The 57,671-nt window shown below is 72.6% G+C and carries 41 protein-coding genes and 1 tRNA gene (1 of these 42 running past the window's edge); 29 read left to right on the plus strand and 13 right to left on the minus strand.

The window, feature by feature from the left end; all coding sequences use genetic code 11:
• Positions 1 to 132: 132 nt before the first annotated feature.
• Both WA788_RS19045 and WA788_RS19050 read left to right on the plus strand, forming a co-directional pair.
• Positions 133 to 858 (plus strand): DegT/DnrJ/EryC1/StrS family aminotransferase, encoded by a 726-nt coding sequence (locus WA788_RS19045; protein WP_335978858.1) that lies wholly within the window; start codon positions 133 to 135, stop codon positions 856 to 858.
• Positions 859 to 920: 62 nt separating this feature from the next.
• A tRNA-Thr gene (locus WA788_RS19050) sits at positions 921 to 993 on the plus strand.
• Positions 994 to 1,078: 85 nt separating this feature from the next.
• Here the strand turns inward: WA788_RS19050 and WA788_RS19055 are convergent.
• Positions 1,079 to 3,706, minus strand: coding sequence for a SpoIIE family protein phosphatase (locus WA788_RS19055; protein ID WP_335978860.1), 2,628 nt, complete (start codon positions 3,704 to 3,706; stop codon positions 1,079 to 1,081).
• 328 nt (positions 3,707 to 4,034) lie between these two features.
• Between WA788_RS19055 and WA788_RS19060 the strand changes: the two genes are divergently transcribed.
• The 9 genes from WA788_RS19060 to WA788_RS19100 all read left to right on the plus strand — a co-directional run bounded on the left by WA788_RS19060 (position 4,035) and on the right by WA788_RS19100 (position 19,281).
• Entirely contained in the window at positions 4,035 to 9,575 is a 5,541-nt protein-coding gene (locus WA788_RS19060; protein ID WP_335978862.1) for a hybrid sensor histidine kinase/response regulator, read from the plus strand.
• A 310-nt stretch (positions 9,576 to 9,885) separates the two neighbouring features.
• Entirely contained in the window at positions 9,886 to 10,593 is a 708-nt protein-coding gene (locus tag WA788_RS19065) for a response regulator (RefSeq protein WP_335978864.1), read from the plus strand.
• 196 nt (positions 10,594 to 10,789) lie between these two features.
• Entirely contained in the window at positions 10,790 to 13,591 is a 2,802-nt protein-coding gene (locus WA788_RS19070) for a DNA translocase FtsK (protein WP_335978865.1), read from the plus strand.
• Positions 13,592 to 13,907: 316 nt separating this feature from the next.
• Entirely contained in the window at positions 13,908 to 14,729 is an 822-nt protein-coding gene (locus WA788_RS19075; RefSeq protein WP_335978868.1) for a helix-turn-helix domain-containing protein, read from the plus strand.
• Between the two features lie 131 nt (positions 14,730 to 14,860).
• Positions 14,861 to 16,537, plus strand: coding sequence for a 30S ribosomal protein S12 methylthiotransferase RimO (gene rimO, locus WA788_RS19080; RefSeq protein WP_335978870.1), 1,677 nt, complete (start codon positions 14,861 to 14,863; stop codon positions 16,535 to 16,537).
• On the plus strand, positions 16,534 to 17,415 hold the full coding sequence (gene pgsA, locus WA788_RS19085; protein ID WP_335978872.1) for a CDP-diacylglycerol--glycerol-3-phosphate 3-phosphatidyltransferase: 882 nt from the start codon (positions 16,534 to 16,536) through the stop codon (positions 17,413 to 17,415). The genes rimO and pgsA overlap by 4 nt, the downstream gene beginning before the upstream one ends.
• Entirely contained in the window at positions 17,412 to 18,038 is a 627-nt protein-coding gene (locus WA788_RS19090) for a CinA family protein (RefSeq protein WP_335978874.1), read from the plus strand. The genes pgsA and WA788_RS19090 overlap by 4 nt, the downstream gene beginning before the upstream one ends.
• Before the next feature lie 131 nt (positions 18,039 to 18,169).
• A complete protein-coding gene (locus WA788_RS19095) occupies positions 18,170 to 18,571 on the plus strand; it encodes a helix-turn-helix domain-containing protein (RefSeq protein ID WP_335978875.1) in 402 nt (133 codons plus the stop codon).
• A 239-nt stretch (positions 18,572 to 18,810) separates the two neighbouring features.
• On the plus strand, positions 18,811 to 19,281 hold the full coding sequence (locus WA788_RS19100) for a Dps family protein (RefSeq protein WP_335978877.1): 471 nt from the start codon (positions 18,811 to 18,813) through the stop codon (positions 19,279 to 19,281).
• Positions 19,282 to 19,700: 419 nt separating this feature from the next.
• Here the strand turns inward: WA788_RS19100 and WA788_RS19105 are convergent, their stop codons facing one another.
• Positions 19,701 to 20,540, minus strand: coding sequence for a DNA-formamidopyrimidine glycosylase family protein (locus WA788_RS19105; RefSeq protein WP_335978878.1), 840 nt, complete (start codon positions 20,538 to 20,540; stop codon positions 19,701 to 19,703).
• Positions 20,541 to 20,650: 110 nt separating this feature from the next.
• Positions 20,651 to 25,339, minus strand: coding sequence for an ATP-dependent helicase (locus WA788_RS19110; RefSeq protein ID WP_335978880.1), 4,689 nt, complete (start codon positions 25,337 to 25,339; stop codon positions 20,651 to 20,653).
• A 92-nt stretch (positions 25,340 to 25,431) separates the two neighbouring features.
• Here WA788_RS19110 and WA788_RS19115 point away from each other — a divergent pair, with 92 nt between their 5' ends.
• From WA788_RS19115 to recX, 7 genes are all read left to right on the plus strand, one after another.
• Positions 25,432 to 26,268: an AraC family transcriptional regulator gene (locus WA788_RS19115; protein ID WP_335978882.1), complete on the plus strand. Its 837-nt coding sequence runs from the start codon at positions 25,432 to 25,434 to the stop codon at positions 26,266 to 26,268.
• Between the two features lie 75 nt (positions 26,269 to 26,343).
• Entirely contained in the window at positions 26,344 to 27,057 is a 714-nt protein-coding gene (locus tag WA788_RS19120; RefSeq protein ID WP_335978883.1) for an AzlC family ABC transporter permease, read from the plus strand.
• On the plus strand, positions 27,054 to 27,371 hold the full coding sequence (locus WA788_RS19125) for an AzlD domain-containing protein (RefSeq protein ID WP_335978885.1): 318 nt from the start codon (positions 27,054 to 27,056) through the stop codon (positions 27,369 to 27,371). The genes WA788_RS19120 and WA788_RS19125 overlap by 4 nt, the downstream gene beginning before the upstream one ends.
• 40 nt (positions 27,372 to 27,411) lie before the next feature.
• On the plus strand, positions 27,412 to 27,606 hold the full coding sequence (locus WA788_RS19130) for a DUF3046 domain-containing protein (RefSeq protein WP_335978886.1): 195 nt from the start codon (positions 27,412 to 27,414) through the stop codon (positions 27,604 to 27,606).
• Positions 27,607 to 27,689: 83 nt separating this feature from the next.
• The gene (locus tag WA788_RS19135; RefSeq protein WP_335978887.1) at positions 27,690 to 28,808 is read left to right on the plus strand and encodes an AI-2E family transporter; all 1,119 of its coding nucleotides are present in this window, start codon (positions 27,690 to 27,692) and stop codon (positions 28,806 to 28,808) included.
• Positions 28,809 to 29,033: 225 nt separating this feature from the next.
• The gene (recA, locus tag WA788_RS19140) at positions 29,034 to 30,179 is read left to right on the plus strand and encodes a recombinase RecA (RefSeq protein ID WP_335979102.1); all 1,146 of its coding nucleotides are present in this window, start codon (positions 29,034 to 29,036) and stop codon (positions 30,177 to 30,179) included.
• A gap of 4 nt (positions 30,180 to 30,183) precedes the next feature.
• Positions 30,184 to 30,762 carry a recombination regulator RecX gene (gene recX / locus WA788_RS19145; protein ID WP_335978889.1) on the plus strand — a complete coding sequence of 193 codons (579 nt, stop codon included), beginning with the start codon at positions 30,184 to 30,186 and terminating at the stop codon, positions 30,760 to 30,762.
• Positions 30,763 to 30,795: 33 nt separating this feature from the next.
• Here the strand turns inward: recX and WA788_RS19150 are convergent, their stop codons facing one another.
• The gene (locus WA788_RS19150; protein WP_335978891.1) at positions 30,796 to 32,562 is read right to left on the minus strand and encodes an FAD-dependent monooxygenase; all 1,767 of its coding nucleotides are present in this window, start codon (positions 32,560 to 32,562) and stop codon (positions 30,796 to 30,798) included.
• 366 nt (positions 32,563 to 32,928) lie between these two features.
• Here WA788_RS19150 and WA788_RS19155 point away from each other — a divergent pair, with 366 nt between their 5' ends.
• Together WA788_RS19155 and WA788_RS19160 are read left to right on the plus strand one after the other, a co-directional pair.
• On the plus strand, positions 32,929 to 33,678 hold the full coding sequence (locus WA788_RS19155) for a response regulator transcription factor (RefSeq protein WP_335978893.1): 750 nt from the start codon (positions 32,929 to 32,931) through the stop codon (positions 33,676 to 33,678).
• 22 nt (positions 33,679 to 33,700) lie between these two features.
• Positions 33,701 to 35,137: a sensor histidine kinase gene (locus WA788_RS19160; RefSeq protein WP_335978894.1), complete on the plus strand. Its 1,437-nt coding sequence runs from the start codon at positions 33,701 to 33,703 to the stop codon at positions 35,135 to 35,137.
• Positions 35,138 to 35,227: 90 nt separating this feature from the next.
• Here the strand turns inward: WA788_RS19160 and WA788_RS19165 are convergent, their stop codons facing one another.
• A complete protein-coding gene (locus tag WA788_RS19165) occupies positions 35,228 to 36,238 on the minus strand; it encodes a TAXI family TRAP transporter solute-binding subunit (RefSeq protein ID WP_335978895.1) in 1,011 nt (336 codons plus the stop codon).
• A gap of 147 nt (positions 36,239 to 36,385) precedes the next feature.
• Here WA788_RS19165 and miaB point away from each other — a divergent pair, with 147 nt between their 5' ends.
• Positions 36,386 to 37,906, plus strand: a complete 1,521-nt coding sequence (miaB, locus tag WA788_RS19170) for a tRNA (N6-isopentenyl adenosine(37)-C2)-methylthiotransferase MiaB (RefSeq protein ID WP_335978896.1) — start codon at positions 36,386 to 36,388, stop codon at positions 37,904 to 37,906.
• A 35-nt stretch (positions 37,907 to 37,941) separates the two neighbouring features.
• Positions 37,942 to 38,706 (plus strand): class III extradiol dioxygenase subunit B-like domain-containing protein, encoded by a 765-nt coding sequence (locus WA788_RS19175; protein WP_335978898.1) that lies wholly within the window; start codon positions 37,942 to 37,944, stop codon positions 38,704 to 38,706.
• A 193-nt stretch (positions 38,707 to 38,899) separates the two neighbouring features.
• On the opposite strand, the gene WA788_RS19180 is transcribed toward WA788_RS19175, so the two are convergent.
• Positions 38,900 to 39,154 carry an antitoxin gene (locus WA788_RS19180; RefSeq protein WP_335978900.1) on the minus strand — a complete coding sequence of 85 codons (255 nt, stop codon included), beginning with the start codon at positions 39,152 to 39,154 and terminating at the stop codon, positions 38,900 to 38,902.
• 262 nt (positions 39,155 to 39,416) lie between these two features.
• On the opposite strand from WA788_RS19180, the gene miaA reads away from it, so the two are divergent.
• A complete protein-coding gene (gene miaA / locus WA788_RS19185; RefSeq protein ID WP_335978902.1) occupies positions 39,417 to 40,349 on the plus strand; it encodes a tRNA (adenosine(37)-N6)-dimethylallyltransferase MiaA in 933 nt (310 codons plus the stop codon).
• Between the two features lie 87 nt (positions 40,350 to 40,436).
• On the opposite strand, the gene WA788_RS19190 is transcribed toward miaA, so the two are convergent.
• The 5 genes from WA788_RS19190 to WA788_RS19210 all read right to left on the minus strand — a co-directional run bounded on the left by WA788_RS19190 (position 40,437) and on the right by WA788_RS19210 (position 46,803).
• Positions 40,437 to 41,675, minus strand: coding sequence for a tyrosine-type recombinase/integrase (locus WA788_RS19190; RefSeq protein ID WP_335978904.1), 1,239 nt, complete (start codon positions 41,673 to 41,675; stop codon positions 40,437 to 40,439).
• A gap of 1,183 nt (positions 41,676 to 42,858) precedes the next feature.
• A complete protein-coding gene (locus WA788_RS19195) occupies positions 42,859 to 43,098 on the minus strand; it encodes a helix-turn-helix transcriptional regulator (RefSeq protein ID WP_335978906.1) in 240 nt (79 codons plus the stop codon).
• Between the two features lie 140 nt (positions 43,099 to 43,238).
• Complete coding sequence (locus tag WA788_RS19200; protein WP_335978908.1) at positions 43,239 to 44,972, minus strand: DNA primase family protein; 1,734 nt, start codon at positions 44,970 to 44,972, stop codon at positions 43,239 to 43,241.
• Positions 44,969 to 45,658, minus strand: coding sequence for an HNH endonuclease (locus tag WA788_RS19205; protein WP_335978910.1), 690 nt, complete (start codon positions 45,656 to 45,658; stop codon positions 44,969 to 44,971). The genes WA788_RS19200 and WA788_RS19205 overlap by 4 nt, the downstream gene beginning before the upstream one ends.
• The gene (locus WA788_RS19210) at positions 45,655 to 46,803 is read right to left on the minus strand and encodes a sigma factor-like helix-turn-helix DNA-binding protein (protein WP_335978911.1); all 1,149 of its coding nucleotides are present in this window, start codon (positions 46,801 to 46,803) and stop codon (positions 45,655 to 45,657) included. The genes WA788_RS19205 and WA788_RS19210 overlap by 4 nt, the downstream gene beginning before the upstream one ends.
• A gap of 300 nt (positions 46,804 to 47,103) precedes the next feature.
• On the opposite strand from WA788_RS19210, the gene WA788_RS19215 reads away from it, so the two are divergent.
• A complete protein-coding gene (locus WA788_RS19215; RefSeq protein WP_335978913.1) occupies positions 47,104 to 48,234 on the plus strand; it encodes a helix-turn-helix transcriptional regulator in 1,131 nt (376 codons plus the stop codon).
• Here WA788_RS19215 and WA788_RS19220 read toward each other — a convergent pair.
• Positions 48,218 to 49,027 (minus strand): NUDIX domain-containing protein, encoded by an 810-nt coding sequence (locus WA788_RS19220; protein ID WP_335978914.1) that lies wholly within the window; start codon positions 49,025 to 49,027, stop codon positions 48,218 to 48,220. The two genes, WA788_RS19215 and WA788_RS19220, sit on opposite strands and share 17 nt — an antisense overlap.
• A 1,465-nt stretch (positions 49,028 to 50,492) precedes the next feature.
• Between WA788_RS19220 and WA788_RS19225 the strand changes: the two genes are divergently transcribed.
• The 4 genes from WA788_RS19225 (at position 50,493) to hflX (ending at position 56,083) form a co-directional block, all read left to right on the plus strand.
• Entirely contained in the window at positions 50,493 to 50,948 is a 456-nt protein-coding gene (locus tag WA788_RS19225) for a hypothetical protein (protein ID WP_435136827.1), read from the plus strand.
• A 73-nt stretch (positions 50,949 to 51,021) separates the two neighbouring features.
• The gene (gene dapF, locus WA788_RS19230; protein WP_335978915.1) at positions 51,022 to 51,927 is read left to right on the plus strand and encodes a diaminopimelate epimerase; all 906 of its coding nucleotides are present in this window, start codon (positions 51,022 to 51,024) and stop codon (positions 51,925 to 51,927) included.
• A gap of 222 nt (positions 51,928 to 52,149) precedes the next feature.
• Positions 52,150 to 54,366 (plus strand): RelA/SpoT family protein, encoded by a 2,217-nt coding sequence (locus WA788_RS19235; RefSeq protein ID WP_335978916.1) that lies wholly within the window; start codon positions 52,150 to 52,152, stop codon positions 54,364 to 54,366.
• Between the two features lie 217 nt (positions 54,367 to 54,583).
• On the plus strand, positions 54,584 to 56,083 hold the full coding sequence (gene hflX / locus WA788_RS19240; RefSeq protein ID WP_335978918.1) for a GTPase HflX: 1,500 nt from the start codon (positions 54,584 to 54,586) through the stop codon (positions 56,081 to 56,083).
• 131 nt (positions 56,084 to 56,214) lie between these two features.
• Here the strand turns inward: hflX and WA788_RS19245 are convergent, their stop codons facing one another.
• The gene (locus tag WA788_RS19245) at positions 56,215 to 57,390 is read right to left on the minus strand and encodes a trypsin-like serine peptidase (RefSeq protein WP_335978920.1); all 1,176 of its coding nucleotides are present in this window, start codon (positions 57,388 to 57,390) and stop codon (positions 56,215 to 56,217) included.
• Positions 57,391 to 57,577: 187 nt separating this feature from the next.
• Between WA788_RS19245 and WA788_RS19250 the strand changes: the two genes are divergently transcribed.
• Positions 57,578 to 57,671, plus strand: the beginning of a protein-coding gene (locus WA788_RS19250) for a diaminobutyrate--2-oxoglutarate transaminase family protein (protein ID WP_435176925.1). It continues 1,385 nt past the right edge of the window; 94 of the gene's 1,479 nt are visible here — the first part of the coding sequence; it begins with the start codon at positions 57,578 to 57,580; the stop codon falls past the right edge of the window.

Below are 57,671 nucleotides of genomic sequence, written 5' to 3' on the forward strand. Positions count from 1 at the left end.
ATTTGAATAAGGCCCCAACCCCCGAGGTTTGTCCCGGGGGTTGGGGCCTTTTTGCTGCTCGTTACCCTCATGTTCACGTCGCAACGGGAACCTGGGCACCCCGACAGGCGGAGGTGTGGAGACGTGCAGCAGATGACGACTGCCGGACGGCGGCCCGGGATCGCTTGCGAGATGACCGCGACCGCGGTGCGCGACACCCTGAAAGCGCTCGGCATCGGCCGCGGCGACGAGGTCATCGTGCCGTCGTACGGTCCCGGCGCGCCCGCCGACGGGACCCGGCTGGCCGGAGCCACCCCCGTGTTCGCCGACATCGACCCCCGGACCTTCTGTGTGGACCCCGCGTCCGTGGCGGCCTGCGTCACCGCCCGCACCGCCGCCCTGCTGCCGGTGAACGTCTTCGGGCACCCCGCCCCCATGGACCGCCTGGAGGACCTCGCGAGCCGGCACGGGCTCGCCGTGGTCGAGGAGACCCCGAGCAGCGAGGACATCGGCGCCGTTGCCCGCCGCCGGGCCCACGCCCGCTTCCTGGACTCCGCGCTCACCGGGGTCGTGGTGCCGTACACCGAGCCTGGCGCGCACCACCTCTACCACCAGTACACCGTGCGGGTGCCGGGCAACGGCCGGCCGGACCGGGACGCCTACCTGCGGGCGCTCGCGGTGCGCGGGGTGCGCGCGACCCTGGCCGTACCGGTGCCGGTGCACCGGATGCCGGCGCACCGGGCCGCCCCGCCGGCGGAGCTGCCGCAGACCGAGCTGGTGGCCGCCGATTCGCTGTCGCTGCCGGTCCACTCGGCCCTGACCCAGCGCGAGTTGACCCACATGGCGACGGTTTGCAACCGCCTCGGTGGGATCGTCTGACCATCGTCCGACCGCTGTTTTCGCGCACGGCCGTCGATGGGCTACGATCTTCCCATCGACGCGCCCCAATAGCTCAGTCGGTAGAGCGTCTCCATGGTAAGGAGAAGGTCTACGGTTCGATTCCGTATTGGGGCTCTGCGAAAAGGAAAGGCCCCCGCCGTTCGGCGGGGGCCTTTTCCGTGCGCGCCGGAGTCAGCGCGCCGGAGTCAGCGCGCCAAGGTCAGGGCGTCGGCAGCGTGGGGACCCGCATCGCGAGGATCGCCATGTCGTCGGAGGGCGCGTCCGCGGCGAAGCGTTCCACGGCCCGCTGGATGCGCGCGGCGACCGCGCCGGCCGTCAGGCCCGTACACGTGGCCAGGACGTCGGCGAGGCCGTCGTCGCCCAGCATGCGGCTGCCCTCGCGGCGCTCGGTGACGCCGTCGGTGACACACAGCAGGACGTCGCCCGGGTCGAGGGTGACGGACTGCTCGTAGAGGTCGAGGTCGTCCATGACACCGAGCAGGGGCTGCGGTTCCGCGGCGGGCTCCACGCTGCCGTCGGGGCGCAGGCGCAGCGGCAGCGGGTGCCCGGCGCAGACCATGCGCAGTTCGGCGCTGCCGTCCTCGCGGGGCCACAGCTCGCCGTACAGGAGGGTCAGGAAGCGGCTGCGGGCGCCCTCGTCGAGGATGGCGGCGTTGAGGAGTTGCAGGACGGAGGGGCCGCCGAAGCCCTCGCGGGCGAGCAGGCGCAGGGCGTGCCGGGCCAGCCCCGTGACGGCGGCGGCCTCGGGGCCGGTGCCGCAGACGTCGCCGATGGCGAAGCCCCAGCAGCCCTCGCGGATCGGGAAGAGGTCGTAGAAGTCGCCGCCGACCTCGTTGCCCTCGCCGGCGGCGCGGTAGACGACCTCGACCTCGACGCCGGGGATGTGGGGCAGCTCGGGCGGTAGCAGGCTGCGTTGGAGGGCCTGGCTGATGGCGGTGCGCTCGCTGTAGAGGCGGGCGTTGTCCAGGGCGAGGGCGGCGCGGCGGGAGAGGTCCTCGGCGAGTTCGAGGATCTCCTGCCGGAAGCGTTCGTCGGTGGGCTTGCCGAGGGTGAGCATGCCGATCACGCGGTTGCGGGCGACCAGGGGCAGCACGACCGTTTCGCCGCCGACGGCGGCGGCGGTGGCCAGGGCGACGCCCGGGGTGGTGGTGGAGCGGGCGCCGGGGGTGGTGCCGACGCCGAGGCTGCGCAGGGATGCGCGCAGCGCGCTGGAGTGGGCGGCGTCGGAGGGCGCGGTCCAGATCCGGGCGCCGGGGGTGGGGTCGGGCTCGGGCGGTCGGACCTGCTGGAGGAGGGCCTTGATGCCGTCGATGCGGTCCTCGTCCTCGTGGAGGACGAAGGCGAGTTCGGGTTCGGACTGCTCGGCGATGGTGTAGACGGCGCACCAGCTGGCGAGGGTGGGCACGGTCATCTGGGCCATGAGGGCCAGGGTCTGGTCGCGTTCGAGGGTGCCGGCGAGCAGGTCGGAGGCTTCGACGAGGAAGGACAGCGAGCCGCGGCGGAGCCGTTCGAGTTCGGTGAGGCGGGCGCTCTCGACGGCCAGGGCGATCCGGTCGGCGGCGAACTGGAGGCGCAGGGCCTCCTGGTTGCTGTAGCGGCCGGGGGCTTCGGCGGCGACGCCGAGGGAGCCGGTGAGGCGGCCTTCGACCTTGAGCGGGACGGTGACGACCGAGCGCATGCCGGTGCCGGACAGCAGTGGTACGGCGCCGGGTACGGCGGTGAGGTCCTCGTGGACGGCGGGCATGCGGGCGCTGCCGTAGCGGCCGGTGCCGGCTTCGACGGGGACGCGGGCGAAGCGCTGGCGGGCGGAGGGCAGGCCGGTGGAGGCGCGGACTTCGAGTTCGGTCTCGTCGTCGGTGGCCAGCAGCAGGTAGGCGGCGTCGCCGTCGAGCATGTCGCGGGCGCGTTCCACGGTGCGCTGGAGGAGGCCGTCGAGGTCGTCGGGGGCGGGGGAGCCGATGAAGACCTCGAAGGCGTCGGTGGCCTTGCCGCGCTGGGAGGCGTGGGGGTCGGTGCCGTGGCTGCCGCGGTTGGGTGTCTGGAGGACGGCGCGTTCCTCGGCGCGGACCAGCAGGCAGACGGTGGAGGGTTCGCCGGCGGTGTCGCGGACGCGCAGGTGGGAGCCGTAGACGGGCAGGACGCGGCCGCCGGCGTCGCGCAGGCCGTAGGTGCCTTCCCAGCGGGAGAGCTGGAGGGCGTCGGCGAGGCCGATGCCGGTGCCGGGGGTCTGCGGCCAGGCGGCGAGGTCGGCGAGGGACTTGCCGACGATGTCGGCGGCGGTGTGGCCGAACAGGTCGGTGGCGTCGTCGTTCCAGCGGGTGATGGTGCCGGCGCGGTCGACCTGGACGACGGCGACGCGGACGCTCTCGTCGGCGACGGGGAGGCTGGCGGTGGGTAGGACCGGGCCGGCGGAGCGGGTGCCGGTGGGGCGCTGGGGCAGTTCGAGCTGGAACCAGACGTACTTGCCGGCGGCGGAGTACTCCACGCCCCAGCGGCTGGCCAGGGCGGAGCAGAGCAGCAGGCCGCGGCCGCCTTCGTTGTCGGTCTCGCGGAACTGGCGGCCGCGGGTCTGCATGGGGACTTCGCGCTCGGGGTAGTGGTCGGCGACCTCGACGCGGACGGCGGTGTCGTACCGCAGGCACTGCACGTCGGCGGCGGTGCCGGCGTGGACGACCGCGTTGGTGACCAGTTCGCTGGTCAGGACGACGGCGTCGTCGACCACGTCGGCGAAGCCCCAGCCGTGGAGGGTGTCGCGGACGAAGGCGCGGGCGATCGCGACGGACCGTCCCACCGGTTCGAAGGTGGCCGCTGCACGCGCCGTGATCACCGATCTCCTCATGGTTCGTGTCCGGGCGGGCGGGGCGCCCGCGGCTGCCGGTGCGTTTCCGGGTTGCTGGAACGTCACTCGGCGGCTCCCCTGCGTGTGCGCCCGTCGGGAGGCTGGACCTTCCGGCTGGGCAGCACCGTTCACGTTACCTACCCGCACCGACCGTGTGTGCGCCGGTTACCCGTGTTTCCACCCCGATCGTGGTCGCAGTTCCGCGGATGCGGCCGAACTGTTATGGGAGGGGTGGGCCGTAGTGAAACACTGGGCATGTTCTGAAGGTTGCAAGCTTGCTCATCTGCGGGTCGGTCGACCCTCCGGGAGGCACACGGTGGAGTCTGGCGCGTCGGCGCGGGCCACGGTCACGCGTACGAAGAACGGGCGATCCCGTGGGGGTGGGACCGTCGAGGTGGACTCGGCGGCGCTCACCAAGCTGCTGGGGGCGCTGTCGGCGATGCGGGACGGGAACTTCCGCAAGCGGCTGCCGGTGTCGGGGGACGGGCCGCTGGCGGAGATCGCGGTGGTCTTCAACGAGGTCGCGGACCGTAACCAGCACCTCACCGGTGAGCTGGCGCGGGTGCGGCGGGTGGTGGGCCGGGACGGGAAGCTGACCGAGCGGCTGGAGACGGGGCCGTCGGAGGGTGCGTGGGCGGCGGCGATCGAGGCGTCGAACGCGCTGGTGGACGACCTGGTGCGGCCGGTGTCGGAGGTCGGGCGGGTGCTGTCGGCGGTGGCCGAGGGCGATCTCGAGCAGCGGATGGATCTGCGGGCGCAGAACGCGGACGGGTCGGCGCATCCGCTGCGCGGGGAGTTTTTGAAGGTGGGCCGGACGGTCAACGGCCTGGTGGACCAGTTGTCGGCGTTCACCGACGAGGTGACGCGGGTGGCGAGCGAGGTCGGCACCGAGGGCAAGCTCGGCGGGCAGGCGCGGGTGCGTGGCGTGTCCGGGTCCTGGAAGGACCTGACGGACTCGGTCAACACGATGGCGTACCGGTTGACGGCGCAGGTGCGGGACATCGCGCTGGTGACGACGGCGGTCGCGAAGGGTGACCTGTCGCGCAAGGTGACGGTGCATGTCGCGGGCGAGATGCTGGAGCTGAAGAACACCGTCAACACGATGGTGGACCAGCTCTCGTCGTTCTCGTCCGAGGTGACGCGGGTGGCGCGTGAGGTGGGCACCGAGGGTGAGCTGGGCGGCCAGGCGCAGGTGCCGGGGGTGGCCGGGGTCTGGAAGGACCTGACGGACTCGGTGAACCTGATGGCGGGCAATCTGACCGCTCAGGTGCGGGACATCGCGCAGGTGACGACGGCGGTCGCCAACGGCGATCTGACGCAGAAGATCACCATCGGGGCGCGGGGCGAGGTCGCGCAGCTGGCCGAGACGATCAACGCGATGACGGAGACGCTGCGGACGTTCGCCGACGAGGTGACGCGGGTCGCGGGGGAGATCGGCGCGGAGGGACAGCTCGGCGGTCAGGCGCAGGTGCCGGGGGTGGCGGGCACCTGGAAGGACCTGACGGACTCGGTGAACACCGCGTTCCGGAACCTGACGGCGCAGGTGCGGGACATCGCGCAGGTGACGACGGCGGTGGCCGGTGGTGATCTGTCGCAGAAGGTGACGGTGGACGTCTCCGGCGAGATGCTGGAGTTGAAGAACACCGTGAACACGATGGTGGACCAGCTGTCGGCGTTCGGTGACGAGGTGACGCGGGTCGCGCGCGAGGTGGGTGTCGAGGGCCAGTTGGGCGGCCAGGCGCAGGTGTCGGGTGCGGCGGGGACGTGGAAGGACCTGACGGACTCCGTCAACAACGCATTCCGGAACCTGACGGCCCAGGTGCGGAACATCGCGCAGGTGACGACGGCGGTCGCCAACGGCGATCTGTCGCAGAAGGTGACGGTGGACGTCTCCGGCGAGATGCTGGAGTTGAAGAACACCGTGAACACCATGGTGGACCAGCTGAGTTCGTTCTCGCAGCAGGTCACGCGGATGGCGCGGGACGTGGGGACCGAGGGGCGGCTGGGCGGTCAGGCCCGGGTGGACGGGGTGTCGGGTACCTGGAAGGACCTGACGGACTCCGTCAACTTCATGGCGGGCAACCTGACGTCGCAGGTGCGGCAGATCGCGCAGGTGACGACGGCGGTGGCGCGCGGTGACCTGTCGCAGAAGATCGACGTGGACGCGCGGGGCGAGATCCTGGAGCTGAAGAACACCATCAACACGATGGTGGACCAGCTGTCGTCGTTCGCGGAGCAGGTCACCAGGGTGGCCCGTGAGGTGGGTACGGACGGGCGGCTGGGCGGTCAGGCGCAGGTGCCGGGTGTGGCCGGTGTGTGGCGGGACCTGACGGACTCGGTGAACTTCATGGCCGGCAACCTGACCGGCCAGGTGCGCAACATCGCCCAGGTCGCGACGGCGGTGGCGCGCGGTGATCTGTCGCAGAAGATCGACGTGGACGCCAAGGGCGAGATCCTGGAGCTGAAGAACACCCTGAACACGATGGTGGACCAGCTGTCGTCGTTCGCGGAGCAGGTGACCAGGGTGGCCCGTGAGGTGGGTACCGAGGGCATCCTGGGCGGCCAGGCGGAGGTCAAGGGCGTCAGCGGTACGTGGAAGGACCTGACGCAGTCGGTCAACTTCATGGCGAACAACCTGACCTCCCAGGTGCGCAACATCGCCGATGTGACGTCGGCGGTGGCGGCGGGGGACCTGTCGCGGAAGATCACGGTCGACGCGAAGGGCGAGATCCTCGCGCTGGTGACGACGGTGAACACGATGGTGGACACGCTGTCGGCGTTCGGTGACGAGGTCACCCGGGTGGCGCGCGAGGTGGGTACCGAGGGCCAGTTGGGCGGTCAGGCGCGGGTGCGTGACGCGTCGGGCATCTGGAAGGACCTGACCGACTCGGTGAACGGCATGGCGTCGAACCTGACGTCGCAGGTGCGGTCGATCTCCTCGGTGGCGACGGCGGTCGCCAACGGCGACCTGACGAAGAAGATCGACGTGGACGCCCGGGGCGAGATCCTGGAGCTGAAGAACACCATCAACACGATGGTGGACACGCTGTCGGCGTTCGGTGACGAGGTCACCCGGGTGGCGCGCGAGGTGGGTACCGAGGGCATCCTCGGCGGCCAGGCGCGGGTGCCGGGGGTGGCGGGCACCTGGAAGGACCTGACGGAGTCCGTCAACGGGATGGCGTCCAACCTGACCGGTCAGGTGCGGCAGATCGCGCAGGTGACGACGGCGGTGGCGCGCGGTGACCTGTCGAAGAAGATCGACGTGGACGCGCGCGGCGAGATCCTGGAGCTGAAGACCACGATCAACACCATGGTCGGGCAGCTGTCGGCGTTCGGTGACGAGGTGACGCGGGTCGCCCGCGAGGTGGGTACCGAGGGGCGGCTGGGCGGGCAGGCGCGGGTGCCGGGCGTGTCGGGGATCTGGAAGGACCTCACCGAGTCGGTGAACCTGATGGCCAACAACCTGACCTCGCAGGTGCGCAACATCGCGCAGGTGGCCACGGCGGTGACCCGCGGCGATCTGAACCTGCGGATCGACGTGGACGCGGCCGGGGAGATCCTGGAGCTCCAGGACTACATCAACACGATGATCGTGCGCCTGCGCGAGACGACGCTCGCCAACAAGGAGCAGGACTGGCTCAAGGGCAACCTGGCCCGGATCTCCGGTCTGATGCAGGGGCGGCGCGACCTGCGCGACGTGGCGGCGCTGATCATGAGCGAGCTGACGCCGGTGGTGTCGGCGCAGCACGGCGCGTTCTTCCTCGCGCGGGACACCGCGGAGTCCGGTGAGGAGTACGAGCTCGCGCTGATCGGCAGTTACGGCTTCTCGCGGCGCACGATGTCGTCGGTGTTCCTGCCGGGCGAGGGGCTGATCGGGCAGGCGGCGGTGGAGAAGCGCTCGATCCTGATCGAGCAGGCGCCGCCGGGATACCTGAAGATCGTCTCGGGGCTGGGCGAGGCGCCGCCGGCCCATGTGATCGTGCTGCCGGTGCTCTTCGAGGGGCGGGTGCTGGGGGTGATCGAGCTGGCCGCGTTCCAGCCGTTCACGCAGATCCAGAAGGACTTCCTCGACCAGATCACCGACATCATCGCGATCAGCGTCAACACGATCTCGGTGAACACCAAGACCGAGGGGCTGCTCAAGCAGTCGCAGGAGCTGACCGAGCAACTCCAGGAGCGTTCGGACGAGTTGGAGAACCGGCAGCGTGCGTTGCAGCGGTCCAACGAGGAGCTGGAGGAGAAGGCCGAGCTGCTGGCGGAGCAGAACAGCGCGATCGAGGTGAAGAACACCGAGATCGAGGAGGCCCGGCAGGTCTTGGAGGAGCGCGCCGAGCAGCTCGCGGTGTCGATGCGCTACAAGTCGGAGTTCCTGGCGAACATGTCGCACGAGCTGCGGACGCCGCTGAACTCGCTGCTGATCCTCGCCAAGCTGCTGGCGGACAACGCGGACGCCAACCTCTCGCCGAAGCAGGTGGAGTTCGCCGAGACCATCCACGGCGCCGGCTCCGACCTGCTGGAGCTGATCAACGACATCCTGGACCTGACGAAGGTCGAGGCGGGCAAGATGGACGTCTCGCCGACCCGGATCGCCCTGGTGCAGCTGGTGGACTACGTGGAGGCGACGTTCCGGCCGCTGACGGCGGAGAAGGGCCTGGACTTCTCGGTGCGGGTCTCGCCGGAGCTGCCGGCCACCTTGCACACCGACGAGCAGCGGCTGCTCCAGGTGCTGCGCAACCTGCTGTCGAACGCGGTGAAGTTCACCGACTCCGGGTCGGTGGAGCTGATGATCCGGCCGGCCGGGCCGGAGGCGCCGCAGTCGATCCGGGAGCAGCTGCTGGAGGCGGGCACGCTGCGCGACCCCGACCAGCCGCTGATCGCGTTCTCGGTGTCCGACACGGGCATCGGTATCGCGGCGAGCAAGATGCTGGTGATCTTCGAGGCGTTCAAGCAGGCCGACGGCACCACCAGCCGCAAGTACGGCGGCACCGGTCTGGGGCTGTCGATCAGCCGGGAGATCGCGCGCCTGCTGGGCGGTGAGATCCACGCCGACAGCCAGCCCGGCCGCGGCTCGACGTTCACGCTGTACCTGCCGCTGAGCCTCGGCGACACGCTGCCGGTGCAGCCGCAGCCGTCGATCGGCGACGGTGAGGACTTGGAGGGCGAGCAGCGGGCGCAGGGCCGTACCCGCAGCCCCGGCAGCAGCCTGGCCCGGCTGCGCCGCCGCTCCGCGCAGCCCGCGCCCGGCCCGACCCGGCCGGAGCAGGGCGGGAACGGCGCGGGCAGCGGCGACGGCGGGGCCGGGCGGTCCGGGTACGGCGGGTCCGGCGGGTCCGGCGCGGCGAACGGGTCGGGCGCGACGGGCGGCTCGGGTGCCGCTGCGAACGGCCGGGCGGGCGCTCCGGGAGGCGCTGAGGGCGACGCGGACACCGCGGCGCGCGAGACGGCGCACGGGGGCCCGTACCCGGCCTTCAGCGGCGGTTTCAGCGGCGAGAAGGTCCTCATCGTCGACGACGACATCCGCAACGTCTTCGCGCTCACCAGCGTGCTGGAGCAGTACGGGCTGACGGTGCTGTACGCGGAGAACGGCCGCGAGGGCATCGACGTCCTGGAGCAGTACGACGACATCGCCGTGGTGCTGATGGACATCATGATGCCGGAGATGGACGGGTACGCGACGACCGCGGCGATCCGCAAGATGCCGCAGTTCGCGGGGCTGCCGATCATCGCCCTCACCGCGAAGGCGATGAAGGGCGACCGGGAGAAGGCGATCGAGTCGGGCGCGTCGGACTACGTGACCAAGCCGGTGGACACCGACCACCTGCTGGCGCTCATGGCGGACTGGATGCACGCCCGGTGAGCCGCCGGCGGGCGGCCGGGCGCGGTCCGATGATCGACTTTGCGCGAAGATGGCTGAATATTTTGCCGACTTGAGCACTCAAGTGAGGTGTGAGTCGCCCGGGATCTGGGAACCTTACGGTCTCCGCTTGCGTTTCCGTTATGTGCTCAGTGACGTGGCGGTGACAGGGTGTGGCGACCGGCAGGGTGCGACTACCATGACCGGCACAAGGACGGGCGGCGGGACATTGCTGCCCCCGGGGGCGGCGATCGGCGCTTCCGTCGGCGTTGCGAGTCGGGGAGGCCCCAAGCCGGGGCGAGGAGGGCATGGCGTGGTGCAAAAGGCCAAGATCCTCCTGGTCGATGACCGGCCGGAGAATCTGCTGGCGCTGGAGGCGATCCTCTCGGCGCTGGACCAGACCCTGGTCCGTGCATCGTCAGGGGAGGAAGCGCTCAAGGCGCTGCTGACCGACGACTTCGCGGTGATCCTGCTCGATGTCCAGATGCCGGGCATGGACGGGTTCGAGACCGCGGCACACATCAAGCGGCGGGAGCGCACCCGGGACATCCCGATCATCTTCCTCACCGCGATCAACCACGGCCCGCACCACACCTTCCGCGGCTACGCGGCGGGCGCGGTGGACTACATCTCCAAGCCGTTCGACCCGTGGGTGCTGCGCGCCAAGGTCTCGGTGTTCGTGGACCTGTACATGAAGAACTGCCAGCTGCGCGAGCAGGCGGCGCTGCTGCGGCTGCAGTTGGAGCAGGGCGCGCCGTCCGGCGCCGCGGTCGAGGCGGCCGGTGCCGCCGGCGCGAAGGAGTCCGTCGGCCTGCTCGCGGAGCTGTCCGCGCGGCTGGCCGCCGTGGAGGAGCAGGCCGAGGCGCTCGGCAAGCAGCTCGACGGCAGCGCGGACGCCGCGGCGGTCGCCACGGCCGCCCACCTGGAGCGCAAACTCACCGGGCTGCGCCGGGCGTTGGACGCGCTGGACCCCAGCGGCCCGGGCGGCGGCGGCGAGTTGGGCCGGCAGCACAGCGGCTGAGGCGGCGGCGCGGGCGGCCGCGGGCCAGGACGCCCCGGCCCGCCGCCCGCGCACCGCCCGCGCACCGGCCGCCCGCAACGCCGGACGCGCCCGGCACGTGACACGGCGTCAACCCGGCGCCCGGCGCGTTCCGACACGAACGGGCGTATCCCCGTGCAGGCGTGTCACTCGATCACAAGGGCGGTAACCTCGGCCCATGGCCCCCCGTACGTCCGGCACCGCCAAGAAAGCCGCGGCGCGGCCTCCGGCCAAGAAGGCAGCGGCGAAGAAGCCCGCGGCCAAGACCGCGGCCAAGAGCGCTGCCGCCCGACCGCCCGCCAAGAAGGCCGCGGCGGCCAGACCCGCGCCCGCGGCCGCGCCCTCACCCACCGGCGGCCTGTACCGGCTGGTGCGCGCGGTGTGGCTGGGCATCGCCCACGGCGTCGGCGCGATCTTCCGCGGCATAGGGCGCGGTGCGCGCGGCCTCGACCCGGCCCACCGCAAGGACGGCGTGGCGCTGCTGCTGCTCGGCGTGACCCTGGTGGTCGCCGCCGGCACCTGGTCCAACCTCGACGGCCCGGTCGGCGACCTGGTCGCGCTGCTGGTCACCGGCTCCTTCGGGCGGCTGGACCTGCTGGTGCCGTTCCTGGTCGGCGCGGTCGCCGTCCGGCTGATGCGCCACCCCGAGCAGCCCGAGGCCAACGGCCGGATCGTGATCGGCCTGTCCGCGCTGGTGCTCGGCGTGCTGGGCCTGATCGACATCGGCTGCGGCGCGCCGTCCCGCGCCGACGGCGCCCAGGCGCTGCGCGACGCAGGCGGCCTGATCGGCTGGGCCGCGGCCGCGCCCCTGCACTACACGGTCGGCTCCGCGCTCGCCGCGGCGCTGCTCGTGCTGATCACCGTCTTCGGGCTGCTGGTGGTCACCGCCACCCCGGTCAACGCCATCCCGCAGCGGCTGCGGGCCGCCGGTGTCCGGGTGGGCCTGTACGCGCCGCCGCCGGACCCCGACGCGATTCCGCTGGAGGACTTCTTCGACGACGGCGCGGACGCCGCCTCCGGGTTCTCCGCCGGCGCGGACGAGGACGACTCGCCGGTGCGCCGGGTGCCCGCCCGCCTGACGAAGTCCCGCGCCGGCCAGGGCGCCGACGCCGACCCGTACGACATAGAGCGTGACGGCGACGAGGCCGGCTCGGGCATGGGCGGGCCCGGCCCGCAGGAGCAGGACAAGCCGCGCCGTAGGTCCCGCAAGCGTGCCGAGCCGGCGCCCGCGGCCAAGGGCGAGGACCTCGACCTCGACCCGGTGGACGTCGCCGCCGCGGCGGCCGCGGCCCTGGACGGCGCGGTGCTGCACGGCGTGCAGCCCTCCCCGCTCGTCGCCGACCTCACCAGCCGGCTCACGAAGCCGGTGCCCGCCGCCCGCGCCGATGACACCGGCGGCCAGGACACCGCCGGCTCCGTCCCCGACCTGACCAAGGCGCCGGACCGCACCGACGGCGAGCCTCCGCTGCCGCCGCGTGCCGAGCAGCTCCAGCTGTCCGGCGACATCACCTACGCGCTGCCCTCCCTGGACCTGCTGGAGCGCGGCGGCCCCGGCCGCACCAGGAGCGCGGCCAATGACGCGGTCGTCGCCTCGCTGACCCAGGTGTTCAAGGAGTTCAAGGTCGACGCGGTCGTCACCGGCTTCACCCGCGGCCCGACGGTCACCCGGTACGAGGTCGAGCTGGGCGCCGCGGTGAAGGTGGAGCGGATCACCGCGCTCGCCAAGAACATCGCGTACTCCGTGGCCAGCCCCGATGTGCGGATCATCAGCCCGATCCCCGGCAAGTCCGCGGTCGGCATCGAGATCCCCAACAGCGACCGCGAGATGGTCAACGTCGGCGACCTGCTGCGCTCGGCCGACGCCGCCGGCGAGGACCACCCGATGACCGTCGCGCTCGGCAAGGACGTCGAAGGCGGCTACGTCGTCGCCAACCTCACGAAGATGCCGCACGTCCTGGTCGCCGGCGCCACCGGCTCCGGCAAGTCCTCCTGCATCAACTGCCTGATCACCTCCGTGATGTGCCGGGCCACCCCGGACGAGGTGCGGATGGTGCTGGTCGACCCCAAGCGGGTGGAGCTGACCGCCTACGAGGGCATCCCGCACCTGATCACGCCGATCATCACCAACCCCAAGCGCGCCGCCGAGGCCCTCCAGTGGGTGGTGCGCGAGATGGACCTGCGCTACGACGACCTCGCCGCGTACGGCTTCCGGCACATCGACGACTTCAACGCGGCGGTGCGCTCGGGCAAGGCCAAGACCCCCGAGGGCAGCGAACGGGAACTGACCCCGTACCCCTACCTGCTGGTGATCGTGGACGAGCTGGCCGACCTGATGATGGTCGCGCCGCGCGACGTGGAGGACTCCATCGTCCGCATCACCCAGCTCGCCCGCGCCGCCGGCATCCACCTGGTGCTGGCCACCCAGCGGCCGAGCGTCGACGTCGTCACCGGCCTGATCAAGGCCAACGTGCCCTCCCGGCTCGCCTTCGCCACCTCCTCCCTCGCCGACAGCCGGGTCATCCTCGACCAGCCCGGCGCGGAGAAGCTCATCGGCAAGGGTGACGGGCTGTTCCTGCCGATGGGCGCGAACAAGCCGATCCGGATGCAGGGCGCGTTCGTCACCGAGGACGAGATCGCCAAGGTGGTCGAGCACTGCAAGGCGCAGCTCACCCCGACCTACCGCAGCGACGTCACCGTCGGCAGCGGCCCCAAGAAGGAGATCGACGAGGACATCGGCGACGACCTGGACCTGCTGTGCCAGGCGGCCGAACTGGTGGTCTCCACGCAGTTCGGCTCCACCTCGATGCTCCAGCGCAAGCTGCGGGTGGGCTTCGCCAAGGCAGGGCGGCTGATGGACCTGATGGAGTCGCGCGGCATCGTCGGCCCGAGCGAGGGCTCCAAGGCACGCGACGTGCTGGTCAAGGGCGACGAGCTGGACGGGGTGCTGGCGGTCATCCGCGGCGGCGACGCACCGGCCTGAGACGCCCCGGCGGCACCCCGCCGCGGGCGGCGCGGGCCGCCGGGCGGAGCTACCCGCGGACGCACCCGGACGTGCGTACCATTCGTCACACAAGTGGAGTCGTGGCACGTGTGATCCCGGCCGAGTCGGGGCACGTTCAAGGGCAACCGTTTCTCCGGTCCACGCGTCAAGCTGTACAGGCCGGACGACCGTCGTCCCGCGGACACCCCACCTGCCCGCGGGCGCGGCCCCAACCCCCAGACCACCTGCCCCGGTGATTCGTACCGCCCCTAGACTGACCTTCCAGCAGGCGGCTGCACGCTCGAAAGGCGCCCTCGTGTCCATCGGCAACTCGCCCCCCGCCGACCGTCCTTCGGTCGGCCGCGCCCTCGCCCAGGCCCGTACCGAGGCGGGACTGACCGTTGACGAGGTCAGTACCGCCACCCGGGTGCGGGTGCCGATCCTCCAGGCGATCGAGCAGGACGACTTCTCCCGCTGCGGCGGCGACGTCTACGCCCGCGGCCACATCCGCGCCGTCGCCCGCGCGGTGGGACTCGACCCCGACCCGCTGGTCGCCCAGTACGCCGCCGACCACGACACCGACTCCGCGCCGCCCCCGGTCGCACCGCTGTACGAGGCGGAGCGCATCAAGTCCGAGCCGCGCCGCCCGAACTGGACCGCCGCCATGGTCGCCGCGATCGTGGCCGTCATCGGCTTCGTCGGGTACACCGCGGTCAGCGGCAGCGGCGGCAGCGGGAAGTCCACCGCCGAGTCCACCACGAGCGCCACCGCCTCGCCCACCGCCCCCGCGACGACGACATCCGCGCCCCAGGGCAACGGCGCGCCCACCAACCCGCAGCCGACCGACACCGGCAGCGCCATCGCCGAGGCACCGCCCGGGAAGGTCACGGTCAAGGTGACCGCGCAGGGCGGCGCGAGCTGGATCCAGGCCACCGACGGCACCGGCAAGCAGCTCTTCCAGGCGTCCCTCAAGGAGGGCGAGTCCAAGACCTGGACCGACGACAAGAAGATCAAGCTGATCGTCGGCAACGCGGGCGCGGTCCAGCTCTTCGTCAACGGCAAGGACCTGGGCCCTGCCGGCGACAAGGGACAGGTCGTACGGCTGACGTACACGCCGGGCGACCCGACGCAGGGCTGAGACCGGCCGGGTCCCCGGGGCCCGCGGGCGGCCCCACCTGGGGCGCCGCACGCGCGCGGGCAGCAGGCGGACCTGCGTTCGGCCGACCGCGCGGCGAAGCCCCTGACAGGCCACCGGGTAGTCTGGTCCCTATGCCCGAACCCCGTACCGTCGCCCTTGTCACGCTCGGCTGCGCCCGCAATGAGGTGGACTCGGAGGAGCTCGCCGGACGGCTGGCGGCGGACGGCTGGCGGCTCGTCGAGGACGCCGCCGACGCCGACGTGGCCGTGGTGAACACCTGCGGCTTCGTCGACGCCGCCAAGAAGGACTCGGTCGACGCCCTGCTGGAGGCCAACGACCTCAAGGCGCAGGGCCGTACCCAGGCGGTCGTCGCGGTGGGCTGCATGGCCGAGCGGTACGGCAAGGACCTCGCCGAGGCGCTGCCGGAGGCCGACGGCGTCCTCGGCTTCGACGACTACGCCGACATCTCCGACCGGCTGCGCACCATCCTCGGCGGCGGCATCCACGCCCCCCACACCCCGCGCGACCGGCGCAAGCTGCTGCCGGTCAGCCCCGCGGAGCGGCAGCGCGCGGTCTCCGGTGCCGGCGGCGAGGGCGCGCGCGGCGCGGTGGCGCTGCCCGGACACGGCCAGGGCGCGGCTGGGGCGGACGGGGGCCACGCGGCCGGCGGGAGCGACGGGGCCGGCGGGAGCAGAGGCGGCGCGCTTGCCGAACAAGGCGGCGTCCGGGACGTGCCGGACCTGCCCGAGGGCGTCGCGCCCGCGTCGGGACCGCGCGCCCCGCTGCGCCGGCGGCTCGACTCGGGACCGGTCGCGTCCGTGAAGCTCGCCTCCGGCTGCGACCGCCGCTGCACGTTCTGCGCGATCCCGTCCTTCCGCGGCTCGTTCATCTCCCGGCGCCCCTCCGACGTGCTCGGCGAGACCCGCTGGCTGGCCGGGCAGGGCGTGAAGGAGGTCATGCTCGTCAGCGAGAACAACACCTCCTACGGCAAGGACCTCGGCGACATCCGCCTGCTGGAGTCGCTGCTGCCGGAACTGGCCGCCGTCGAGGGCGTGGAGCGGGTGCGGATCAGCTACCTCCAGCCCGCCGAGATGCGGCCCGGGCTCATCGACGTGATGACCGGCACCCCGGGTGTGGTGCCGTACTTCGACCTGTCGTTCCAGCACTCCGCGCCGGGCGTGCTGCGCGCCATGCGCCGCTTCGGCGACACCGAACGCTTCCTCGAACTGCTGCACACGATCCGGTCGAAGGCGCCCGAGGCCGGGGTCCGCTCCAACTTCATCGTCGGCTTCCCCGGCGAGAGCGAGGAGGACCTCGCCGAGCTGGAGCGTTTCCTCAGCGAGGCGCGGCTCGACGCCATCGGCGTGTTCGGCTACTCCGACGAGGAGGGCACCGAGGCCGCCGGCTTCGCGCACAAGCTCGACGAGGACGTGGTCGCCGCCCGGCTCGCGCGGGTCTCCCGGCTGGCGGAGGAACTCACCGCGCAGCGCGCCGAGGAGCGGCTCGGCTCCACCGTCCGGGTCCTCGTCGAGTCCTACGACGAGGAGACCGGCGAGACCACCGGACGCGCCGACCACCAGGCCCCGGAGACCGACGGCCAGGTGATCCTGCTGCCGCCCGCCGGGAACGCCGCCGGTGCGGCGGGCGTTGGGGCTTCCGGCGGGGTGTGGCGGCCGGCGCCCGGGACGTTCGTGACCGCGAAGGTGACGGGCACCGAGGGCGTGGACCTGATCGCCGAAGTGCTGCCCGAACTGGCCGGTGCGTCCGGTGCGCAGGGCACGGAGTGTTCCGAGGGAGTGCGCAGATGAGCGGAGGCGCCGAGCCCACGCCGCCGCGACTTCGGGCGGCTGCCGCGGCGCAACCGGCCGCGGCGGGTGCCGGCGGCGGCAGTGGGCGGAGCGGGGCCTCCACCGGGGCGCGGATCGCCGGCGGGAGCGCCGGCGGAGCGGCCGGGGCGACCGTGGCCGACGGCGCCGGGCGGACCGGGGCAGCGCGGCGGACCGCCGGGCAGGCCGGGCTGTGGAACGTCGCGAACCTGCTGACGATGTCCCGGCTCGTGCTGGTCCCCGGGTTCGTCCTGCTGCTGGTGCACGACGACGGGCACGACCCCGCCTGGCGCTCCTTCGCCTGGGCCGCCTTCGCCATCGCCATGATCACCGACCTCTTCGACGGCGAACTGGCCCGGCGCTACGGCCTGGTCACCGACTTCGGCAAGATCGCCGACCCGATCGCGGACAAGGCGATCATGGGTGCGGCGCTGGTCGGGCTGTCCGCGCTCGGCGACCTGCCGTGGTGGGTCACCGGGGTCATCCTTTTCCGTGAACTCGGCATCACCCTCATGCGTTTCTGGGTGATCCGGCACGGCGTCATCCCGGCCAGCCGCGGCGGCAAGCTCAAGACGCTCACGCAGGGCGTCGCCGTCGGCATGTACGTCCTGGTGCTCACCGGTCCGCTGGCCAGCATCCGGGCCTGGATCATGGCGGTCGCGGTGGTGCTGACGGTGGCGACCGGCGCGGACTACGTCCGGCAGGCGGTGGTGCTGCGGCGGGCCGGGCTGGCGGCGCGGGCAAACGCGCAAGGATCGGCCGGGGGATCGGCCGGCGGTTCGGCGGAGGGTTCGGCGGAGGCAGCAGCCGGTGGGGCCGCGGAGTCCGGGGCCGAACGCGAGCGCCGGCAGGGCGTGTGAGCGCCGGGCACCCGGGCGGGCCGCCCGGCGGGGCCGGGAAAGCCGCTGAGGCGGCGCGAGAGGCGCTGCGGCTGCTCGTGGGCCGCTCGGCGACGCTCGCGGTCGCGGAGTCGCTCACCGGCGGTCTGGTGGCCGCCGAGCTGGCCGCGGTGCCGGGGGCCTCGCAGGCGTTCCGCGGCTCCGTCACGGCGTACGCGACCGAACTGAAGCACGAACTCCTCGGCGTCGACGCCGGCCTGCTCGCCGAACGGGGCGCGGTGGACGCCGGCGTGGCGCGCGCGATGGCCGAGGGCGTACGCGACCGGCTCGGCGCCGACTGGGGTGTGTCGACCACCGGCGTCGCGGGCCCGACCCCGCAGGACGGGCAGCCGGTCGGCACCGTCTTCGTCGCCGCCGCGGGGCCGCACGGCACCGTCGTCGCGCCGCTCCTGCTCGACGGCGACCGCGGCGCGATCCGGCAGGCGTCGGTGGCGGCTGTCCTGGAACTGCTCACCGGAGAACTCCGGAGGAGTACGGTTGCGGGTCCGGAGTCCACCGCGGCCCCGGCCGAAGGACAGCAGGACGGCAAGGGCCCAACGGGCACACGTAACGGTCCCGGTACGAGTATCGGCGGCCAAGGATAGGGAAGAAGACGGGGGGAAGTGATGTTTGCAGCCCTGAGTGAACACGTCTTCGCTCCCCGCACGGGCGGTGCCCGAGGCGGTACGGTGGGGCGAGAAGGTTGCGGATCCGCGGTCCGAGGAGGGAGCCACCGATGATCCTGCTCCGTCGCCTGTTGGGTGACGTGCTGCGTCGGCAGCGCCAGCGCCAGGGCCGCACTCTGCGTGAGGTCTCGTCGTCGGCCCGGGTGTCCCTGGGCTATCTCTCCGAGGTCGAGCGGGGGCAGAAGGAAGCGTCCTCCGAACTGCTCTCGGCGATCTGCGACGCCTTGGACGTGCCGATGTCCGAGGTGATGCGCGAGGTCAGCGACGACCTGTCGCTCGCGGAGCTGGCACAGTCCGCGGCCGCCGAGACCCCGGCCGCGCCGATGCGGCCGCTGCTGGGTGCGGTCACGTCCGTCACCTCCGTCACGGCCGTGCCGTCCGCGCCGGACGAACGGATCACCATCAAGGCGCCGAAGAAGTCCGCGGAAGCCGTGGACGTCGTCGCCGCCTAGAAGCTCTTCGAGCTCTTCGCGTGGGCCCCGCCCCGGGACGTCAGTGTCCCGGGGCGGGGCTTCGCGCGTTTCGGGGTGCGTGCGTACGCGTGCTTGCGGGTGCTTGCAGGTGCTTGCGGGCGGGGGCCGGCCGGGGCGCTGTCTTTTGCCATGTGTGGTGCGCGGATGCAGGGTAGGCGAAGAGGGTCGGAACGGGATCAGCCAGACCCCAACGCGTCGATCCGCGAGGAGACAAGCGCATGACTGTCGTGAAGAGCCCGCTGGCCGAGCAGGACCGCAAGACCGTCGGTGACGCCCTCCAGGGTGCCCTGGTGGACCTGATCGACCTGTCGCTCCTGGCGAAGCAGGTGCACTGGAACGTCATCGGTCCCCGCTTCCGCTCCATCCACCTCCAGCTCGACGACGTGGTGGATGCCGCCCGCACCGCCTCCGACACCGTCGCCGAGCGCGCCTCGGCGATCGGCGTGAGCCCCGACGGCCGTGCCGGCAGCGTCGCCAAGACCAGTGGCATCGACACGGTCACCGACGGGTGGGTCAAGGACAGCGAGGTCGTCGAGATCATGGTCGCCGCCCTCGACGCCTGCATCACCCGGATGCGTGAACGCATCGAGAGCACGGACAAGCCGGACCCGGTCACCCAGGACATCCTCATCGGCATCACCGCCGACCTGGAGAAGTTCCACTGGATGTTCCAGGCGGAGAACGTCTGAGGCGCCGTGCACGGCACTCGGAAGACCCGCACGCGGCGGGCGAGGGCGCGGGCGGGACGGCGGCCCGGCCCGGGGCCGATAGCCGCGCCGCCTCCGGACATGGCGCCTGCGACCGTGGCGGCCGGGGCCAGGGGCGGAGCCGGGGTCGGGGCCGGGTCCGAGGGCGTGGGCAGGGCCCGGCGCGGGAAGGGCGTCCGCACCGCGCTCGCCGTCACGTGCGGGGCTCTGTGGTGGCTGGCGGTCCTGCGGTTCGGGCTGCCGCGTCCCGGCGCCTCCGGCGGCCCGGTCGGCGGTCTGCACGCCGCGATCGTCGCCGGCGGCTGGAGCCTCGGGCTCATCCCAATGCACGCGGTGCCCGTACGGCGTCGCGCCAAGCCGCCCACCGCCCCCGCGGCGGCGGGCCACGGTCCGCCCGGCGGTCAGCCTCCGGGCGGTACGGACCCCGTACCAGGGCTCTGACCTGGTGCGGGGCCGCGCTGGCAGCGCGGGCACCAGTAGGCGACCCGATCCTGCGACTTCGCCTGCGACCCGTGCCGGGCCGACCTGATCGCGGTGCCGCACCGCAGGCACGGCTGGTGCTCCCGCCCGTAGACCCAGTGGGTGCGCCCGCGCCGGGTGTCCCCGGTCGTGACATGGCCGGGGCGTGCCCTGTTCGCCACCAGCAGCCTTCGGGCCAGCGCCACCAGCCGCTCCGGCGCCGGCACGTCCCGGACCGGTGTCCAGGGTGTCACCCCGCGTAGGAAGCACAGCTCGGCGACGTAGACATTGCCGACCCCGGCGAGATTCCGCTGGTCCAGCAGCGCCTCCCCGAGCGGGCGGTCCGGGTCCGCCACCAGCCGGGCGGCCGCCTCGGCCGCGTCCCAGTCCGGCCCGAGCAGGTCCGGCCCGAGGTGGCCGACCGCCTCGCCCTCCTCCTCGGTACGCAGCAGCTCCAGCACCGGCAGCCGGTAACCCACCGCGACCCGCCCGGCCGTCCCGAGCACCGCCCGCACCTGGTGCACCGGGCCGCCCCGCCAGCGCTCCCCGGCCCCGTACACATGCCACGCCCCCTCCATCCGCAGATGGCTGTGCAGCGTCAAGCCGCCCTCGAGCCGCGCCATCAGGTGCTTGCCGCGCGCCACCACCTCCAGTACCTGCCGTCCGACCAGGTCCACGGTCGCCAGCTTCGGCACGCGCAGGTCCGCCCGCACGAGCGGCTGCCCGGCCAGCGCCGCGTGCAGCCGGTGGGCGGTCAGCCAGACCGTGTCTCCTTCGGGCACCCCTCCATGATGCCTGGGACGCGGGAACCCGTGTTCCGAGCGGAGTGCAGGGGAGCCGAGCCGAGGGGAGCCGAGCCGAGCTGGGCGCGCCCGGGCCGCGGTGGGCCCCGCTAGCGACTCTCCCGCAGCCGCAGCCCGCGGGGGGTGGCGTGGAAGCCCGCCGCTTCCAGGGCCCGGCCCAACGGCGAGGTCAGCGCCGACTCGCCGTTGGCCCGCTCCACCGTCACCCGGCCCAGCGCACCTTCCCGGACCGCGAGCGCGAGGGCGTCCGCCGCGGCCGCGACCCGTATCTCGTCCAGCGGCCAGGCCAGCAGGGTCTTGCCGCCGCGCTCCACATAGAGGGTCAGCTCGCCGTCGGTGAGCACCACCAGGGCGCCCGCCTTGCGCCCGGGTTTGTGGGAGACGCCCGCCGGCTGCTCCGGCCACGGCAGCGCGGCGCCGTACGGATTGGCGGGGTCCGCGGCGGCCAAAACCACGGTGCGGGACTGGTCGGGATGTCCCTCCTGCCGTTCCCGCGCGGTGTTCAGCGCGCGCAGCCGGTCCACCGCCCCGTCCATCGCGAACTGCGCCGCGCCCAACCCCTCGACCACATAGCCCCGCCGGGCCTGCCCGGTCTCCTCGAACGCCGCCAGCACCCGGTACGCCGCCGAGAAGCCGCCCGCCACCCCCTCGGCCGCCACCGCGCCCCGGGTGATCACGCCGTGCCGGTCCAGCAGGGTGTGGGTCAGCGCGTGCGCCCGCAGGGTCGGATCGGCCTCGGGCGTGGGAACCAGGGACCAGCGGCCCGCGGTGGTGGGCGGCCCGGACCGGGAGGCGGTGGCGCGCGGCGAGCGGGCCGAGGCGAGCGCGCTGTACCGGCCGCGCGGCACCGAACGCGGTGCCCGGTGCGCGGTCGCCCCCGCAGTGCGGCCCGAGCCGAGCAGAGCCCGCAGCGGGGCGAGCGTGTCATTCGTCAGCCGTCCCGACCAGGCCAGGTCCCATACCGCGTCGGCCAGTTCCGGATCGCTCGCCGACAGCCCGGCGGCCCGCACCTGCTCCCCGATCTGCCGGAAGAACAGGCCGTACCCGCCGGACAGCGCGCCGAGGACCGCCGTGTGCAGCTCCGTCAGCTCCAACGGCTGCGGCTGCGGCAGCAACAAGGGCGCACTTTCGGACAAATACAGCGAGACCCAACCGTCCTTGCCGGGCAGCGGCCCCGCCCCGGCCCACAGCACCTCGCCGGACGCCGTCAACTCGTCCAGCATCGCCGGGGTGTAGCCCGCCACCCGGGACGGCAGCACCAGCTTCTCCAGTGCCGACGCCGGCACCGCCGCGCCCTGCAACTGCTCCACCGCCCGCGCGAGCCCGTCCATGCCCCGCAGACCATGGGTGCCGACATGCTGCCACTGGGGCAGGAACACCCCGAGCGTGGCCGGGGGCACCGGTTCCAACTCCTGCCGCAGCGCGGCGAGCGAACGGCGCCGGAGCCTGCGCAGCACCCCCGCGTCGCACCACTCCTGGCCGGCCCCGCCGGGACGGAACTCGCCCTGCGCCAGCCGCCCCGCCGCCGCCAGCCGGTGCAGCGTGCCGTCCGCCACGGCCCCGCCCAGCCCGAACCGCGCCGCCGCCTCGCCACTGGTGAACGGGCCGTGCGTGCGCGCGTACCGCGCCAGTAGGTCTCCCAGCGGGTCCTTGACCCGCTCGGTGAACGCCACCGGCACACCCACCGGCAGCGCGGTGCCCAACGCGTCCCGCAGCCGCCCGGCGTCCTCCACCGCCGCCCAGTGCTCCTCCCCGGCGATCCGCACCCGGATCGCGCGCCTGGCCGCTTCCAGTTCGGCCGCCCACTGCTCCTCCGCCCCCCGCACCGCCAACTCGGTGCCCGTCAGCGGGCCGAGCACCCGCAACAGGTCCGCGACCCCCTCCGCGTCCTTGACCCGGCGGTCCTCGGTGAGCCACTGCAACTCGCTGTCCAGATCGGCCAGCACGTCCGGGTCGAGCAACTCGCGCAGCTCCGCCTGCCCCAGCAGCTCCGCGAGCAACCGCGAGTCCAACGACAGTGCGGCCGCCCGGCGTTCGGCGAGCGGTGAGTCGCCCTCGTAGAGGAACTGCGCGACATAGCCGAACAGCAGCGAGCGGGCGAACGGGGACGGTTCCTGCGTGGTCACCTCCACCAGCCGGACCCGCCGCGCCTCGATGTCGCCCATCAGCTCCACCAGGCCCGGCACGTCGAACACGTCCTGGAGGCACTCGCGGATCGCCTCCAGCACGATCGGGAACGACCCGAACTCCGACGCCACCTGGAGCAGTTGCGACGCCCGCTGCCGCTGCTGCCACAGCGGTGTCCGCCGGCCGGGGCTGCGGCGCGGCAGCAGCAGCGCCCGCGCCGCGCACTCCCGGAACCGCGAAGCGAACAGCGCGGACCCGCCCACCTGGTCCGTCACCAGCTGCTCGACCTCGCCCTTGTCGAAGGCCACGTCGCCCGCGCCCACCGGCGACTGCTCCGGATCGAACTCCGCGCCCCCCGCCATCGGATCGGTGTCCAGCAGGTCCAGGCCCATCAGGTCGGCGTCCGGCAGGCGCAGCACGATCCCGTCGTCGGCGTGCATGGCCTGCGCGTCCAGTCCGTAGCGCTCCTGGAGCCGGGCGCCCAGCGCGAGCGCCCACGGCGCGTGCACCTGGGCGCCGAACGGGGAGTGGATGATCACCCGCCAGTCGCCCAGCTCGTCCCGGAACCGCTCCACGACGATGGTGCGGTCGTCCGGGACATGACCGCACACCTGCCGCTGCTCCGCGAGGTACGACAGGACGTTGCCGATCGCCCACGGGTCCAGTCCGGCCGCCCCCAACCGCTGCCGGGCCGCCTCGTCGGACAGCGCGCCGACCTCCCGCAGCCACCGGCCCAGGGCCCGGCCCAGTTCCAGCGGCCGCCCCAGCTGGTCGCCCTTCCAGAAGGGCAGCCGCCCCGGCACTCCGGGGGCGGGGGAGACCAGGACCCGGTCGCGGGTGATGTCCTCGATCCGCCACGACGTGGTGCCCAGGGTGAACACGTCGCCCACCCGGGACTCGTACACCATCTCCTCGTCCAGCTCCCCGACCCGGCCACCGCCCTTCTTCGGGTCCGCCCCCGCCAGGAAGACCCCGAACAGCCCGCGGTCCGGGATGGTCCCGCCGGAAGTGACCGCCAGCCGCTGGGCGCCCGGCCGGCCGGTGAGGGTGTTGGCCACCCGGTCCCACACCAGACGGGGACGCAGCTCCGCGAACGCGTCCGACGGATAGCGGCCCGCCAGCATGTCCAGCACCGCGGTGTACGCGGAGTGCGGCAGCGACGCGAACGGCGCCGCCCGCCGGACCAGGGCGAGCAACTCGTCCACGTCCCAGGTGTCCAGGGCGGTCATCGCCACGATCTGCTGAGCCAGCACATCCAGCGGATTGGACGGGACCCGCAGCGACTCGATGGCCCCCTCCCGCATCCGCTCGGTGACCACCGCGGACTGCACCAGGTCGCCGCGGTACTTCGGGAAGACCACCCCGGTGGACACCGCCCCCACCTGGTGGCCGGCCCGGCCCACCCGCTGCAACCCCGACGCGACCGACGGCGGCGACTCCACCTGCACCACCAGGTCGACCGCGCCCATGTCGATCCCCAGCTCCAGGCTCGACGTGGCGACCACGGCGGGCAGCCGCCCGGCTTTGAGATCCTCCTCCACCTGCGCCCGCTGCTCCTTGGACACCGAGCCGTGGTGTGCGCGGGCCAGCACCGCGGGCGCGCCCTTGGCGGCACCCGACTGCGCCATGACCTGCGCGGGGGAGTGCGCCTCGGGCAGTTGCCCGCCCTCGGCGCGCTCCTGGCCGATCTCGTTGAGCCGGTTGCACAACCGCTCGGCCAGGCGCCGGGAGTTGGCGAAGACGATCGTGGAGCGGTGCGCCTGCACCAGGTCGGCGATGCGCTCCTCGACATGCGGCCAGATCGACGGCCGCTGCGCGGCGCCCGCGGCCGGGCCGGTGTGCTCCGCGGCGTCCATCACCGGCGAACCGCCCAGCTCGCCCAGGTCCTCCACCGGCACCACCACCGACAGCTCGAACCGCTTCTGGGACGGCGGCTGCACGATCGCGACCCGGCGCTGCGGGGAGAGGAAACGGGCCACCTCGTCCACCGGACGGACCGTGGCGGACAACCCGATCCGGCGGGCCGGCCGGTCCAGCAACCGGTCCAACCGCTCCAGGGAGAGCGCCAGATGGGCGCCGCGCTTGGTGCCCGCGACCGCGTGCACCTCGTCCACGATCACCGTCTCGACCCCGCTGAGGGCCTCCCGCGCGGCCGAGGTAAGCATGAGGAAGAGCGACTCGGGGGTCGTGATGAGGATGTCCGGCGGGCGGGTGGCCAGCGAACGGCGCTCGGCCGCGGGCGTGTCACCGGAGCGGATGCCGACCCGCACCTCCGGCTCGGGCAGTCCGAGCCGCACGGACTCCTGCCTCAGGCCGGCCAGCGGGCTGCGCAGATTGCGCTCCACGTCCACCGCGAGCGCCTTCATCGGCGACACGTACAGCACCCGGCAGCGGCGGCGGGCCTCCGCCGGCGGCGGGGTGGCGGCCAGCCGGTCCAGCGCGGCCAGGAACGCGGCCAGGGTCTTGCCCGAGCCGGTGGGCGCCACGACCAGGACGTCGGAGTCCGCCGCGATGGCGGACCACGCGCCTGCCTGGGCCGCGGTGGGCTCGCGAAACGCTCCCCTGAACCACGCGCGCGTCGCGGGGGAGAAGGAGTCGAGGCTGCTGGACGGATCGGACGGAGGACCGGACGGAGCGGACGGACTGGACATGACCCCATCCTGCCTCGCGGGACCGACACCGCGCCGAAGGCCGCTCGTCCGGCTGTGGACAACTCCTGGCGCGGTCACGCCAGAATGTCCCCATGACCGCGCGTGAGCAGGCCCGATTCTGGGAGCACCCCGATCTTCCCGGAGTCGATCTGCTCCGGGCCCGCTACGTCCGGCACACCTTCTCCCGCCACGTCCACGACAGCTACGTGATCGCGGCGGTCACCGGGGGAGTGCAGGGCACCGGACTGCCCGCCGGCGCCGAGCTGGTCGGCGCCGGCGGCGTCGTCCTGGTCAATCCGGAGGTCCCGCACACCGCGTACGCGGGCGCCGCCGGCGGCTGGAGCTACCGGGTCCTCTACCCGTCGGCGGACGTCGTGTCGGCGGTCGCCGCCGAGACCCGCGGGCTGCGCGGTACTCCTTCCTTCACCGTCCCGGTCGCAGCCGACCCGGCCGCGGCGCGGCTGGTCTCCGCGGTCCACGAAGCGGCCGAGCGGGACGACGCGCTCGCCGCCGAGACGTTCCTGCGCCTGGTGGTGGCACGGCTGCTGGCCCGGCACAGCGCGGACGCCGTGCGCCGCGGCCCGGGCCGTGCGGAAGCCCCCGCAGCCGCCGCCCGGGCCCGCGACCTGCTGGCCGCGAACCTGATCGACCCGCCCGGCCTCGACGCGCTCGCCGCTGCCACCGGCACCGGCCCGTTCGCGCTGCTGCGCGCCTTCAAGGCCGCCTACGGCCTGCCTCCGCACGCGTGGCTGACCGGCGAGCGCGTCCGGACCGCCCGTCGCCTGCTGGACGCGGGCGCCGCCCCGGCCGACGCGGCGGCCGCCGTCGGCTTCACCGACCAGCCCCACCTCAACCGGCACTTCAACCGGATCATCGGTGTGCCGCCCGGCGCGTACCAACGGGACCGGAAGGCCGTACGGGCGCGCTGACCCGCTCCTCGACCGGGCGTTCGGCGCCGCAAGAACGTACAAGACCGGTGGGGACGGCCTTCCTAACCTGATCGAGTGAAAACACAGCAGACAGCCGGGACGGACGCCGAGCGGCCGCCCGCCAGGCCCCGCGCAGCAGTGGTCCGCGACGCCCTGGGCGTAGGGGTCGCCGTCGGACTGTCCGGATTCGCCTTCGGAGTGACATCGGCGGGCGCGGGGCTGTCCGTCCTCCAAAGCTGCGTCCTGTCGCTGCTCGTCTTCACCGGGGCCTCGCAGTTCGCCCTGGTGAGCGCGCTCGGCGCGGGCGGCAGCCCGTTCGCGGCGGCCGCCGGGGCGTTCTTCCTGGGCACCCGCAACGCCTTCTACGGCCTGCGGCTCTCCCAGCTCCTGCGCCTGCCCGCGGCCGTACGCCCCTTCGCCGCCCAGTGGGTCATCGACGAGACCTCGGCGGTGACCCTCGCCCAGCGCGGGCAGGCCGCCGCCCGACTCGGCTTCACCGTCACCGGCGCGAGCCTGTACGTGCTGTGGAACCTCACCACGCTGCTCGGGGCCCTGGGAGCGTCGGCGCTCGGTGACCCCGACGCCTGGGGGCTGGACGCGGCCGGGCCGGCCGTCTTCCTGGCCCTGCTCGCCCCCATGGTCAAGGGCCGCACCGAGCGGATGGTGGCCGCGCTCGCCGTCCTGCTCGCGCTGGCCTGCCTGCCGCTGCTGCCCGCCGGCGTGCCGGTGCTGGTCGCGGCCCTGGCCGCCCCGCTGGTGCTGGCCGTGCGGAAGGAGGGTGCGCGATGACCGGGCCGGAAGGCGTCTGGACCGCCATCGCGGTGACGGCCCTGGGCTGCTACGGGGTGAAACTCCTCGGCCTGTCCGTGCCCGCAGGGCTCCTGGAGCGGCCGCTCGTCAAGCGGCTGGCCGCGCTGGTGCCGATCGCGCTGCTCGCCGCGCTGACCGCGCTGCAGACCTTCGGCACCGACGCCCTGCGCCTCGCGGTCGACGCACGGACCGCGGGCTTGGCGGCGGCGGCCGTCGCCCTCTTCCTGCGCGCGCCGTTCCTCGTGGTGGTCGCGGCCGCGGTCCTGGTCACCGCCGCGGTACGGGCGGTGTAGACCGTACGGGTACCGCCCGCGCCGGGGGATACTGGCACCCATGCGGCTGACGATGTTCTGGGAGCGGATGCGCGCGCAGTTCGGCGACACCTACGCCGACTCCTTCGCGCGCGACCATGTGATGTCCGAGCTGGGCGGCCGTACGGTCGTCCAGGCGCTGGAGGACGGCTGGGAGGCGAAGGACGTCTGGCGGGCGGTCTGCGTGGCCATGGACGTGCCTGCCGCGCGGCGCTGACCCTCCACCCGGAACGGCCACCCGGAATGGTACGAATGCCCCTATAGCAGGACTTGGCCGCAGGCAGGGCACAGACTTGCCCTGTGGCGGCACATGACGAGTCCTCCGGCCCGGCGCCTGATGCGCCCGGCGCCGGACCGCAGCCGCCCCGCGCGCGGATGCCGCGCTGGCTGCCCCGCGCGCTCCTCCTCGGCCTCGCCCTCTTCGCCTGCTACCAACTCGCGCACTGGGTCTTCGACCGGCTCGTCGGCCTGCTCGTCAACGTCCTGGTCTCGTTCTTCTGCGCGCTGGCCGTCGAGCCCGCGGTGGACTGGATGTCCCGGCGCCGCATCCGCCGGGGGCTGGCCACCGGCATCGTGATGCTCGTGCTGCTGCTGGCCGCGGCGGGATTCCTGCTGGCGGTCGGCTCCTTGCTGGTCGACCAGGTCGGCGCCATCGTCCGCAACCTGCCGCAGTACGCCGACGACGTGGTGCGGTGGATCAACCGCACCTTCCACACGCACATCGACACCGGCGGCAAGCTGCACGACCAGGTGCTCCACTCCAACTGGGTGCGCTCCTACCTCACCAGCGGAGCCGCCAGCGTGTGGGGCATCTCGACCACGGTCCTCGGCACGGTCTTCCAGGTCTTCACCGTGGTGCTGTTCACCTTCTACCTGGCCGCGGACGGGCCCCGGCTGCGCCGCACGCTGTGCTCCATGCTGCCGCCCGCGCATCAGGCCGAGGTCCTGCGCGCCTGGGACATCGCGGTCGCCAAGACCGGCGGCTACCTCTACTCACGGGCCCTGATGGCGGTGATCTCCGGGCTCGCCCACTACATCCTCTTCCAGGTGCTCGGCGTCCCCTACGCCCCGGCGCTCGGGGTCTGGGTGGGCCTGGTCTCGCAGTTCATCCCCACCGTCGGCACCTATCTGGCCGGCGCCCTGCCGATCCTCATCGCGTTCGCCGAGGACCCGTGGGACGCGCTGTGGGTGCTGTGCTTCGTCGTGGTCTACCAGCAATTCGAGAACTACCTGCTCCAACCGCGGATCACCGCGCGTACGGTGGACATCCATCCGGCGGTCGCCTTCGGCTCGGTGATCGCCGGGACGGCGCTGCTCGGCGCGGTCGGGGCGCTCATCTCCATCCCGGCCACCGCCACGCTCCAGGGCTTCTTCACCACCTACATCAGGCGCTACGAGGTCGTCGACCCCCGGGCGTGAGGCCGGGCGCGCGGCGGGTCGCTTGACACAAAAATCGAACATCCATTCATATGGATGGTGTCCGGCGGGCTTTCCGCCGCGGCGGCGCGAACTCCGGCCGGTGCCGGTCGCAGATGTCGGCCGGAGTTGTCCACAGGTCCGGGGCGACGTGCGAGCGCGTTGTCAGTGCCAGGCGCTAGCGTCATGGACGTGAAGCGATCGAACCAGACATCCCGGGTGGAGTCCATGGCAGGAAACGACCGCGAGAAGGCGCTCGACGCCGCGCTCGCGCAGATTGAACGGCAGTTCGGCAAGGGCGCCGTCATGCGGCTGGGCGACCGGCCGAACGAGCCCATCGAGGTCATCCCGACCGGGTCGACCGCGCTGGACGTGGCGCTCGGCGTCGGCGGGCTGCCCCGCGGCCGCGTCGTGGAGGTGTACGGCCCGGAGTCCTCCGGCAAGACCACCCTCACCCTGCACGCGGTGGCCAACGCCCAGCGGGCCGGCGGCACCGTGGCCTTCGTGGACGCCGAGCACGCCCTCGACCCCGAGTACGCCAAGGCGCTCGGTGTCGACGTCGAGAACCTGCTGCTCTCCCAGCCGGACACCGGCGAGCAGGCGCTGGAGATCGTGGACATGCTGGTCCGCTCCGGCGCCATCGACCTCATCGTGATCGACTCCGTGGCAGCCCTCGTGCCGCGGGCCGAGATCGAGGGTGAGATGGGCGACTCCCACGTCGGCCTCCAGGCCCGCCTGATGAGCCAGGCGCTCCGGAAGATCACCAGCGCGCTCAACCAGTCGAAGACCACCGCGATCTTCATCAACCAGCTCCGCGAGAAGATCGGTGTGATGTTCGGCTCGCCGGAGACCACCACCGGTGGCCGGGCCCTGAAGTTCTACGCCTCGGTCCGGCTCGACATCCGCCGGATCGAGACGCTCAAGGACGGCACCGAAGCGGTCGGCAACCGCACCCGCGTCAAGGTCGTCAAGAACAAGGTCTCGCCGCCCTTCAAGCAGGCCGAGTTCGACATCCTCTACGGCCAGGGCATCAGCCGCGAGGGCGGCCTGATCGACATGGGCGTCGAGCACGGCTTCATCCGCAAGTCCGGAGCCTGGTACACGTACGAGGGCGACCAGCTCGGCCAGGGCAAGGAGAACGTCCGGAACTTCCTGCGGGACAATCCGGACCTCGCCGACGAGATCGAGAAGCGGATCAAGGAGAAGCTCGGCGTCGGCGTGTCGAAGTCCGAGGCGGCGGGCGCCGACGCGGCCGGTGCCACCACGGCGGCCAAGGCCGAGTCCGCCAAGGCAGAACCCGCCAAGGCCGATTCCGCCAAGGCCGAGGTCCCGGCTCCGAAGAAGGCGACCAAGGCCACCGCCGCCAAGGTCTGACGCCATGGAGCGCAAGTCCCAGAGGCGCGGCGGTTCTTCCGAGTCGAGGGCCTCGCGAGAGCCGCCGCTCGATCCCGGTGAGCAGGCGCGGGCGCTGTGCCTGCGCCTGCTCACCGGGACACCGCGCACCCGGCGGCAGCTCGCCGACGCCATGCGCAAGCGGGAGATCCCGGACGACATCGCCGAACAGGTCCTGGAGCGGTTCGAGGACGTCGGCCTCATCGACGACCAGGCGTTCGCCAACGCCTGGGTGGAGTCCCGCCACCGCGGCCGCGGCCTGGCCCGCCGTGCCCTCGCCCGCGAACTGCGCCACCGCGGGGTGGACACGGAGCTGGTGACCGAGGCCGTCGAACTGCTCGACTCCGACCAGGAGGAGGAGACCGCCCGCGAGCTGGTGCGGCGCCGCCTGCCGGGCACCCGCGGTCTGGACCGGGACCGCCGGATCAGGCGCCTCGCGGGCATGCTCGCCCGCAAGGGATACCCGGAGGGCATGTCCCTGCGCGTGGTGCGGGACGCACTGGCCGCCGAGGGAGACGACAGCATCGACGCCGAAGAGGAGCCGTGGGCATGGCAGAGCGAATAGCGGTCGGCGGGCGCGCCGCCGCCACCTGCCAGGTCAGCCGGCCCGCCCGCTGACCTGGTGGCCGGCCGCGCCGCCCCCTGAGCCACCGCCGGGGCGGTCGCCCCCGCCTCCGTCCGCGCCTCCGCTTCCGTCCTCGCCCCCGCGCCGCGCAGCGCCCTCCGCCGGATCGCCCAGCCCGCCGCTCCCGGCAGTGGGCGGACCGCCGCGGGCCAGGTCCGCGTAGGAGTACAGCTCGGCCGGCCGGCAGCCCACCATCGCGGCCACCAGGTGCCCGTCCGGCCTGACCAGAAGTACCGTGTGCGCCGTCGCCCCCGGATAGGTCTCGGTGACCAGCAGCTCCGCCGGAGTGGGCAGTGCGGACACCGCCGAGGCCAGCCGGGGCATCAGCCCGGCGGTCAGCCAGTGCCGGGACTCCCACACCCCGGTGCCGGGCGCGACCAGCACCACGACCAGCCCGCGCCCGAGCCGGTCGCGCAACCGGCCCTGCGTACCGTCCAGCGCGGTGACGGCCACGTCGGCGACCGCCTCACCGGGCCGTGTGTCGCACGCGGCCACCAGCGGCGACACCGACCCGCCCGACCGCCCGGCGCCCCGGGGCGCGGGAACCGACAGCGGCGACCGGCCGTACACCGCCGAAGCGGCCACCCCGCCGCGTCCGAGATAGCTGTCGGTCAGCAACTCGACCTGGCCGCGGGCCGAACCCGACAGCAGGGAGTGGCGGACCGTCTGCCAGGCACCGCTCGACCGCAGCAGCGGAAGGGCCTGGTCAGTGGCGCGCAGCCGCGTACCGGCCGCCCCCCGCCGCTCCGCCTCGTAGCTGTCGAGCAGAAGCTCCGAGGCACCGTCGTGCACGGCGAGCGCCAGCTTCCAGGCGAGGTTCTCGGCGTCCCGCAGCCCCTCCTCGACGCTCTGGGCACCGAGCGCACCCATCAGATGCGCCGCGTCCCCGGCGAGGAAGACCCTCCCGGCCCGCCAACTCCGCGCGAGCCGCTGGTGGACGGGATAGTCGGCCGAGCCCACCAGCTCGTACGGCACCATCTTGCCGCACCAGGCGGTCAGCGCGGCCCTGAGCCGTTCCACCACCGCGTCGGAGGTGAGACGTCCGCCCTGCGCCGGCAGCAGCCAGTCGATCCGCCACCGCCCGTTCGGCAGCGGGCGGGCGGTGATCTCCTGCCCGGCCGAAGCCCCCGGCGGATCGCGGTGCAGCAGCGCCACACCCGGCTCGGGCAGCTCCGCCCGCACCGCGACCACCGCGTGCCGGTCCACCGCCGTACGGCCGGGGAAGCGGACCCCCAGCAGCTTGCGGACCGTGGAGCGCGGACCGTCGCACCCCACCAGGTAACTGCCGCGCCACCACGTCTCCTCAGCGCCCTTGGTGTGCACGGTCACGCCCCGCGCGTCCTGCTCCACCGCGTCCACCCGGCAGCCGGACACCACCCGCACCGCACCGCGGGCCAGCACCGCCGCCCGCAGCCCCTGCTCCAGCAGGTGCTGCGCCACATGGACCGGCGCGCCCGCCGGATCGTCGGCGAAGTCCAGCCGCAGCACCTCGGTACGCCGCCGCAGCGTGCGCCACCCCGTCCACGTCGCGCCGTCGCCTCTCAGGCCCTCGTAGCCGAGGCGTTCCACGAGTGCCGCGGTCGCCGGCCCCAGGACGCAGGTGCGCGCCTGCCGCAGACCCTCGGCGCCGCCGACCACCTCCGCCTCGTCCAGCAGGATCACGGGCACGTCGCGATGGGCCAGCGCGAGGGCGAGGGCCAGACCCACCGGTCCGGCCCCCGCGACGATCACGGGGTCCACGCAGCGGCCCCCGGAAGAGTTGCGGTCACAAAGCGTATGCAACTCACTGCGCCTGCCCACGTCAAGCGACGGTCGCGCCTCGGCGCGGTGCGGGGCGGTTCACAGGGCGCACGCCGGCCGCGCACGCGAGGCATCCGGGGCGCACATCGCGGCGCCGGTCCGCCACCGGCCGCCCCGCCGATCCGTGCCCCGGGTGTCCCCGGCGCGTACCGGCTGGGTAACGGTCCGCCGCCTGGGCCGGTACCCCCTTGACGTGCGGGTCCCGATCGGCGTGGATTCGGTCGACAGGTCCATGACCCACCCGGCGGGCCGGGCGGTGGAATCCCGTCGACGCGAAGGTTCACGCAGATGAGGAGGAGGTGACGCATGCGACTGCTGCTGGTGGAGGACGACGACAGAGTCGCTTCCGCCCTCTCCGCGGTACTCGGCAAACACGGTTTCGACGTGCGCCACGCCCGCAGCGGCGGGGAGGCGATCCAGGCGCTGCTGCCCGACGGCGGCCCGGAGTACGACTGCGTGCTGCTGGATCTGGGACTGCCGGACCAGGACGGCTTCGAGGTGTGCAGCCGCATCCGGCGCCGCAGCGCCACCCCTGTGATCATGGTCACGGCCCGCTCCGACGTCCGGTCCCGCATCCACGGCCTCAACCTGGGTGCGGACGACTACGTGGTGAAGCCGTACGACATCGGTGAACTGCTGGCGCGCATCCACGCGGTGGTGCGCCGCCCGCCGCTGCGGCCGGGCGCCGCCCAGAGCGCGGGGCCGGCCACACCGCCGGGCGGCAGCCCCATGGTGACCCTGCCGGGGGCCGACGGCGCCGCGCCGATGACCCTGGGCGCGGTGGTGATCGAACCGTCGACGCGGCAGGTCACCGTCGACGGCCGGCCGGTGGCACTGACCCGCAAGGAGTTCGACCTGCTCGCGCTGCTCGCCCAGCGGCCGGGGGTGGTCTTCCGCCGCGAGCAGATCATCAGCGAGGTGTGGCGCACCGCCTGGGAGGGCACCGGCCGCACCCTGGAGGTGCATGTCGCGTCGCTGCGGGCAAAGCTGCGCACCCCGGCCATGATCGAGACGGTGCGCGGGGTCGGCTACCGCCTCGTCGTGCCGGCCGGCTGACGCCAGGAGCCCAGGACCGCCCGTGCGCACCCGACTGCTGCCGCTGCTCATCGTGCTGATGGCCGGTGTCCTGCTCGCGCTCGGGTTCCCGCTGGCCGCCAGCCAGGCGGCCGCGCAGCAGCAGCGCGTCGTGGTGGACCGGATCGACGACACGACCCGGTTCGCGGCGCTGGCGCAGTTCGTGACCGCGCGCGACGAGGAGACCGCGGTCGATCCGGAGGACGACGAGCGGCTGCACACCCTGGTGACCGAACTCGACCGCTACGAGCAGCTCTACGGCATCAGGGCCGGGGTGTTCTACCGCGACCGCACCTCGATGGCCGCGGCGCCGCACAACTGGCGGGTCCCCTCCAGCGGGGAGCTGTACGACGCGTACGACTCGGCGCTGCTGGGGCGGCGCGTCCACAACCCGCAGCAGGTGTGGCCGTGGCAGCACCGCCTGCTCGCGATCGCCTCGCCGATCGTGCGGGACGGCGACGTGGTCGCGGTGGTCGTCACGGACTCGCCCACCGGGGCGCTGCGTTCGCGCATCCTGCACGGCTGGCTGCTGCTCGCGGCCGGGGAACTCGCCGCGATGGCCATCGCAGTGCTGCTCGCGGTGCGGCTGACCGCCTGGGTGCTGCGGCCGGTGGCGACCTTGGACCGGGTCACGCACGACATCGCCACCGGCCGGATGAAGTCGCGCGTTCAGCCGTCCGGGGGGCCGCCGGAACTGCGGCGCCTGGTGCGGTCGTTCAACGAGATGGCGGACAACGTCGAAGCCGTGCTGGAGCAGCAGCGCGCCTTCGTCGCCGACGCCTCCCACCAGTTGCGCAATCCGCTGTCCGCGCTGCTCCTGCGGATCGAGCTGCTCGGCCTGGAGCTGCCCGACGGCCACACCGAGGCCGAGTCCGTGAAGGAGGAGGGGCAACGCCTCGCCCAGGTGCTCGACGACCTGCTCGGCCTCGCCGTCGCGGAGAGCTCCGGCAGCCACCTGGCCGTCATCGACATCGCGGAACTCGCCCGGACCCGCGCCGACGCCTGGCGGCCGAGCGGCGAGCGGGAGGGCGTCACCGTGGAGTTCGGGGAGCCGGCGCAGCCGGACGCCACCGGGTGGGCCGACGCGATCGCGCTGTCCAGCGCCCTGGACGCCGTGATCGACAACGCGATCAAGTTCACCCCCGAGGGCAGCTCCGTCACCGTGCGGGTGGTCGTCGACGACGAGCAGGTCGCCGTCGCCGTCGCCGACAGCGGCCCGGGCCTGACCGACGACGAACTCGACCGGGTCGGCGACCGCTTCTGGCGCAGCGCCCGCCATCAGAACGTGCAGGGCTCGGGGTTGGGCCTGTCGATCGCGCGGGCGCTGCTCAGCCAGGGCGGCGGCAGCATCGGGTTCGGCCGCCGGGAGCCGCACGGCCTGGAGGTGCGGCTGGCGGTGCCGCGCCGGGCGCCGGTGACGTCGACTCAGGTGCGGGAGTGAGGACGCGGCGGTGCGCGGGCGGCGCGGCGCCGATGGGGATCGGCGGGGGCGCCCGCGGGGATCAGCGGGCGGCGTGGTGCGCGGACCGGGCTACGGCTTCACGGAGCGGTAGTAGCGCGCGGCGCCCACGTGCAGGGGCAGCGGGTCGGTGAAGACGGCGGTCCGCAGGTCCACCAGCTGAGCGGCGTGCACCACGTTGCCGATGGAGTCCCTGCTGTCGATGACCGCCTTCGTCAGGCGCTGCACCAGACCCGCGTCGGCGTGATCGGTCGTCACCAGCAGGTTCGCGACCGCGATGGTGGCGACGGCCTGGCCGCCCTGAGCGCGGGGGTAGGCGTCGGGCGGCATCATCGCCTGCCGGTAGTACTGCATCTGCGACCCCATGGAGTGCAGCTTGGTCACCAGGTCGCCGAGTTGGACCAGCCGGATGTGGTTGGTCGGGTAGGCCATCGCGCTCACCGCGGCGGTCGGCAGCCCGCCGGACCAGAAGAAGGCGTCCAGCCTGCCGTCGAGCAGCATCGAGGGAGCCTGGTCGATCCCGACCGGCACCGCCGTGACGTCCTTGTCGATGTCCAGGCCCGCGGCCGTCAGCAGCCGCCTGGTGATCAGGTTGACCCCCGAGCCGGCCTGCCCCACGCCGACCCGCAGCCCGCGCAGGTCCCGCGCCGACTGCACGGAGGAGTCGCGGGGTACGACGAGCTGCATGTAGTCGTCGTACAGCCGCGCGCAGGCCCGCAGGTCGTCCTTGTGCGGGCCGTCGTACGAGGCGACGGCGTCGGCGGCGGCGATCGTGAAGTCGGCGCGGCCGTCCGCCACCTGCTCGATGTTCTCCACCGAGCCCTCGGTGTGCTCCAGGTCGACCCGCACCCCGGGAAGCGCGGTGCGCAGGTCCTTCTTGAGCAGCATGCCGTACTTCTCGTAGACCCCGTTGCGCACCCCGGTCGCCAGCGACACCGGTGACTTGGGGTAGGACGGCCCGCCGGTCGGCAGCAGCCACCACAGCAGCAGCGCCAGCGCCGAGGCCGTGGCCAGCAGCACCTGGAGGGCGCGCCGGGTGCCGAGCCGGCGGCCCAGCACGCGGCCGGGGCGGGTGAGGTCCATGGCCCGCGATCCTGCCAGCCGCGCGGCCGGGAAGGAAGACGCGACCTGGGGACCCGTCGCCGCGGGGCGCGGTACGGTGCGCGGCGGCCGCGGGTCCGGCGGCAAACCGGGTTCGGTGATGGCCTGGGCAGCGCCTACCCTGGGTGCATGACCGCGCAGGACACCGCTCTCCAGCGAAGCTACGAGATCCGCACCTATGGGTGCCAGATGAACGTCCACGACTCCGAGCGTCTGGCCGGCCTCCTGGAGGACGCGGGGTACGTACGGGCGCCCGAGGGTGCCGACGGCGCGGACGTCGTGGTCTTCAACACCTGTGCGGTGCGGGAGAACGCCGACAACCGGCTCTACGGCAACCTCGGCCAGCTCGTGCCGAAGAAGGACGCGCGTCCCGGCATGCAGATCGCGGTCGGCGGCTGCCTGGCGCAGAAGGACCGGGACACCATCGTCAAGCGCGCGCCGTGGGTGGATGTCGTCTTCGGCACCCACAACATCGGGCAGCTCCCGGTGCTGCTGGAGCGGGCCAGGATCGCGGACGAGGCGCAGGTCGAGATCGTCGAGTCGCTGGAGACGTTCCCCTCCACGCTTCCTTCGCGCCGCGAGTCGGCGTACGCGGCCTGGGTCGCGATCTCCGTGGGCTGCAACAACACCTGCACGTTCTGCATCGTGCCCGCGCTGCGCGGCAAGGAGAAGGACCGGCGGCCGGGCGACGTGCTCGCCGAGGTGGAGGCCCTGGTCGCCGAGGGCGTCGTGGAGGTCACGCTGCTGGGGCAGAACGTCAACGCCTACGGCTCCGACATCGGCGACCGCGAGGCGTTCGGCAAGCTCCTGCGGGCGACCGGCGCCGTCGAGGGCCTGGAGCGGGTCCGCTTCACCTCCCCGCACCCGCGCGACTTCACCGACGACGTGATCGCCGCCATGGCCGAGACGCCGAACGTGATGCACCAGCTCCACATGCCGCTCCAGTCCGGCTCCGACCGGGTGCTGAAGGCGATGCGCCGGTCCTACCGGCAGGACCGCTACCTCGGCATCATCGAGAAGGTGCGGGCCGCGATGCCGGACGCCGCCATCACCACCGACATCATCGTGGGCTTCCCCGGCGAGACCGAGGAGGACTTCGAGAAGACCCTGGAGGTGGTGCGCCGGGCGCGCTTCGCGCAGGCGTTCACCTTCCAGTACAGCAAGCGCCCCGGCACCCCCGCGGCCGAGATGGACGGCCAGATCCCCAAGGCGGTCGTGCAGCAGCGCTACGAGCGCCTGGTCGCGCTCCAGGACGAGATCTCCTGGGAGGAGAACAAGAAGCAGGTCGGCCGGACCGTGGAGGTGCTCGTCGCCGAGGGCGAGGGCCGCAAGGACGACGCCACCCGCCGGCTGTCCGGCCGCGCTCCCGACAACCGGCTGGTGCACTTCGCCCGGCCGGATCAGGAGCCGGAGCAGGAGATCAGGCCCGGCGACATGGTGACGGTCGAGATCACCTACGGCGCCCCGCACCACCTGCTCGCCGAGCGGCCCCCGCTGGCGGTGCGCCGCACCCGCGCCGGTGACGCCTGGGAGCGGCGCCAGGGCGCTGCCGCGGCCAAGCCCGCGGGCGTGATGCTGGGCCTGCCGACGATCGGGGCGCCCGCACCGGCCCCGGAGCAGGCTGCGACGGGCGGCTGTGCGCTCGGCTGAGGAGCCCGGGCGCCGGGGCCGGTAGGGTTCCGGACATGCTGGTCGCCGCTGCCGTCTGCCCCTGCCCGCCGCTGCTCGTGCCCGAGGTCGCGGCCGGTGCCGCGCCCGAGCTGGACACCCTGCGGGCGGCCTGCGCGGACGCCGTGGGGGTGCTGGCCGCGGCCCGCCCCGACCGCCTGGTGGTCGTCGGTCCGGCGCGGCGCCCGGGGCGCGGGGTCTTCCCAGCCGGCGCGAAGGGCTCCTTCCGCGGCTACGGCGTCCCGCTCGACGTGACGCTCGGCGAGCCGCCGACGGACCGGCCGGGCAGCGCGCCGCATGCCGAGTCGGCCGACGGCGCGGACGACGCCGGGCCGGGTGCGCAGACCCCCTTGCCGTCCTCCCTCGCCGTGGCCGCGTGGCTGCTGCGCGGCTGGCAGGCCGCGCCGGTGGAGGGGCTCGGAGTGGGGGAGGAGCTCGAACAGCAGCGGTGCGCGCTGGCCGGCCGGGCCGTGGCCGACGCGGCGCCCCGGGTCGCGCTGCTGGTCATGGGCGACGGCAGTGCGCGCCGTACGGTCAAGGCGCCCGGCTATCTCGACGAACGGGCCGAGCCCTTCGACGCCGGGGTGGCCCGGGCTCTCGGCGCGGCCGACACCGCGGCGCTGGAGCGGCTCGACGCGGGCCTGGCCCGGGAACTCCAGGCGGCCGGCCGAGCGCCGTGGCAGGTGCTGGAGGGTGCGGCCCGCGGCACCGGGCCGACGGGCGAGCTGCTGTACGACGCGGCGCCGTACGGGGTCGGCTACTTCGTCGCGACCTGGACCTGAGGCGGTCCAACTCCGGGCGCGGCCCCGCGGGGCCGTGAGCGCCGCGGCGGGGCCGGACATGGACTGACCGCGGATGGTGGGGTCCGCGGCCGTCCGGTCCTGCGGGGTGCACGCCTGCGCGGCGGTGCGTGCCGGCCCCCGGCTCGCGTGCGGTGAGCCCTGGGCCGGGACCCGGCGGGTCAGGTGCCCGGCGTCAGCCGGCCTCGGGGTCCTTGGCGTCCGGGCCCTTCTCGTCGTGGCCCTTCTCGCTGTACCCCTTCACGGCGTCCTTCGCCTTGCTCACACCGGAGTTGATCTGGTTGCTGTACTTGCCGCCGGTCTTCGAGTCGACGGTGTGCGCCGCCTTGTCGAGGCCCTGCTCGATCTTGCCGCCGTGCTGCTTGGCCAGCTCCGCGGCCTTGCCCTTCGACGCGTCGAGCTTGCCCTTGAGCGAGTCCATGAAACTCATCTGGCACCTTCCCTGGGGTTCCCTGAAGCGACGGCCACGGGACGGCCGGAATGCGCCGACGCCTGCGATGAGCAGGGCCCGCGGCGCACCGAGGTGCAGGTGACGCCCCTCACCTTCGACTTTACCCGCGCCGCCCGCATTTCGCGTCGCCGGCGGCCACTGCCTGTGGACAACCGGGCGGGCGGTCACCTGCGATCATCACAGGGTCCGGGCGGTCGTCACCCGCTCGGTGCGGCACGGCGGAGTTTGGGAGACTTGCAGGGTGAAGAAGCGCGTGATCGCCGTCGTCGGCCCCACCGCGGCCGGCAAGTCCGACCTGGGCGTCCTTCTGGCGCGGGAACTGGGCGGCGAGGTGATCAACGCCGACTCCATGCAGTTGTACCGGGGCATGGACATCGGCACCGCCAAGCTCACCGAGGAGGAACGGCAGGGCGTGCCGCACCGCCTGCTCGACATCTGGGACGTCACCGAGGCGGCCAACGTCGCCGACTACCAGCGCCTGGCGCGCGCCGAGATCGACCGGTTGCACGCCGAGGACAAGGTGCCCGTCCTCGTCGGCGGCTCCGGGCTCTACGTCCGCGCCGCCATCGACGACCTGCGGTTCCCCGGCACCGACCCGGCCGTCCGCGCCCGGCTGGAGGCCGAACTCGACATGCGGGGGCCGGGCGCGCTGCACGCCCGGCTGGCCGCGGTGGACGCCGAGGCCGCCCGCGCGATCCTGCCCAGCAACGGCCGGCGCATCGTGCGCGCGCTGGAGGTGGTCGAGATCACCGGGCAGCCCTTCACCGCCAACCTGCCCGGCCCCGAGCCCGTCTACGACACCGTGCAGATCGGCGTCGCCGTGCCGCGGCCGGAACTCGACGAGCGGATCGCGCTGCGCGTGGACCGGATGTGGAAGGCCGGACTCGTCGCCGAGGTGCGCGCCTTGGAGGCCGCCGGGCTGCGCGAGGGTCGTACGGCGTCCCGCGCCCTGGGATACCAGCAGGTGCTCGCGTGGTTCGCCGGCGACTGCACCCAGGAGCAGGCGCTGGAGGAGACCGTACGAGCCACCAAGCGCTTCGCGCGGCGCCAGGACTCGTGGTTCCGGCGCGACCCGCGTGTGCACTGGCTCACCTCGCGCGGAGCGGAACTCACCCGGCAGGCGCTGGTGTTGGCGCGGGAAGCTCCAAGAAGCGGTCACAGCCTGATCAAGTGACGGGTGCACAATGATCAACGGCCCCTGACCTGCTCGTTCTGTGCCTGTCAGGGGCCGCCATGACCCGTCTGGGCCGTCTGTGGGCCGTCAGCGCTCCGAAACCCGGTGGTCGAACACCGCGTCGATGGCCTTCCGTGCGCGCTCCCGGCTGCTCGGCATCAGGTGGGCGTACACCCGCAGCGTCATAGCCGGGTCGGCATGTCCCAGGTACTCACTGACCGCCTTGATGTTCTCCCCAGCGTCCAGCAGAACGGACGCGTAGAAGTGCCTGAGCGCGTGCATGCCGTGTTCGCGCGCGGCCTCGGGGTCCTCACCTTCTTCCGGCTCCGGGAGGACGCCAGCGGCCACCAGAGCGGGTTTCCAATAGCGCTCGTTGAAGTCCGTCCGGCGCATCACCGTGCCTCGGGTGCCCGTGAAGACAAGGCTGTGCGTGACCAGGGGTCCATCAACCGACTTCCAGGGCAGCGTCACCTTGACGGGCGCGTGCGCCTCCATGTGGGCCCGCAACGCCCCTGCAACGGCCGCGGGGAGCGGCACGTCACGTTCCTTGTCGCACTTCGGCGGGGCGAACACCGGGCGCCCACGGATGAGCTTCACCTGCCGGAAGACATGCAGGGTCTTGGAACTGAAGCTCAGCGCGTCGTCAGCGAGCCCCAACACCTCTCCTTGTCGGAGTCCGCACCCGGCGGCCGTGTCGACGGTGGTTCGAAGCCGCGCCGGCAGGGCGGCCCGCACAGCGAAGACGCGCTCCGGCAGCCACGGTGTGACGCGCTTCGCCTCCCGGGTGGGCGGACGTACGGACCGAGCTGCACACGGGTTGCGCGCCAGGTAGCCGTCATCGACCGCAGCGGAGAGCACGGCGCGGACAGTGCCGTAGATGTGCACCGCGTACGACCCGGGAACACCCTCCGTCTCCAGCTCACGGAGCCACGCTCGGACGTGTTCGGGCTTGAACGAGCCGAGCGGACGGGAACCGATGTACGGCAGGGCGTGCAACCGCAGGTACCGCTCTGCGCTGTCCCGCGTAGACACGTCCGTGGTCTGGCCGGAGAGCCAGCGTTGCGCGTACTGCTGGAAGGTGGTGCGGGCGGTCTTGGGGTCGATGTAGTGGCCGCGGGCCATGTCGGTTTCGATGTGGGCGAGCCAGGCTTCTGCGGCGCGCTTCTGTCGGTCGGGGAAGCTCTTGGACTTCTCGGTTCCGTCGGGCCCGATGTAGCGGGCGCGGTAGCGCATGCCGGTGCCGTAGCGGTCGGTCTTGACCTTGACGGGTGTGCCGTTGGGGCCGGGTTCGGTTTTGTACCAGCGGTCTTGGATGTGGCCTGCCATGGTGGGCGGCTCCTTGCGAGTGGGTTCCGGTAGTGGCTGCCGGGGCGCGTGCCGAGGTGGGTTTCGTCGCGTCCGGGCTGTCTCTGGCCGGAGGGGTGCTACTCGCTATGTCGCTGGTCACTGGTGGTGTGGGGTGCTAGCGGGGGTGCTACCGGTAGCGGGTGGGGGTGCTATGGGTAGCAGGCGCCGGCGGGGTGGTGTCTCGCAGCTGTGCGGGCGGGGTGTGGGTCGGCTCGTAGAGGGTTTCGAGGGTGTGCGCGGGAGGGTGCTGCTAGGTGCTAGGTGGCTGGTCAGTGGGGGTGTGGGGTGCTAGTAGGGGTGCTAGGTCTAGCAGCGGCGGGTGCTAGGTCTAGCACCGGTTCGGGGTGGGGTTTCGTGACGGGTTTCGTCACGCGCCGGCTGTTCGCCGGTTGGTGACGTTGGGTGAGGTGAGGGAGGCGGGTGGGGGCGGTGCCGGGGCCGAGTTCCGGGGTGTGGGCGGGGTGTTGGCCGGTGCCTGGCTGCCTCACTGCGGGGTTCTTCGTGCTGGTGGGGTTGGTGAGGCGGGCCGGGTGAGGCGGTGGGTGAGTTCTCACTGCCTCACTCGGGCCTCACCGGCACTGTGCGTAGTTGCTGGGATCGGAGGGAGGCTGCTGGGGGTGTCCGGGAGGATAGTTTTCGGGGTGTTCGGTGGGTGGTCGGAGTGTGCCTCCCTGCCTCCCTGCCTCCCTGCAAGGGTGTTGGGGCTGATCAGGTCGGGGAGGCGGGGTGAGGGAGGCGGTCAGGGAGTTCTCCCTGCCTCCCTGGGTGGCTCCCTGCACGGTGCGTAGTCGTTCGGGTCGGGGGAGGGGGAGGCTTCGGGGTGCGGGTCGGGGCGGTTGTGGGGTGTGTGTGGGAGTGGTGGCGGGTGCCTTTCCGGCCTCCCACGGGGTGAACTGTGCAGGTGGTCGGGGGGAGGCGGCTTGGGGAGGCGGTGGGGGAGAACTCCCCGCCTCCCCGGCGCCTCCCCGTCACGCGGTGTGGTGGTGAGGCGGGTGTTCTAGCGACCGGGGGCGGGGGCGCCGGCGGGCCCTACGAGCGCTCTTGGGGCGGGGGCGGTCGGGGGTCGCTAGACGCTAGACGGCTGGTGGGGGCGGGTTTGGGTCGCTAGCGAGGTCGCTAGACCTAGCGGGGTGGGTCGCTAGGTCTAGCGACCGCTTGACGGTCAGGCCGCGGTGCGGTCGGCGGCCCGAGTGCGGGCCCATGCGTGGACGGTGGTGGGGTCGTAGCGGAGGTGGCGGCCGATGCGGAAGGCGGGTGGGCCGGTGTGGCGTTTGCGCCAGGCATAGACGGTCTGGATGGGTACGGAGAACAGTGAGGCGATGTCCTCGGGGGTGAGGTAGCGGTCGGGTAGTCCGGCGCGCAGGGTGGCGCGGGGGTCGGCCGGCGGGGTCGCGGTGGCCATGGGGTGGTGGCTCCTTCGGGGCGCGGGTGTGGCGGGCGGTGCGGGGGTGCGGGGCGGGCCCGGGACGGGGGTCCCGGGGTCCGCGACCCGGGCAGCGCGGGGGCTGCCCGGTCCGGAGGTGTCCGGCAGGTGTGGGGTGGTCAGGTGTGTGCGGGTGGTGACTGGCAGGAGGGGTGAGTGGTCTGGCCGGTTCGTAGCGGTGCGAGGGGCTGTCCGCACGCGGTGCAGAGCGCGAGTTGCCCTTGGGGAGGCGACTTTGCGAAATATCGCGGCTCATCCGGCTCAGCCCGGATCAGTGCAGGTGACAGCGCTGCGGGTGATCTTGGGTTGTCCGGCTCAGTCCGGCTCACGTCCGGCTCATCGCGGCTCAGGGCCACCCCGAGGTAGGTCGGGACCTGCTTGCCGTCCGGGCCCCGGGGTTTGGAGCGCTGCATCTGCGGGACGATGGAGAGCAGGTTCCGGCCAAGGAGTTGCTTGGTGCCGGGGCGGTGTCCGGAGTCCTCGGCCCAGTCCTTCCACGCGCCCCACAGGGCGTCTACGGGCACCTGCTGGTCGGGGCCGGTGGTGCAGCACTCGCGTACGAACGCGGAGACGGGGGAGGCGGTGTCCTGCATGGTGGTGACCGCTTCGAGGGAGGCGGCCGGTTCGGTCAGCCGCCCGTTGCGGACCAGGCGGTCCAGGCCGTCCAGGGCCCAGTTGAGGATGCCGGGCATCTCGGCGGTGAGCTTGTCGAGTAGGGCGGGGTCTTCCTTGCCCAGCCAGGACACGGTCATGTTGAGCACGATGAACCGCCGTGCGATCACCCCGGAGGAGTCGCCGAAGTTGGGCAGCTCGTTGGACAGGATCATCAATCGGGTGGGGAGCTTGCCCGTCCAGGGCTGGCGGAACTTGCGGTCGACGTCGATGGTGTCTTCGCCGGAGATCGTGAGCAGGCGTTCGACGACCTGGTGTCCGTCGCGTCCGGCCAGGCGTGCGTCGGCGATCACGGCCAGGGACTTGCCCAGCAGCGCGGACAGGCCGAAGTTGCTGCCGAGGCTGGCGAGGGTGGGTCCGGCCATGTTCCCGGCGCCGACCAGGGCGCCCAGGACGCGGGCGATGGTGCCTTTCCCGGAGCGGGTGGGGCCGACGATCAGGAGGATCTTCTGCTGGTCGGTGCGGCCTGAGAGGACGTAGCCGAACCACTCTTGCAGTGCGGCGATGGAGGCGGGGTCGTCCGGCCAGGCCCGGCGCAGGAAGGTGTGCCAGGTCGGGGCCGCGGCGTGGGGGTGGTAGTCGAACGGCACCGAGACGAGGTTGAAGAACCGGGGGGTCAGGTCGGTCAGGGCCCGGTCGGCGACGCGCAGCAGGCCGTTGGTGCACGCCACGATCGGCCCGTGTCCGCCCGGTCCCCCGCCGGCGGGCGGGTGCTGCGCGGTGTGGGAGCTCCCGGCGGTGAGGGGGTCGGTGGGCGGGTGGAGCCAGGCGGGCGGGTCGGTGTCGGGTTCGAGGTGGGTGGTGGCGGCGATGGCCTGCATCAGGTCGCTCACCTTGCGTCCGGCCGGTGCCCAGGGGCGTTCCTCCTCCGGGCCCTTGGGGGGCTGGTGGAGGTAGGTGGCGTGTTCGAGCAGGGTGTAGAGGCTGGTCTTGATCTGCTGGTCGTCCAGTTCGCGCCAGTAGGAGCCTGCCCAGGCCATCCAGGTGCCGCGCCAGTGGCGCAGGGTCAGCAGGCCGTCGCGGGTCCACTGCGGGGCCAGGTGCCGGGCGACCGCCATCGGGTTGGCCGGCTCCGGCACCAGGTCGGCGACAGCATCGACCGGACGGGGCCGGAGGGTGATCGGGTGCCCGTTGATGCCCGGGTGCGGGTGTCCGTTCACGGACGCGGGTGGGGTGTTCACGCGGCCTCCCGCAGGGCGTTGAGTCGGGCGGTCGGGTCGGGGGTGAATGCGTTCACGGTCGGGCCGTGCGCGGCCGAGGTGAACACCGGACGGGTCCGGCCCGCGCGGGTGTCCACGGGCGCCGACAGCAGGGCCTGTACGGGGGTGTGACGCGGCTCGTCACGCAGGTCAGACCCCGACTCATCCCGCGTGCGGTCGGGTGTCGGGTCGGCCGACGTACGCGGCCGGATACCCGACTCGCGCACGAACGCGAGGGTGGCCAGCAGCACCACAACGGCGGGTGTGAACACCGGCCCGGGCCCGACGTGAACACCCGACGTGTCGTGTTCACGGTCGGCCGACTCGGGGTGTTCACCGGGCACGACCGGGGTCGGGTCGGTGTCCGGGGCCGGAGTCGGGTCGGGGGCGGGGGTGGGGGTGCCGTGAGCGGCGAGCAGGAGCAGGGCCATCAGCAGCGGCAGCCGGTCGTCCTTGGCGTTGTTGCAGTCGGCGCAGGCGAGCACGGTGTGTTCCACGCGCCAGGTGCGGAACAAGGAGATCGGCGCGACGTGGTCGATGGTGGCCTGCTTCAGGTCGGCGAAGAGCCGACCGCAGTAGGTGCACCACGCCCCGTCCCGGGCGGCCAGCGTGCGCTTGCGGGCCCGCATCCGGGCCGCGTTCAGCGACTTGCGGTGGTGGGCACTCACGCCGACACCGCCGTACGGGCCTGGTCGGCGACGCGGTAGCCGCGCAGACCGGCACGCTCGATGAGCCCCTCGGCAACGAGGTTGGCGGTGGCTGCGTCGAGGATCGAGTTACCCACCCCGAAGCGCTTCTTCGTCCCCTGGTAGACCGAGACCCGCTCGCCCGGCGCCATCGCCGCGATGCGCTCGCGCCAGTAGGCGGTGACCAGCGTGGTCCGGGAGTTCGCCTGCTTCGGGGCGGCCGTCCTGCGCCGCGCCGGGGTCTTGGCCCGGGCCGCCGGACGGGCCCCGGGCACGCACCGGTTCACCACCGCGACCTGCTCCTTCGACATGCCCAGGCGCTCGCCGACCTCACGGGCGGTCATGCCCCGGGCCCGCAGCAGCAGCGCCTGCCGGGTCTGCCCGTCCAGCCGCAGCAGTGCCTCACGCTTGGCCGCGCTCAGCTTCCCCAGTTCCTCCCGCTCCCAGACCGGCAGCGTGTCCACCGCCACCGCGGGCCCGGACAGCTCGGGGTTGTCGATCTGCAACAGCAGCACGGCGGTACTGGCCAGCCGCTCGACCTGGGTGCGGCTGCACTGCAAGTGCTGGGCGGCAACCCGTCCCGGCAGGCCGTCCAAGGTCAGCAGCAGCGCCTCGCGCTCCTGCTCGGGCAAGGCGGCGACCATCTTCGCCAGGTAGGCGGGCAACGCCTCTGCGGCGCACCCTTCCGGCACCAGCGGGCACAGCCAGTTGCACACCACCGCGTCCGACCAGTCCACCGCGGTTTCCCGTACCGGCTGCTGAACCTTGGTGAGCGCATACTTCGTGCGGGTGTACAGCAGCCTCAGCAGCGCGTCCTCGGCCAACGGCTCGTCACCCAGCAGGTCCCGGCGGCCGTTGCGGGCCACCTGCCCCCACATCGCCTGCACAACGTCCTCGGCCTGCCACTGCGCCGTGCTCCCGTCGCGCCCGAACAGCACCAGCCGCTTCCGCGCGTACCCGACCAGCCGGTCGTTGTAGGCGAGGAACATCATCTCCAGCCGCTTGGACTGGTCAGCCGACAGCGGCACGACCTCGCCACTGTCCGACACCCACTCACCGGGCCAGTTGTTCCGCCCCGCCGGCGCCGCACCCTGCACACTCGCCCGCTCCACAACGGTTCCAGGCATGATGGACCTACCCCTCTACGGGTTAGGGGAGCGGCGGACTTCTTGGCGGGAGACGCCGCTCCCTGCTCTTGCGCACCATCTGGTGCGCACCAGAAGCATGGCATCTGGTGCGCACCAGATGCAACCCGTCTCGTGGGAGAAGTTCGGGCCCGTCGTCTTCCGGTGCTTCCAGAGAAGCCCAGGCGGTGGCGGTCCGGTAGCCAACAGCCCTTAACCCTTTGGCTGTTAACCCCTCGTGGCCTGCACTGATGTGGTGCATGCTGGGTGCAGCCAATCCGGTTGGTCGGCGAGGGAGGACGCATGGGCGAGGGACTGCGCGATGCGCGTAACGCTCGGGGTTGGTCCCAGGAGCGCCTTGTTCGGGAGATCGGTCGCTATGGGCGCCAGCACATGACTGAGGTGGCCTCACCCGCGAGCTTGCACGTCTACGTATCCGAGTGGGAGAACGGCAAGCGTCGTATTTCACCGCGATATGCGGCCATTCTGCGCCCGCTCCTTGGCCTCACCGATCAGGAACTCTTCGGCGCGAGCGATAGTCAGGGAATTCCCAAAGCAGACGGTTATGCCGACCTGCTGACTCGCATTGACTCGGCCAGTAGTGTCAGCCTAACCATGGTGACCACCTTCAAGCAGCAGACTGAGCTATTCCGAACCATGGATCGGCAATTGGGTGCGGCTGGTCTCGTTGACCAAATGACCGGGCACTTGACTGCCTTGGAAGAGACGCTCAATTTCGCAGTTCTCCCCGACGCCCGGCGGCCGGTTGCTCAAGCACTTGCCGCCGCTGCCACACTCGGGGCGTGGCAGGCGCTAGACGCTGGTGCGATCGAACGGGCATGGCGAAACTACGAGTTGGCCAAGCGAGCCGCCCAGGAAGCCGAAGAGCCGATGTATCTCGCTCACGCAATGGGCGAACAGGCGTACGTACTCTGCGACGCAGGGCGGCCGGACACGGCCGTCGCATTGGTTCGAGAGGCGCAGCGTGCGGGAGGCGGACACATCTCGCCACGACTGAGGGCATGGTTGTGCGCGACGGAAGCCGAGATTTGCGCCAAAGCGGGTCTCGCCGATGAATGCCGCCATGCGCTCGACTCGGCGGCAAACTATCTTCCTGCGGGCCCAGACGCCCGCGACCCGGACATGTTGAGCATCTTCTTGAACGACTCGCATTTGGCGAGGTGGCGAGGGAATGTGCTGGCCGCCCTCGGGGACGATGATGCGATGGGGAGCCTTTACGCGGCGCTTGAATCACTCGATCCAACGTTTATCCGTGCCGAGTCGGGGCTCCGATGCGACCTCGCGCAAGCCCATCTCGCGCGCGGCGAATTCGACCAGGCGCAGGAGCACCTTCGGAGCGCCCGACTTCTCGCAAGCCGTACCGGATCGGTACGGCATCGGCGCCGGATAGATCAGCTCAGGCAGGGGTTGTAGCCGCTTCGCCCCGGCGGACCGACAGCAAATGCAAGACCGCCACCAATGTGCCCGCGCCCATGAGTTGGCCATCGGCCATCAGGTCGGGAATGTCCGCCAGCGGTACCCATTCAATGCGGCCCGCTTCCTCCACGTCGGTCGGGTCGCCCACCCGTTCTGCGCCCTGAGCAACGTAGACCGAGTGTGGCGCGTCCACCATTCCGACCATCGGCTGGAAGGTGACCAGATGTTCCACCTTCGCCGGCCGCCACCCGGTCTCTTCCTCGACCTCTCGCGCCGCCGCCGAGCGTCCGTCCTCCCCTTCGTCCACGATGCCGCCCGGGAGTTCCCAACCCCACTGATCAGGTACAAACCGGTACCGCCAGAGCATGAGCACCCGCTCGCGGTCGTCCACAACGGCGGTGATGGCGACGTGCTGAAGTCGTACGACGTGATGCTCGAAGCGCGGGACGCCCGGAGGCTCCACGTCCATGAGTTCCAGGCGCACCCACCGATTGGTGTACACCGGCCGAGCACCATGAATTGTCCAGGGCTCCAGCGGTCCGGGGGTGGTGGCGCCGCTCCTTCGCTGTTCGGGCCCGCTCTCCGGCACGCGGTAGGAGCTCCGGCCCCGGACCTCCAGCACGCCCTCTGCGACGAGCCGACCAAGCACGGTCCGCAGGGCAGTACGGCCGATCCCAAGTTCTTCGCTGAGCGTTCGCTCGGAGGGAAGCTTCTCACCGCGGGCCAGGTTCCCCCCGCCGATACGTTCGCGGATGACGCGTTCCACCCGGGCAGTCTTGGTCTCCGTCATTACCTCAGCACGCTCCCCATTCATTGCCTGGTGCACACCAGAGTAGCTATTAGGGCCGCACTTCGTGCGGGCGTTCCTCGGCCGCCTACGGCCCCGGACGATCGCGGCCGGACCGCGTCCAACCGTTGTCGGCGGTGCTGGGAGGCGTTTCAGCGCGGGGCGCGTCCGGGCGCGTCCGGGCACCGCCGCCGGGCGCGGCCGGGGTCCCACAGGCAAGAGGAGCACGGGGCGCCCCCGGGTGCTCCTCTTGCCTGTGCCCAGAGGCGGCTTGCAGCGGAAGACACCACCGCCCGGCGGGTGGTGTCTTCCCGACTGCCGGCGCGCGGCGAAGACGAAGAGGCCACCCCAGGCGCCCCGCGCGGGTGGCCTCTTGCTGTTTGAGCCGCGATGAGCCGGACGTGAGCCGGACGTGAGCCGGACGGCGAAGATCGCTTACAACGCTCTGACCTGGGCTGATCCGGGCTGAGCCGGATGAGCCGCGATATTTTGAAGTCGTTCCTAGGGGATTCCCGGCGGCGGTGCCCGGACGCGCCCGGACGCGCCCCGCGCTGAAACGCCTCCCAGCACCGCCGACAACGGTTGGACGCGGTCCGGCCGCGATCGTCCGGGGGCCGTAGGCGGCCGAGGAACGCCCGCACGAAGTGCGGCCCTTCCAGCCCTTGTCCTTCCGCTGTGACCCTCACCGAGAGTGGCCACGCTCCGAGTGGTGCTAGCGGGCGTCCCAGGGGTCGCGGACCCCGCACAGGGCGGGTTTCCGGCGTTCGCCCAGGTGAGCCGCTAACCGCTAACAAGCTGATCAGTGCCTACGAGGGCCGCTATCGGACCCTCTAGCGCTAGCGGGCCGACCCGCTAGCGCTAGAGGGGAGAGGCCAGACCGCCGATGGATACCGTGAGTGATGAAGGTGCTAGCGGAGCCGCTAACGTTAGCGGGCCCGGCGCCTAACGCTAGCCGCCGGCCGCCGGGAACTCCCGGGCCGTCTGTGGGCCGTGCGAGGCTGCCTAAGCCTGCCCACCAGTGACCAATGACGACCAACCCCGGGGTGTTGCGCAGCACGTCAACTCCGGTGTGCCTGCAATCCGCTGGGGGACCGGTAACAGCCTGATCACGTGATGGCATCGGGACGCCCCGGCGTCCCGGAGCGGCCCTCCGCGCGTGCCATCATCGTGCTCCGAGCTACTGTGTCGACATACGGGAGGGCGCGTGGCAATGGCAGCCGGCCCGCGCGACACCCCACCGGGGCGCGACACCTCGACCGACTCCGCCTGCTCAGCCAGGGGCCGGAACCGGAACCACCACCAAGGTCAGATCCCCGACTCCCGTCCGCCGCTGGACGCGCTGGAGCCGCTGAACTCCCCGGAGTCGGCAACCGATCCGGACGAGCTCGGCGGCGCCCGGGCCGCGGACGCGGCAGCCGCGCCGGACGCGCCCGCCGACCCTGACGACACCGGCGATCCCCTCGGGTCGATCGGCGCCCTGGACGGCTACGCCAACCTGGACCGGCTGGACCGGCTGGAACCGCTCGGCGTGCTGGACGACCTCGATCCCCTCGAGGCCGGAACGGACCTGCCCGCCATCGAGGACGGCACGTCGTTCCGCGAGCTGCGGCCGCAGCGCCGGCTGCGGATCTGGCAGATCGCCCCGATCATCGCCCTGGCTGTCGGCGGCTCGCTGATGTTCGCGTTCCCACTCGCCTTCGAGTCGGGGGACACCGGCCCGGTGGTCGCGATGCTCGGCCTGCTGCTGTGCTGCTGCGCGGCCGGGTGGGGGCTGGCCGCGGCCCGCCGGATCGGCCAGACCTGGCCGGGGCTGCCCGCACGCGGCTCCGGAGAGCGGGCCGACTGGCGCTACGTCGCCGGCTACGCCGCTTTGATCCTGCTGCTGGCGCTGCTCGCCGTCTGGCGCGTCGCCCGGCTGCGCTGACGGTCCGACCGCAGTTCAGCGCGGGGGCGAGCGCCGTCCTGCGCCCGGCGGCCGACCGCGTACGATCGGAGCTGTGACTGACGCGCGCGCCGCCGACGCCCCCCTCGCCTTCCTCAAGGGACACGGCACCGAGAACGACTTCGTGATCGTCCCCGACCCGGACGGCCGGCTCGACCTGTCGCCCGAGGACGTGGCAAAGCTGTGCGACCGGCGGGCGGGCATCGGAGCCGACGGCCTGCTGCGGGTCGTGCGCTCGGCGGCCCACCCCGAAGCGGCCGCGTTCGCCGCCGAGGCCGAGTGGTTCATGGACTACCGCAACAGCGACGGCAGCGTCGCCGAGATGTGCGGCAACGGCGTACGCGTCTTCGCCCGCTACCTTCAGCGGACCGGCCGCACCGGTGCCGGCGACCTCGCGATCGCCACGCGCGCCGGCGTGCGGTACGCCCACATCGGCAAGGACGGCGCGGACGGCACGCCCGGGGACGTCACCGTCACCATGGGCGCTGCCGAACTGCCCGGCGGCGCCGTCAGCGTCGGCGTCGACGGCCGCACCTGGCCCGCAGTGCACGTCAGCATGGGCAACCCGCACGCGGTCGCCTTCGTCGGCCACCTCGACGAGGCCGGCGACCTGCTGCGAGCCCCGGCGGTCAGCCCCGCTGCGGTCTACCCGAACGGCACCAACGTGGAGTTCGTGGTCGACCGCGGCCCCGCCCACGTCGCCATGCGCGTGCACGAGCGCGGCTCGGGCGAGACCCGCTCCTGCGGCACCGGCGCCTGCGCGGTCATGGTCGCCGCCGCCCGCCGGGACGGCCTCGACCCCGCGGTCACCGGCCAGCCGGTCACCTACACCGTCGACGTGCCCGGCGGTCGCCTGGTGATCACCGAGCGCGCCGACGGACAGGTCGAGATGACCGGTCCGGCCGTCATCGTCGCCGAGGGCGCCATCGACCCGGCCTGGCTCGCCGCACCCGGCCGCTGACCGGCGCCGGGCCCGGCCCAGGGGCCGGTCTTCGCTCGCACCCCGAGAACCGGACGTATCAGGTCACCATGCCCGTACGCCTTCCCTCGAACGGGTGATGGGGATCACTCTCGGCGAGAGCGTGGCAGCCGCGCGTGGTGGGCTCGATAGCATCAATCACCGGCGCGGCCCCACGGGGCGTGGTGAGTTCCCGCAGCCGGTCCACGCTGCCGGGAGGCCCCGATGAGCGCAGACAACGCGGTGAACGCGGAGAGCGCGGACAACGCCGCCGATATCGTCCGGCGCGGGCTGCGCCGCATCGACATGCGACGGATCGACCTGCGACGTCTGGGCCGGGTGGCACTCCTCGGGAGCAGCGGCCACAGCAGGGGCAGACTGCCCGGCGCCATCGAGCACCTGATCAAGGTGCACCGCGCCCGACATCCCGAGGCCGGCCGAGACGAGGTCGAGACCCTGCGCCGGGCGTATGTGCTCGCCGAGTCCTCCCACCGCGGGCAGACCCGCAAGAGCGGCGAGCCGTACATCACCCACCCGCTGGCAGTCACCCTCATCCTCGCCGAACTCGGCGCGGAGACCACCACCTTGACCGCCTCCCTGCTCCACGACACCGTCGAGGACACCGAGGTGACACTCGACCAGGTCCGGCGCGGCTTCGGCGAGGAGGTCAGCTACCTCGTCGACGGCGTCACCAAACTGGAGAAGGTCGACTACGGCGCCGCCGCCGAACCCGAGACCTTCCGCAAGATGCTCCTCGCGACCGGCAACGACGTGCGGGTGATGTCGATCAAGCTCGCCGACCGGCTGCACAACATGCGCACCCTCGGGGTGATGCGCCCGGAGAAGCAGGCCAGGATCGCCAAGGTCACCCGCGACGTGCTCATCCCGCTCGCTGAACGGCTCGGCGTGCAGGCCCTCAAGAGCGAGCTGGAGGACCTGGTCTTCGCCATCCTCCACCCCGAGGAGCACGCCCGTACCCGCGCCATGATCGAGGCCGCCGCCGCGCGGCCCGACCCGCTCGCCGTCGTCGCGGAGGACCTGCGCGGGGTGCTGCGCGACGCGGGCATCACCGCCGAGGTCGGCATCCGCCCCCGCCACACCGTGTCCGTACACCGGCTCATGCGCAAGCGCGGTGTGACCGAGCTGGGCGGCTGCGACTTCGGCCGCCTGCTCGTCGTCGTCGACGAGGACGCCGACTGCTACGCCGTACTCGGTGAACTGCATACCTGCTTCACTCCCGTCATCGCCGAGTTCAAGGACTTCATCGCCGCTCCCAAGTTCAACCTCTACCAATCGCTGCACACCGCGATCGCCGACCGGCACGGCCGTGTCGCCGAGGTGCTGGTGCGTACCAAGCACATGCACCGCGTCGCTGAGGCCGGGGTCATCGCCCTCGGCAATCCCTACGCCGCCGAGGCGCCGCAGAGCCCGGAAGCGGCGGGCGCCACCGGTGCCGGCGGCGACGGCTGGGCCGGACCCGACCCCACCCAACCGGGCTGGCTCTCCCGGCTCCTGGAGTGGCAGCGCGCGGCCCCCGACGCGGACACCTTCTGGACGGCGCTGCGCGACGACCTCGCCCAGGACCGCGAGATCACCGTCTTCACCGGCCAGGACGGCGCTACCCCCGGCACCCTCCGGCTGCCCGCGGGCGCCAGCTGCGTGGACGCCGCCTACGCCGTCCACGGCGAGGCGGGCCACGCCTGCGTCGGCGCCCGGGTCAACGGCAGGCTGGCGCCGCTGGGCACCCGCCTGCGCGACGGCGACGCGCTCCAGCTCCTGATGGACGACACCGCCGCGACGGCGCCCGAGCCCGAGGGCCCCGACCCGGAGTGGCTGGAGTACGCCACCACGCCTGCCGCCCGGATCGCCATCACCCGCTGGCTGACCCAGCACCCCGCCGACGCCGGCGAGGACACGCCGGCCGCCGAACCGGCCGCGCGCCCCGTGCCCGCGGTCGACAGCCCGCGCGACACCGAGCCGGTGGCCGTGACGGACCTGCCCGGCGCGGCGGTACGCCTGGCGCGCTGCTGTACACCGGTGCCGCCCGATCACGTGACCGGATTCGTGATCCGCGGCGGCACCGTCGCAGTGCACCGGGCGGGATGCCCGGCCGGCTCCCGTATGGCGGACGCCGGACGCACCGCCGTACCCGTGCGCTGGCGCGACGGAAGCTCCGGCGGGAACTTCCGTGCCACCGTCCTCGCCGAGGCGCTCAGCCGGCCGAGGCTGCTCGCCGACCTCACCGAGGTGATCGCGGCCCAGGGGATCGGCATCGTGTCCGCGGCTGTGGAGCCGCCGCAGGAGCACCGCGTACGGCACACCTACACCGTGGAGCTGCCCGCGCCCGAAGCGCTCGCGGCGCTGATGCGGGCGATGAAGTCGGTGCCGGGCGTGTACGACGTGTACCGGGCCCAGCCTGCTGTCGCTGCCATCCGTAATTGATCACACTGAGTAAACGATCGGTTGCTTTCCGCTGTTCCCGGCAGCTGTCACTCCTGCGAGTGAACCTGTGCGAGTGGCGTTCGCCGCGCCCGCGTCGCGCGGGACCCGCCGGTCGTCGCGGCGAAAGTCACGTGACCCTTCGCCCCCGGCGTGCGACCATCGAGAGTGACGGCGCCGACACGGCCGCCGGACACCGACCGTACGACCGAAGGACCCGATGACCTCCAACGCTTCCTCCTCTTCTTCGCACGACCGCCAGCGCCTCCCGGACAGCCTTCGGGCCGACGCCCTGATGGAAGAGGACGCGGCCTGGAGCCACGAGATCGACGGGGACCGGGACGGCGACCAGTTCGACCGTTCCGACCGCGCGTCTCTGCGCCGGGTCGCCGGACTCTCCACCGAGCTGGAGGACGTCACCGAGGTCGAGTACCGCCAGCTCCGCCTGGAGCGCGTGGTGCTCGTCGGGGTGTGGACCTCCGGCACCGCCGACGACGCGGACAACTCGCTCGCCGAGCTGGCCGCCCTCGCCGAGACCGCCGGGGCCGTCGTGCTCGACGGCGTGGTCCAGCGGCGCGACAAGCCGGACCCGGCGACGTACATCGGCTCGGGCAAGGCGCAGGAACTGCGGGACATCGTCGTCGAGACCGGCGCCGACACCGTGGTCTGCGACGGTGAGCTGAGCCCCGGACAGCTCATCCACCTCGAGGACGTCGTCAAGGTCAAGGTGGTCGACCGCACCGCCCTCATCCTCGACATCTTCGCCCAGCACGCCAAGTCCCGTGAGGGCAAGGCGCAGGTCTCCCTCGCGCAGATGCAGTACATGCTGCCGCGGCTGCGCGGTTGGGGCCAGTCGCTGTCCCGGCAGATGGGTGGCGGTGGCTCCGGCTCCTCCGGCGGCGGCATGGCCACCCGCGGACCCGGTGAGACCAAGATCGAGACCGACCGTCGGCGCATCCGCGAGAAGATGGCCAAGATGCGCCGGGAGATCGCGGAGATGAAGACCAGCCGCGACCTCAAGCGGCAGGAGCGGCGGCGCCACAAGGTGCCGTCCGTCGCCATCGCCGGCTACACCAACGCGGGCAAGTCCTCGCTGCTCAACCGGCTCACCGGAGCCGGAGTCCTGGTGGAGAACGCACTGTTCGCCACCCTGGACCCGACGGTCCGGCGCGCCGAGACGCCCAACGGCCGCCTGTACACCCTCGCGGACACCGTCGGCTTCGTCCGGCACCTGCCGCACCACCTGGTCGAGGCGTTCCGGTCCACGATGGAGGAGGTCGCCGACGCCGACCTGATCCTGCACGTGGTGGACGGCTCGCACCCCGTGCCGGAGGAGCAGCTCGCGGCGGTCCGCGAGGTGTTCCGCGACGTGGGCGCGCTCCAGGTGCCGGAGATCGTGGTGGTCAACAAGGCCGACGCGGCCGACCCGCTGGTCCTCCAGCGGCTGCTGCGGACCGAGAAGCACGCCATCGCGGTGTCCGCGCGCAGCGGCCAGGGGATCGACGAGCTCCTGGAGCTGATCGACGAGGCGCTGCCGCGCCCGCAGGTGGAGGTCGAGGCGCTGGTGCCGTACACGCACGGCGGGCTCGTCTCCAGGGTGCACGCCGGTGGTGAGGTGCTCTCCGAGGAGCACACCGGCGAGGGCACCCTGCTGCGGGTGCAGGTGCACGAGGATCTGGCGGCCGAACTGGCGCCGTTCACCCTCGCCGCACAGCGCTGACCGCCGCGCCGCCCTGGCGACGGCACACCAGGCGTCCGTCGCGCACACGGTGAGGGCCCGTCTCCTGCCCGCGTTCCCCGCGGTTCAAGGAGGCGGGCCCGCACCGTTTCCCGCCGCAGCCGCCGTACGGATCAGCTGAACTTCTTGCTCACCTTGTCGTACAGCTTCTTCGCGTCCGCGCCCAGCCGGGGGCCGGCCAGCCATGTCGCCGTCAGCGGGCCGACCGAGGTGTTGCTGACCAGCCCCACCTTGCCGTCGGGCATCGTGGCGAACCACCCGCCGCCGGACGCGCCGCCGGTCATGGTGCAGCCGAGCCGGTACTCCGTCGGCGCGGAGGCCAGCAGAGACAGCCGGCCCGGCGTGCCCTGGCAGGCGTACATCCGCTGGCCGTCGTACGGCGCCTCCGCCGGGTACCCCCACGCGCCCACGGTCTTGATCTGCGTCGTCGAGGGCGCGTCGAACCACACCGGCATGGCCGCCCCGACCGTCTCCTGCAGGGACTTGCCGCCGGAGCCCTTGGCGGGGGTCACGTGCAGCACCGCGAAGTCGTACGGCGAGCCGCCGCCGCCCTGCTCGGAGCCGGTGCTGATCCACTGGTCCGAGGTACCGGCCCAGTCCGCCCACCACACGCCGTACGGGGCGAGCTTGTCCACGCTCGCGTGCGCCAGGGCCGACGCGCTCTCACCGCTGTCGTTGTAGTCCGGCACGAACGCGATGTTGCGGTACCAGCCCCCGCTCTTGCCCGCGTGCACGCAGTGCCCGGCCGTCCACACCAGGTTCGACCTGCCCGGGTGCGCCGGGTCGTCGACCACCGTGGCCGAGCAGACCATCGGACCCTTGGGGCTGTCGAAGAACAGCTTGCCGACGGCCGGCGCGTTGTCGTGGTAGGGCGTGCTGACCTTCCTGGCCGTCTCGGGAGCCGGCACCGGGTCGGTCTTCCCCTGGTCGGCGGGCACGTCCGCGGGCACCTGCTTGTCGTCCTGGTCGGCGCCCTTCATCCGGTCGTCGCTCCACAGGCCGTCGATCACCGGGTTCACGAAGTCCTGGGCCTTGCGCAGCCAGGTCGTCCTGTCCCAGTTCTTCCAGCCGCCGTCCTTGTACGCCTGTTCCCACTTCTTCAGGTCGCTCAGGCTCGTCGGCAGCGACGTGGGCAGCTTGGGCAACGACTTGCTGACCGCCGCGGCGGTGCTCGGCGAGGCTGTCGCCTTGGCGTCGGTATGGCTCCCGGACGACCCGCACGCGGTGGCCGCGCCCGCGAGCAGTACGGCGGCCGCTGCGGCGACCAGCGGTCTGCGTATCGATGGCATGGATGTAACTCCCCCTGGTTCACGCATTGGTGAGAACTGTGCTGACCCAAATCATGGACGGTTCCCCGGGCGCGGCCGTCCCCGGGGCGGAAAGTCCGGTGGCGGCCCGTGATCGGTCGGTGACCGCGTCGTTGGTACGTATGGGGGACAGCGGGGCGGAACACCGAGCAGGAGGAGAACACACGTGGTGGCCACTTCGAGCGTGCCGGGACAACTCACGGCACCCGCCGAAGACTTCGACTCGGGGGAAGCGATCCTGCACAGACAGGCGCAGCGGGAGT

The sequence above is a fragment of the Streptomyces sp. CA2R106 genome, from assembly GCF_037034245.1.
GTDB lineage: Bacteria > Actinomycetota > Actinomycetes > Streptomycetales > Streptomycetaceae > Actinacidiphila.

What these genes read in the sequence shown, in the direction of transcription:
- WA788_RS19045 (WP_335978858.1), top strand. Translation starts at nt 133, where the DNA reads ATGACGACTGCCGGACGGCGGCCCGGGATCGCTTGCGAGATGACCGCG.
- WA788_RS19070 (WP_335978865.1), top strand. Translation starts at nt 10,790, where the DNA reads ATGGCCCCCCGTACGTCCGGCACCGCCAAGAAAGCCGCGGCGCGGCCT.
- rimO (WP_335978870.1), top strand. Translation starts at nt 14,861, where the DNA reads ATGCCCGAACCCCGTACCGTCGCCCTTGTCACGCTCGGCTGCGCCCGC.
- pgsA (WP_335978872.1), top strand. Translation starts at nt 16,534, where the DNA reads ATGAGCGGAGGCGCCGAGCCCACGCCGCCGCGACTTCGGGCGGCTGCC.
- WA788_RS19095 (WP_335978875.1), top strand. Translation starts at nt 18,170, where the DNA reads ATGATCCTGCTCCGTCGCCTGTTGGGTGACGTGCTGCGTCGGCAGCGC.
- WA788_RS19100 (WP_335978877.1), top strand. Translation starts at nt 18,811, where the DNA reads ATGACTGTCGTGAAGAGCCCGCTGGCCGAGCAGGACCGCAAGACCGTC.
- WA788_RS19110 (WP_335978880.1), bottom strand. Translation starts at nt 25,339, where the DNA reads ATGTCCAGTCCGTCCGCTCCGTCCGGTCCTCCGTCCGATCCGTCCAGC.
- WA788_RS19115 (WP_335978882.1), top strand. Translation starts at nt 25,432, where the DNA reads ATGACCGCGCGTGAGCAGGCCCGATTCTGGGAGCACCCCGATCTTCCC.
- WA788_RS19125 (WP_335978885.1), top strand. Translation starts at nt 27,054, where the DNA reads ATGACCGGGCCGGAAGGCGTCTGGACCGCCATCGCGGTGACGGCCCTG.
- WA788_RS19130 (WP_335978886.1), top strand. Translation starts at nt 27,412, where the DNA reads ATGCGGCTGACGATGTTCTGGGAGCGGATGCGCGCGCAGTTCGGCGAC.
- recA (WP_335979102.1), top strand. Translation starts at nt 29,034, where the DNA reads ATGGCAGGAAACGACCGCGAGAAGGCGCTCGACGCCGCGCTCGCGCAG.
- recX (WP_335978889.1), top strand. Translation starts at nt 30,184, where the DNA reads ATGGAGCGCAAGTCCCAGAGGCGCGGCGGTTCTTCCGAGTCGAGGGCC.
- WA788_RS19155 (WP_335978893.1), top strand. Translation starts at nt 32,929, where the DNA reads ATGCGACTGCTGCTGGTGGAGGACGACGACAGAGTCGCTTCCGCCCTC.
- WA788_RS19165 (WP_335978895.1), bottom strand. Translation starts at nt 36,238, where the DNA reads ATGGACCTCACCCGCCCCGGCCGCGTGCTGGGCCGCCGGCTCGGCACC.
- miaB (WP_335978896.1), top strand. Translation starts at nt 36,386, where the DNA reads ATGACCGCGCAGGACACCGCTCTCCAGCGAAGCTACGAGATCCGCACC.
- WA788_RS19175 (WP_335978898.1), top strand. Translation starts at nt 37,942, where the DNA reads ATGCTGGTCGCCGCTGCCGTCTGCCCCTGCCCGCCGCTGCTCGTGCCC.
- WA788_RS19180 (WP_335978900.1), bottom strand. Translation starts at nt 39,154, where the DNA reads ATGAGTTTCATGGACTCGCTCAAGGGCAAGCTCGACGCGTCGAAGGGC.
- WA788_RS19190 (WP_335978904.1), bottom strand. Translation starts at nt 41,675, where the DNA reads ATGGCAGGCCACATCCAAGACCGCTGGTACAAAACCGAACCCGGCCCC.
- WA788_RS19195 (WP_335978906.1), bottom strand. Translation starts at nt 43,098, where the DNA reads ATGGCCACCGCGACCCCGCCGGCCGACCCCCGCGCCACCCTGCGCGCC.
- WA788_RS19210 (WP_335978911.1), bottom strand. Translation starts at nt 46,803, where the DNA reads ATGCCTGGAACCGTTGTGGAGCGGGCGAGTGTGCAGGGTGCGGCGCCG.
- WA788_RS19215 (WP_335978913.1), top strand. Translation starts at nt 47,104, where the DNA reads ATGGGCGAGGGACTGCGCGATGCGCGTAACGCTCGGGGTTGGTCCCAG.
- WA788_RS19220 (WP_335978914.1), bottom strand. Translation starts at nt 49,027, where the DNA reads ATGACGGAGACCAAGACTGCCCGGGTGGAACGCGTCATCCGCGAACGT.
- WA788_RS19235 (WP_335978916.1), top strand. Translation starts at nt 52,150, where the DNA reads ATGAGCGCAGACAACGCGGTGAACGCGGAGAGCGCGGACAACGCCGCC.
- hflX (WP_335978918.1), top strand. Translation starts at nt 54,584, where the DNA reads ATGACCTCCAACGCTTCCTCCTCTTCTTCGCACGACCGCCAGCGCCTC.
- WA788_RS19245 (WP_335978920.1), bottom strand. Translation starts at nt 57,390, where the DNA reads ATGCCATCGATACGCAGACCGCTGGTCGCCGCAGCGGCCGCCGTACTG.